Origin of the sequence: Pseudomonas sp. R19M, from assembly GCF_050312585.1 — a bacterium.
Lineage (GTDB): Bacteria > Pseudomonadota > Gammaproteobacteria > Pseudomonadales > Pseudomonadaceae > Aquipseudomonas > Aquipseudomonas palleroniana.
The window spans coordinates 1-55,552 of record NZ_JBNPJV010000043.1 but is presented as its reverse complement, the minus strand read 5'-3'; the positions used below and the strand labels follow the sequence as shown (position 1 = coordinate 55,552).

The 55,552-nt window shown below is 61.1% G+C and carries 49 protein-coding genes; 24 read left to right on the top strand and 25 right to left on the bottom strand.

The features are described 5' to 3' along the window. Positions 1-62 precede the first annotated feature (62 nt). Positions 63-590, bottom strand: coding sequence for a DUF962 domain-containing protein (locus ACQRBT_RS08135; RefSeq protein ID WP_205344064.1), 528 nt, complete (start codon positions 588-590; stop codon positions 63-65). 83 nt (positions 591-673) lie between these two features. Here ACQRBT_RS08135 and ACQRBT_RS08130 point away from each other — a divergent pair, with 83 nt between their 5' ends. After that, positions 674-1,360, top strand: a complete 687-nt coding sequence (locus ACQRBT_RS08130; RefSeq protein ID WP_060755540.1) for a Crp/Fnr family transcriptional regulator — start codon at positions 674-676, stop codon at positions 1,358-1,360. 8 nt (positions 1,361-1,368) lie between these two features. Here the strand turns inward: ACQRBT_RS08130 and uraH are convergent, their stop codons facing one another. From uraH to ACQRBT_RS08115, 3 genes are all read right to left on the bottom strand, one after another. After that, on the bottom strand, positions 1,369-1,779 hold the full coding sequence (uraH, locus tag ACQRBT_RS08125) for a hydroxyisourate hydrolase (protein ID WP_090367577.1): 411 nt from the start codon (positions 1,777-1,779) through the stop codon (positions 1,369-1,371). Positions 1,780-1,804: 25 nt separating this feature from the next. After that, positions 1,805-2,278: a GlcG/HbpS family heme-binding protein gene (locus tag ACQRBT_RS08120; RefSeq protein WP_104995189.1), complete on the bottom strand. Its 474-nt coding sequence runs from the start codon at positions 2,276-2,278 to the stop codon at positions 1,805-1,807. Between the two features lie 112 nt (positions 2,279-2,390). Further along, on the bottom strand, positions 2,391-3,395 hold the full coding sequence (locus ACQRBT_RS08115; RefSeq protein WP_104995190.1) for an AraC family transcriptional regulator: 1,005 nt from the start codon (positions 3,393-3,395) through the stop codon (positions 2,391-2,393). 101 nt (positions 3,396-3,496) lie between these two features. On the opposite strand from ACQRBT_RS08115, the gene ACQRBT_RS08110 reads away from it, so the two are divergent. Beyond that, positions 3,497-4,567 carry a fatty acid desaturase gene (locus ACQRBT_RS08110; protein WP_104995191.1) on the top strand — a complete coding sequence of 357 codons (1,071 nt, stop codon included), beginning with the start codon at positions 3,497-3,499 and terminating at the stop codon, positions 4,565-4,567. On the opposite strand, the gene ACQRBT_RS08105 is transcribed toward ACQRBT_RS08110, so the two are convergent. Both ACQRBT_RS08105 and ACQRBT_RS08100 read right to left on the bottom strand, forming a co-directional pair. After that, on the bottom strand, positions 4,554-5,369 hold the full coding sequence (locus tag ACQRBT_RS08105) for an ABC transporter ATP-binding protein (RefSeq protein WP_104995192.1): 816 nt from the start codon (positions 5,367-5,369) through the stop codon (positions 4,554-4,556). The two genes, ACQRBT_RS08110 and ACQRBT_RS08105, sit on opposite strands and share 14 nt — an antisense overlap. After that, a complete protein-coding gene (locus tag ACQRBT_RS08100; RefSeq protein WP_412046528.1) occupies positions 5,366-6,976 on the bottom strand; it encodes an ABC transporter permease in 1,611 nt (536 codons plus the stop codon). The genes ACQRBT_RS08105 and ACQRBT_RS08100 overlap by 4 nt, the downstream gene beginning before the upstream one ends. Positions 6,977-7,263: 287 nt before the next feature. Here ACQRBT_RS08100 and ACQRBT_RS08095 point away from each other — a divergent pair, with 287 nt between their 5' ends. Then, the gene (locus ACQRBT_RS08095) at positions 7,264-8,265 is read left to right on the top strand and encodes an ABC transporter substrate-binding protein (protein ID WP_060755547.1); all 1,002 of its coding nucleotides are present in this window, start codon (positions 7,264-7,266) and stop codon (positions 8,263-8,265) included. A 103-nt stretch (positions 8,266-8,368) separates the two neighbouring features. Here ACQRBT_RS08095 and ACQRBT_RS08090 read toward each other — a convergent pair whose 3' ends face one another. Continuing rightward, positions 8,369-9,289 (bottom strand): LysR family transcriptional regulator, encoded by a 921-nt coding sequence (locus tag ACQRBT_RS08090; RefSeq protein ID WP_412046529.1) that lies wholly within the window; start codon positions 9,287-9,289, stop codon positions 8,369-8,371. 152 nt (positions 9,290-9,441) lie between these two features. On the opposite strand from ACQRBT_RS08090, the gene ACQRBT_RS08085 reads away from it, so the two are divergent. After that, the gene (locus ACQRBT_RS08085) at positions 9,442-10,347 is read left to right on the top strand and encodes a TauD/TfdA dioxygenase family protein (protein WP_161547644.1); all 906 of its coding nucleotides are present in this window, start codon (positions 9,442-9,444) and stop codon (positions 10,345-10,347) included. Between the two features lie 89 nt (positions 10,348-10,436). On the opposite strand, the gene ACQRBT_RS08080 is transcribed toward ACQRBT_RS08085, so the two are convergent. The 4 genes from ACQRBT_RS08080 to ACQRBT_RS08065 form a co-directional block, all read right to left on the bottom strand. After that, positions 10,437-12,044, bottom strand: a complete 1,608-nt coding sequence (locus tag ACQRBT_RS08080) for an alkaline phosphatase family protein (protein ID WP_412046530.1) — start codon at positions 12,042-12,044, stop codon at positions 10,437-10,439. 103 nt (positions 12,045-12,147) lie between these two features. Beyond that, a complete protein-coding gene (locus tag ACQRBT_RS08075) occupies positions 12,148-12,609 on the bottom strand; it encodes an HIT family protein (RefSeq protein WP_412046531.1) in 462 nt (153 codons plus the stop codon). Further along, complete coding sequence (locus ACQRBT_RS08070) at positions 12,609-13,598, bottom strand: ThiF family adenylyltransferase (protein ID WP_412046532.1); 990 nt, start codon at positions 13,596-13,598, stop codon at positions 12,609-12,611. Before ACQRBT_RS08070 ends, ACQRBT_RS08075 begins: the two co-directional genes overlap by 1 nt. Before the next feature lie 724 nt (positions 13,599-14,322). Then, positions 14,323-15,267 carry a LysR family transcriptional regulator gene (locus ACQRBT_RS08065; protein WP_412046533.1) on the bottom strand — a complete coding sequence of 315 codons (945 nt, stop codon included), beginning with the start codon at positions 15,265-15,267 and terminating at the stop codon, positions 14,323-14,325. 154 nt (positions 15,268-15,421) lie between these two features. Between ACQRBT_RS08065 and ACQRBT_RS08060 the strand changes: the two genes are divergently transcribed. Then, the gene (locus ACQRBT_RS08060) at positions 15,422-17,737 is read left to right on the top strand and encodes a TonB-dependent receptor (RefSeq protein ID WP_412046534.1); all 2,316 of its coding nucleotides are present in this window, start codon (positions 15,422-15,424) and stop codon (positions 17,735-17,737) included. Here ACQRBT_RS08060 and ACQRBT_RS08055 read toward each other — a convergent pair. After that, positions 17,708-18,895, bottom strand: coding sequence for a CynX/NimT family MFS transporter (locus ACQRBT_RS08055; RefSeq protein ID WP_412046535.1), 1,188 nt, complete (start codon positions 18,893-18,895; stop codon positions 17,708-17,710). The two genes, ACQRBT_RS08060 and ACQRBT_RS08055, sit on opposite strands and share 30 nt — an antisense overlap. Before the next feature lie 108 nt (positions 18,896-19,003). Here ACQRBT_RS08055 and ACQRBT_RS08050 point away from each other — a divergent pair, with 108 nt between their 5' ends. The 11 genes from ACQRBT_RS08050 (at position 19,004) to ACQRBT_RS08000 (ending at position 28,305) form a co-directional block, all read left to right on the top strand. After that, on the top strand, positions 19,004-19,855 hold the full coding sequence (locus ACQRBT_RS08050) for a LysR family transcriptional regulator (protein ID WP_090367555.1): 852 nt from the start codon (positions 19,004-19,006) through the stop codon (positions 19,853-19,855). Between the two features lie 239 nt (positions 19,856-20,094). Further along, positions 20,095-20,916, top strand: a complete 822-nt coding sequence (locus ACQRBT_RS08045) for an energy transducer TonB (protein ID WP_060755556.1) — start codon at positions 20,095-20,097, stop codon at positions 20,914-20,916. A 51-nt stretch (positions 20,917-20,967) separates the two neighbouring features. Then, on the top strand, positions 20,968-21,690 hold the full coding sequence (locus ACQRBT_RS08040) for a MotA/TolQ/ExbB proton channel family protein (RefSeq protein ID WP_090372279.1): 723 nt from the start codon (positions 20,968-20,970) through the stop codon (positions 21,688-21,690). Between the two features lies 1 nt (position 21,691). Further along, entirely contained in the window at positions 21,692-22,093 is a 402-nt protein-coding gene (locus ACQRBT_RS08035) for an ExbD/TolR family protein (protein WP_060755558.1), read from the top strand. A 312-nt stretch (positions 22,094-22,405) separates the two neighbouring features. Further along, positions 22,406-22,987, top strand: coding sequence for an alpha/beta hydrolase (locus ACQRBT_RS08030; protein ID WP_060755559.1), 582 nt, complete (start codon positions 22,406-22,408; stop codon positions 22,985-22,987). Between the two features lie 50 nt (positions 22,988-23,037). Further along, on the top strand, positions 23,038-23,961 hold the full coding sequence (locus ACQRBT_RS08025; RefSeq protein ID WP_060755560.1) for a sigma 54-interacting transcriptional regulator: 924 nt from the start codon (positions 23,038-23,040) through the stop codon (positions 23,959-23,961). Positions 23,962-24,087: 126 nt separating this feature from the next. Continuing rightward, positions 24,088-24,870, top strand: coding sequence for a MetQ/NlpA family ABC transporter substrate-binding protein (locus ACQRBT_RS08020; RefSeq protein ID WP_060755561.1), 783 nt, complete (start codon positions 24,088-24,090; stop codon positions 24,868-24,870). 505 nt (positions 24,871-25,375) lie between these two features. Next, positions 25,376-26,041: an amino acid ABC transporter permease gene (locus ACQRBT_RS08015; protein ID WP_060755562.1), complete on the top strand. Its 666-nt coding sequence runs from the start codon at positions 25,376-25,378 to the stop codon at positions 26,039-26,041. Next, positions 26,022-26,681 (top strand): amino acid ABC transporter permease, encoded by a 660-nt coding sequence (locus ACQRBT_RS08010; RefSeq protein ID WP_412046536.1) that lies wholly within the window; start codon positions 26,022-26,024, stop codon positions 26,679-26,681. The genes ACQRBT_RS08015 and ACQRBT_RS08010 overlap by 20 nt, the downstream gene beginning before the upstream one ends. Further along, positions 26,678-27,454 carry an amino acid ABC transporter ATP-binding protein gene (locus ACQRBT_RS08005; RefSeq protein WP_060755564.1) on the top strand — a complete coding sequence of 259 codons (777 nt, stop codon included), beginning with the start codon at positions 26,678-26,680 and terminating at the stop codon, positions 27,452-27,454. Before ACQRBT_RS08010 ends, ACQRBT_RS08005 begins: the two co-directional genes overlap by 4 nt. Next, complete coding sequence (locus tag ACQRBT_RS08000) at positions 27,451-28,305, top strand: transporter substrate-binding domain-containing protein (RefSeq protein WP_060755565.1); 855 nt, start codon at positions 27,451-27,453, stop codon at positions 28,303-28,305. The genes ACQRBT_RS08005 and ACQRBT_RS08000 overlap by 4 nt, the downstream gene beginning before the upstream one ends. Before the next feature lie 187 nt (positions 28,306-28,492). Here the strand turns inward: ACQRBT_RS08000 and ACQRBT_RS07995 are convergent, their stop codons facing one another. Next, complete coding sequence (locus ACQRBT_RS07995; protein ID WP_412046537.1) at positions 28,493-29,653, bottom strand: AAA family ATPase; 1,161 nt, start codon at positions 29,651-29,653, stop codon at positions 28,493-28,495. Between the two features lie 121 nt (positions 29,654-29,774). Here ACQRBT_RS07995 and ACQRBT_RS07990 point away from each other — a divergent pair, with 121 nt between their 5' ends. The 4 genes from ACQRBT_RS07990 to ACQRBT_RS07975 are packed head-to-tail and all read left to right on the top strand — an operon-like array spanning position 29,775 to position 37,172. After that, on the top strand, positions 29,775-30,857 hold the full coding sequence (locus tag ACQRBT_RS07990; RefSeq protein ID WP_412046538.1) for an efflux RND transporter periplasmic adaptor subunit: 1,083 nt from the start codon (positions 29,775-29,777) through the stop codon (positions 30,855-30,857). Continuing rightward, positions 30,854-31,924, top strand: coding sequence for an efflux RND transporter periplasmic adaptor subunit (locus tag ACQRBT_RS07985; RefSeq protein ID WP_412046539.1), 1,071 nt, complete (start codon positions 30,854-30,856; stop codon positions 31,922-31,924). The genes ACQRBT_RS07990 and ACQRBT_RS07985 overlap by 4 nt, the downstream gene beginning before the upstream one ends. Further along, a complete protein-coding gene (locus ACQRBT_RS07980; protein WP_412046540.1) occupies positions 31,921-34,974 on the top strand; it encodes an efflux RND transporter permease subunit in 3,054 nt (1,017 codons plus the stop codon). Before ACQRBT_RS07985 ends, ACQRBT_RS07980 begins: the two co-directional genes overlap by 4 nt. A 2-nt stretch (positions 34,975-34,976) precedes the next feature. Further along, positions 34,977-37,172 (top strand): glycoside hydrolase, encoded by a 2,196-nt coding sequence (locus ACQRBT_RS07975; protein WP_104995219.1) that lies wholly within the window; start codon positions 34,977-34,979, stop codon positions 37,170-37,172. A 100-nt stretch (positions 37,173-37,272) separates the two neighbouring features. Here the strand turns inward: ACQRBT_RS07975 and ACQRBT_RS07970 are convergent, their stop codons facing one another. The 12 genes from ACQRBT_RS07970 to ACQRBT_RS07915 form a co-directional block, all read right to left on the bottom strand. Then, a complete protein-coding gene (locus tag ACQRBT_RS07970; protein WP_104995220.1) occupies positions 37,273-37,899 on the bottom strand; it encodes a class I SAM-dependent methyltransferase in 627 nt (208 codons plus the stop codon). A gap of 39 nt (positions 37,900-37,938) precedes the next feature. After that, positions 37,939-38,583 (bottom strand): methionine ABC transporter permease, encoded by a 645-nt coding sequence (locus tag ACQRBT_RS07965; protein WP_104995221.1) that lies wholly within the window; start codon positions 38,581-38,583, stop codon positions 37,939-37,941. Next, positions 38,573-39,688: a methionine ABC transporter ATP-binding protein gene (locus ACQRBT_RS07960; protein ID WP_104995222.1), complete on the bottom strand. Its 1,116-nt coding sequence runs from the start codon at positions 39,686-39,688 to the stop codon at positions 38,573-38,575. Before ACQRBT_RS07960 ends, ACQRBT_RS07965 begins: the two co-directional genes overlap by 11 nt. Before the next feature lie 2 nt (positions 39,689-39,690). Beyond that, complete coding sequence (locus tag ACQRBT_RS07955) at positions 39,691-40,500, bottom strand: MetQ/NlpA family ABC transporter substrate-binding protein (RefSeq protein ID WP_090367531.1); 810 nt, start codon at positions 40,498-40,500, stop codon at positions 39,691-39,693. 143 nt (positions 40,501-40,643) lie between these two features. Beyond that, positions 40,644-42,011: an LLM class flavin-dependent oxidoreductase gene (locus ACQRBT_RS07950; RefSeq protein ID WP_412046541.1), complete on the bottom strand. Its 1,368-nt coding sequence runs from the start codon at positions 42,009-42,011 to the stop codon at positions 40,644-40,646. Beyond that, on the bottom strand, positions 42,011-43,204 hold the full coding sequence (locus ACQRBT_RS07945) for an SfnB family sulfur acquisition oxidoreductase (RefSeq protein ID WP_412046542.1): 1,194 nt from the start codon (positions 43,202-43,204) through the stop codon (positions 42,011-42,013). The genes ACQRBT_RS07950 and ACQRBT_RS07945 overlap by 1 nt, the downstream gene beginning before the upstream one ends. Before the next feature lie 41 nt (positions 43,205-43,245). Further along, complete coding sequence (locus ACQRBT_RS07940) at positions 43,246-44,487, bottom strand: SfnB family sulfur acquisition oxidoreductase (protein WP_090367525.1); 1,242 nt, start codon at positions 44,485-44,487, stop codon at positions 43,246-43,248. A 187-nt stretch (positions 44,488-44,674) separates the two neighbouring features. Beyond that, on the bottom strand, positions 44,675-45,460 hold the full coding sequence (locus tag ACQRBT_RS07935; RefSeq protein WP_104995225.1) for a hypothetical protein: 786 nt from the start codon (positions 45,458-45,460) through the stop codon (positions 44,675-44,677). 386 nt (positions 45,461-45,846) lie between these two features. Continuing rightward, a complete protein-coding gene (gene tcyN / locus ACQRBT_RS07930; RefSeq protein ID WP_060754681.1) occupies positions 45,847-46,593 on the bottom strand; it encodes an L-cystine ABC transporter ATP-binding protein TcyN in 747 nt (248 codons plus the stop codon). Between the two features lie 3 nt (positions 46,594-46,596). Continuing rightward, positions 46,597-47,262, bottom strand: a complete 666-nt coding sequence (tcyL, locus tag ACQRBT_RS07925) for a cystine ABC transporter permease (protein WP_060754680.1) — start codon at positions 47,260-47,262, stop codon at positions 46,597-46,599. Then, complete coding sequence (tcyJ, locus tag ACQRBT_RS07920) at positions 47,262-48,056, bottom strand: cystine ABC transporter substrate-binding protein (RefSeq protein ID WP_104995227.1); 795 nt, start codon at positions 48,054-48,056, stop codon at positions 47,262-47,264. Before tcyJ ends, tcyL begins: the two co-directional genes overlap by 1 nt. Positions 48,057-48,347: 291 nt before the next feature. Further along, a complete protein-coding gene (locus tag ACQRBT_RS07915) occupies positions 48,348-49,343 on the bottom strand; it encodes a D-cysteine desulfhydrase (protein WP_412046543.1) in 996 nt (331 codons plus the stop codon). A 166-nt stretch (positions 49,344-49,509) separates the two neighbouring features. On the opposite strand from ACQRBT_RS07915, the gene epsC reads away from it, so the two are divergent. The 4 genes from epsC to mgrA all read left to right on the top strand — a co-directional run bounded on the left by epsC (position 49,510) and on the right by mgrA (position 55,477). Then, positions 49,510-50,436: a serine O-acetyltransferase EpsC gene (epsC, locus tag ACQRBT_RS07910; RefSeq protein ID WP_060754677.1), complete on the top strand. Its 927-nt coding sequence runs from the start codon at positions 49,510-49,512 to the stop codon at positions 50,434-50,436. Positions 50,437-50,851: 415 nt separating this feature from the next. After that, positions 50,852-52,813, top strand: coding sequence for a choline transporter BetT (gene betT / locus ACQRBT_RS07905; RefSeq protein WP_162843546.1), 1,962 nt, complete (start codon positions 50,852-50,854; stop codon positions 52,811-52,813). Between the two features lie 189 nt (positions 52,814-53,002). Beyond that, positions 53,003-54,331, top strand: coding sequence for an OprD family outer membrane porin (locus ACQRBT_RS07900; RefSeq protein WP_081087016.1), 1,329 nt, complete (start codon positions 53,003-53,005; stop codon positions 54,329-54,331). A gap of 108 nt (positions 54,332-54,439) precedes the next feature. After that, positions 54,440-55,477: an L-glyceraldehyde 3-phosphate reductase gene (gene mgrA, locus ACQRBT_RS07895; RefSeq protein WP_060754674.1), complete on the top strand. Its 1,038-nt coding sequence runs from the start codon at positions 54,440-54,442 to the stop codon at positions 55,475-55,477. Positions 55,478-55,552: the final 75 nt, after the last annotated feature.

The following is a 55,552-nucleotide window of genomic DNA, read 5'->3' as shown; positions in this document are numbered from 1 at the left end:
GTGGGGCAGCGGCAGATAAGCTGGCTGATCCACCGCCATCGGGAGCAAGCCCCCTCCCACTTTTAGACTTCTCTCGGTTTCAGATCGCGGCGCGCCACAGGGCCTGAGCGCTGTTCGATCTGCTCTTTCAGGCCATGGCGCAACCCCAGCAAAAACGCCAACTCCGCCACCACAAACAACGGCCCGACGATCAGCCCCGACACATCATCCACAAACGCAGGCTTGCGGCCTTCGTAGTAATGCCCGACAAACTGAATCACCCAGCCCACCACAAACAGACCGATGCCACTGCTTAGCCACACCGTCGTGCTCTGCGCTGCGAGTGCGTGCCCGGCCCACACCGACAAGCCCATCAATACCGTCATCAACACGCCCAGCGCCAGCTCCAGGCGCAGGTAAAACCACGCCGAAAACAACGCCAGCAACACTGCGGGTGATAACCACAGCCCGCCTACCGCCCACTCGGGGCGTGACAGCAGCACGGCAACCGCCACCACGATGAGTGGGATGCCGATAAAGTGGCTGGCGATATTGCGCGGGTCGCGATGGTAGGCGGCGTATTGACTGAGGTGGTCGACGAGGCTTTTCATTGTTGTTCCTCCTGTAGGATGTTTGATCATGCCCTGTCAGCCAGCGACTGACTGTCAACTGGCCGACAATCTTCGGAGTTCTCATGGACACAGAGCAATGGCACTCACGGCTGGCCGCCGGGCATTGGTTCAGCCATTTGCCTGAGCCTTTTCAGCATAGCCTGCTGGCCCATGCCCGGTTGCGGCAGCTGGAGGCCGGGCAATACCTGTTCAAGCGTGGCGACCCGCCTTGCGGCCTGTATGCGGTGCTGGACGGCGCGGTACGCATCAGCGCGGTGAATGCCCAAGGCAAGGAAGCGGTATTGAGCCTGGTTGAAACGCCTTACTGGTTCGGCGAAATCTGCCTGTTCGATAACCTGCCGCGCACCCACGATGCCCTGGCCATGGGCGCCTGCATGCTGTTGCAGGTGCCGCAGATGGCGCTGCTTGGTGTCCTCGAACACCATCCGGCGTATTGGCGCGACCTGGCCTTGTTGATGAGCCACAAGCTGCGCCTGTCGTTGATCAATATCGAACAGATGAGCCTGATGCCCGCGTCCGCACGCCTGGCCCACCGGCTGCTGATGATCGCCGAGGGCTACGGTGAAACAGACCAGGTGCGGCGCACCCTGCAACTGCCCCAGGAGGATCTTGCGGCGATGCTGGGCCTGTCACGCCAGACCACCAACAGTCTGCTCAAGGCCCTGGAACAACAGGGCACCATCGGCCTGAGTTACGGCGCGATTGAAGTCCTGGATTTGCAGGGCCTGCGGCGCGCCGCAGGCGCTTGAGCGGGGAACTACGAACCGCGATAGGTGGAGAACCCGTAAGGGCTGAGCAGCAGCGGGATGTGGTAATGCTGGTCGGCCTGCTTGACCTGGAAAATCACCGGTACCTCGGGGAAGAATGTCTCGCGGTTGGCCTTCTTGTAATAGTCGCCGGTCTTGAACACCACGCGATACTCACCCGGCGTCATGCTGCGGTTGGCGGGGAATAGTTCGGCGATACGGCCCTGCTGGTTGGTGACACCTTCGGACAGTGGCTGCCACTGATTGCCGACCTGCTGCTCCAGGGTCACGCTGACGCCGGCGGATGGCAGCCCATTTTCCAGGTTGAGTACATGCACGCTCAACGGGTTGCCATCGGCCAGGGCCAGGTTGCACAAGCCACTGAGGCTGAGGGCGGCGAGGGTGATGCTGAGGGTTTTCATCGAGAACTCCTTGTCAGGGGGAAAATCAGAGGGAAATGCTCAAGCCCAATTGTTGGGCGGCCTGCACGGCACAGGTTTCGTCCTGCGCCGCGCCACCGGCGCCGGCAACGCCCAGCGCACCGACCAGTTGTGCATCGGCAAACAGCGGCACGCCACCACCGAGCAACAGTAGCTCGGGCAAGCTATTGAGGTTGGCGGCCTCGGGGTTGTTGCGCGCCCGTTCGGCGAACAGCCGGGTCGGGGTTTTGGTCGAGAGCGCTGTGTACGCTTTGCGCTGGCTGGCGAGGCTATTATGCGGGCCGACGCCGTCGGCGCGCAGGCTCAGCAGCAGGTTGCCGCCGCGGTCCACGACGGTCAGCGCGGCGTTGCAGTGCTCAAGGCCGGCGTCGGCCAGTTGGCGTGCAGTATGCAGATCAAGGTCGGCATGGTGGGGCAACGGCGGGGCGGCCAACGCCCCGGTGCAGACGGCAAGGCTCAAGAACAAGGCATGGCGAGGCATAAGGACGACTCCGGAAAACAGGTCGCCACTCTAGGCGGTGAACAGGGTCAGAAACCGCACAATTTAATGACAGGTTTGTAATCAAACCCGGCCGCAACCGGCACGGCATCCTCTAGCGCAAGCCCTCGCGAAACTGCCCCGGTGTCATTCCCGTCCAGCGCTTGAACGCCCGGTTGAAACTGCTGGTATCGGCAAACCCCAGCAGGTGGCTGATTTCAGCCAGTGAACAGTGCGGGTCGCGCAGGTGCAATAGCGCCAGGTTCTCCCGGCAGTCGTTGAGCAAGGTATCGAAGCGGCAGCCTTCATCCGCCAGATGGCGTTGCAAGCTGCGCAGGCTCAGGTGCAGTGCCTGGGCGATCCGTTCGGCACTCGGCTCACCGTCGGGCAACTGTGCCTCGATAGAGGCCCGCACCTTGCGCTCCCAGGTCAGCGGTTGCAATTGGGCGAGGGTGCGTTTGAGCACGGTTTCGTTGTGTTCGGCCAATTCGGGGTTGGCATCGTCCAAGTGGCTATCGAAATCGTGGGCGGCGAATTCCAGGCGGTCTTCTGCGGCGCCGAAAAACAGCGGCGCGCGAAACACCGTGTGCCACGGCTTGGGGTCGGCCGGTTCGGGCCGCCGCAAGTACACCGCCAAGGGAGCGTAGTCACGGCCCAGGCGATTGCGGCAGGTGCGCACATAAATCGCCGCAAACGCGTCAATGGCTTCAAACGCCGGTGCCGGGCTGCCTGGCGGCTGCAACAGACGGAAGCGGTAGCGCTCGCCATCGCCGCTCAACTCCAGGGTCAAGGCATCGCTGACCACCTGGTGATAACGCACGATGCGCTCGAATACCTCGCGCAAGCTGCCGCTGGCCACCAAGGCATAGCCCAGTGCATGAAAGGTGGTGGGGCTGACGAACCGCGACACCCGCAGGCCAATCGCCGGATCACCGCTGGCCTGCACCGCCAGTTGCCACAGGCGCGTGGTCGCCGACAGTGGATAGCGCGCATTCGGGTCGTCCATCTGCTGCGGGTCGAGGCCGGCCTCCGCGCACAACGCGGCACTGTCGAGGTCCAGGGCGTCGAGCTGTTTGCGCAAGGCGCGGGTCCAGCTGGCGAGGGAGGTGGGTTCAGTCATGGCGATTGGCGCTTGCGGTCTACAGGTTGGCGTGTGGGGCTGATGCCCTGGCGCACCGCTTGGGCCAGGATGCACCTATCCATAGACAAGAGGATGGAAGCATGGACGGTACTTCTGCAAGTCCCCAACAGATGAACGCACAACAACGCTCGGCGCACATCCGTGACGTGGTGCTGGCCGAAGGGCTGCGGCTGCGCCGGCGCCACCCCTGGCTGCTGCATCAGGATGCACTGGGCGCGGGCATCCTGGCGTTTGCGCTGGTCGGCATGCTGGGTTCGGCGGCGCTCTACATCAACGGGCACATAGCCTGGTGGGTGTGCTTGCTGCTCAATGCTTTTCTGGCCTCATTGACCCATGAGTTGGAGCACGACCTGATCCACAGCATGTACTTTCGCAAGCAGCGCCTGCCCCACAACCTGATGATGGGCCTGGTGTGGCTGGCGCGGCCGAGCACGATCAACCCCTGGATACGCCGGCACCTGCACCTCAATCACCACAAGGTCTCCGGTACCGAAAGCGATATGGAAGAGCGCGCCATCACCAATGGTGAACCCTGGGGGTTTGCGCGATTGCTGATGGTGGGCGACAACGTGATGTCGGCGTTTATCCGCATGCTGCGCGCCAAGACCTGGAACCACAAATTGAAGATTCTGAAACGTTCGCTGCTGGTCTACGCACCGCTGGCGCTACTGCATTGGGGGGCGTGGTATGTGTTTCTGGGCTTCCATGCCGCCAACGGCATTGCCGGCCTGATGGGCACGCCGATTGGCTGGTCCGACGGTACTTTGCAGATGATGCAGGTGATCGACATCGCCGCCGTGGTGATCATCGGCCCCAACGTGCTGCGCACCTTCTGCCTGCACTTCGTCAGCTCCAACATGCATTACTACGGTGATGTGGAGCTGGGCAATGTGATCCAGCAGACCCAGGTGTTGAACCCCTGGTGGTTGTGGCCGTTGCAGGCGTTCTGCTTCAACTTCGGCAGCACCCATGGCATCCACCATTTTGTGGTGAAGGAGCCGTTTTACATTCGCCAGATGACGGCCAAGGTGGCCCACAAGGTCATGGCCGAGATGGGCGTGCGCTTCAATGACTTCGGCACGTTTGCCCGTGCCAATCGCTTTGAGCGCCAGGAGCGCCCCGACGCCGCGCTGTCTTTCAGCAAGCAATAAAGGCCAGGGGCAGATCGCGGATCTGCTCGCGCACGGGCGGCTGGTAATGGCCATCACTGGTCAGTTCGTGCAACAGCTCTTCGCGCAACTGGTGGAACTCGAAGCTGCTGCGCTGGCGCGGATGCGGCAAGGCGATGTCCACCACCTGCTTGATCCGCCCTGGCCGGGGCTCCATCACCACTACGCGGTCGGCGAGGAAAATCGCTTCTTCCACATCGTGGGTCACCAGCACCGTGGTGATCCTGGCACGGGTGCGGATAGCCAATAACTCGTCCTGCATCTGTTGGCGGGTCAGTGCATCCAGGGCGCCGAACGGTTCGTCCAGCAACAGGATGCGCGGGCTGGCCACCAGGCCACGGGCGATGGCGACCCGTTGCGCCATGCCGCCGGACAATTGGTGAGGATAGGCGCGGGTAAAGTCAGTCAGGCCGACCAGCGCGATAAAGTCGCTGATGCGCCGGTCGCGTTCGGCTTCGCTCAGCGCTTCGTTGACCAGGCCCAGGCCGATGTTTTGCGCCACCGTCAGCCAGGGGAACAAGCGGTGCTCCTGGAACACGATGCCGCGCTCCCCGCCGATGCCGCGCACGGCTTTGCCGTCGACCTGGATCTCACCGCGAAACTGCGTGTCGAGCCCCACCAGCAGGCGCAGCAGGGTGGATTTGCCACAGCCGCTGGAACCCACAATCGCCACAAACTCGCCTTCGGCGATGTCCAGGTTGAATTCGCGGATGGCTTCCAGCGGGAAGCCGTCCACATCAAAGGTTTTGCCCACATGGTTGAAGCTGACGATAGCTGTGTTCATACGTGTCTCCAGCGGGTGGCGCGGGTTTCGATGCGTTGGCCGATCAGGTTGAGAGTGGCGCCCGTGAGGCCGACCAACAGCATGCCGCTCATGATCAGGTCCATGCGCAACAGCTGCTGGGCGCCGATCATCAGGCTGCCGATACCGCCGTTGGAAGGCATGAAGTATTCCGCGCCGATGGTGCCCAGCCAGGCGTAAATCAGGCTCAGGCGCAGGCCGGCGAAAATGCCCGCCGCCGCCCCCGGCAGTACCAGGTGGCGCAGGCGTTGGAACAGGTTCAGGCGCAGCACCTGCGTGGCTTCGCGCAGCTGCGGTGACAGGTTCAAGACGCTGCGTTGGGTGGCAATAAACAGCGGGAAAAATGCCGCCAGCGCGATAAACACCGACTTGGCCCCTTCACCCAGGCCGAACCAGGCGGTCAACAGCGGCACCCAGGCGAAAATCGCGATCTGGCGCAACGCGGCCAACGATGGGCCGAGCACCCGCTCACTGCGTCGCGACAAGCCCAGCCACAGGCCCACGGCAAAACCCAGGCCGCCGCCCAGCAGCAGGCCGGCGAGCGTGCGCCCCAGGCTTTTGCCCAACGCACTGCTCAAGCTGCCATCCAGCACGCCGGCGATCGCGCTGTGCAGCACGGTCCACGGGCTGACCAGAATGTTCGGGTCTACCCACGCCTGTTGCGTCGCGACTTGCCACAACGCCAATAACAGGAGCGGCAACAGCCACGGTTGCAGGCGCTGCCAACCGGTATAGCGTGGCCCGCGCCGGATCTGCGCGGTGGCCGGGTGGGGCCAGTGCACCCAGAGGCGATCCAGCCAGCCGACGCCACGATCCATCACCACACCCAGCACGCCGATGACCACGATGCATACGAAGACAATATCGAGCATGAACAACTGGCGCGCCCAGACCATCAGGTAGCCGATGCCTTCGCTGGAGGCCAGCAGTTCCACCGCCAGCAACGATGTCCAGCCGGCTGCCAGCGCCAGGCGCACCCCAGCCATGAACGCCGGCAGCGCGGCGGGCAGGATCAGTCGGCGGATCAGCAGGTGAGCGGGCAGGCGCAGCACGCGGGCCGCTTCGCGCAACGTGGGCTGGGCGTCGCGTACGCCGACCAGGGTGTGCAGGGTGACGGGCACCACGATCGCCTTCACCAGCACCACCAGTTTCAGGGTTTCACCGATGCCGAAAAACACCATGAACAACGGAATCCAGGCCAGCGTCGGCACTTGTGACAGCGCACTGAAGGTGGGGAATACCAGGCGCTCGGCGCGGGCACTGAACCCCAGCAAAGCGCCCAGTAAAGCCCCGATGCCAATACCGGCCAGCAACCCCCAGAACAGGCGTTGCAAACTGATCGCCAGGTGGCTCCACAGCTCGCCTCCAGCCAGTTCCACTGCGCTGCTCCACACCAGCGCAGGCGGCGGCAGGATCTGCTCGCTCATCCAGTGATTGCGGCTGGCTAACCACCACAGTGCGAATAACGTCAGGGGCAGCAGCCAAGGCAACAGACGTTCGCCAAGGTTCGGCCAGCGCCGCGCCGCACCTTTGGCCGCATCGGTGGAGGGGGCCGCGAGCGGTAGGCTCAAAAGTGAAATCCGGGCCATGGAGGACCTCCGTTGTTGCCGAGGGCTTTATGTGATTTTGATCTTACAAAAGCTCAATCAAGATGATTGGGGGATAAGAAAATCATTTAAAGCTTCCGCCCGACACGCATCCAATGCATTCGAAGAATATTTTCGATGCTGTTGATGCATAGCCCTCTGGAGCCAGCGGTTTAGCTTGCATAGTGCTAAAAGCTATTAAATTGTGAATTTATAGTATTTAAAGTTTTTATCGGCCTATGCCTACTTTCTGCTCCCCAGGCGACCTACGCCCACCAGGAGCTGAGCTTATGAAACTGCCTTTCAAACGACTGATCACGCTGTTCGCGGGCACCGCGTTGGCCGGCCTGGTGCACGCCGCCGACCTCAAGGAAATCCGCATCGCCGTGCCTGACCTGAGTGCCGGCAGCCAGCACAGTGGCGGTGGCATTACCGACGTACTGCACAGCCAGCAGATTTTTGAAAAGGCTTTTGCCGACCAAGGCATCACGATCCAGTGGAATTACTTCAAGGGCGCCGGCCCCGTGATCAATGAAGCGTTTGCCAATGGCCAGGTGGACCTGGCTTACCTGGGCGACCTTGCAGCGATCATCGGACGTTCCAATGGCCTGGATACCCGCCTGCTCAGTGCCTCGGCGCGAGGTGTGAAGCACTACCTCGGCGTGGTGCCGGGTTCGGGCATCAAGACCCTGCAGGATCTCAAGGGCAAGCGCGTTGCAGTGTTCCGGGGCACGGCCAGCCAGTTGTCGTTCGACGCTGCCTTGGCCAGCCAAGGCTTGAGCGAGAAAGACCTGAAGGTCATCAACCTGGACTTCAATGCCGCCGTGGCGGCGCTGGCGGCCAAGCAGATCGACGCCACCTGGGGCAGCTCGGGCCTGAGCGCGCTGCAGGCCAAGGGCCTGGCTGAGATCCCCTTGACCACCAAGGACCTGGGCGGCGCGGGCAGTGTCCAGGCGGTGCTGGTGGGCAGCGGCAAATTTGTCGACGAGCACCCGCAGGTCGTGGCGAAGTTGCTCAAGGCCCAGCAGCAGGCCGTGCAGTGGTTGACCGATGACAACCACAAGCAGGCTTACATCGAGCTGGTGTCGGAACGCGCCAGTTACCCCGCCGTGATCCTGACCAACGATTTGAAGGACCAGAAACTCAGCGAGATTTTCCCTTCGACCCTGGACCCGGTGTTCCTTGGCAAATTACAGAATGCGGTGGACTTGGCGTCGAAGGAGCGGCTGATTCGCAAGCCATTCCAGGTGAGTGATTGGGTGGTGCCGAATCTGGCGGCGGCGGGGCTTTGAGGTTTTGGGGGTCTGGGCTATCGCCATCGGGAGCAAGCCCCCTCCCACAGTTGATCTGTGGATACCTTCAAGTGTGGGAGGGGGCTTGCTCCCGATGAGGCCCTCAAACCGCGACACGAACGGCCTGGCTGTCCACCTCCACCAATGTCTCGATCATTGCCTTCGCCGCCGGTGATAACCGCGAGCCGGTGCGGCTGACCACGCCGCATCGCGCACTCATGGTTTCCATGTTCTGCGGCAGATTGCGCCAGTGCAGCAGCACCAGGGTGCCCCGGGCGATGTCTTCGGCAAACGCTTCCTCGGTGCCCACCCCTATGGCATTGGACTGCAGCACGATCTTCACCAGCGCCGGGAAATGCTCGGTCTGGATACTCGGTGAAAAGTCCATGCGCCCACTGAGGTTCGCCAGCAGCTTGCGGATGCCTTGGGAGATCAGTGGGGAGGCGAGCGGGTAGTCGAACATGTCGTTGGTCGACAGGCTGTCCTTGGCCAGCAGCGGGTGGCCCGGACGGCAGAAAAATACGCCGCGCTTGGGCGTCAGTGCGCGGGTCTGGAAGTTCGGGTCGGCTTCGAACTGACGAATGTCGGCAATGAAGAATTCGATCTCTTCACGGCTCAGGGCGCGGCTGAGTTTTTCCCAGTTATCCACCTGGAAATGCGTGCGGATTTTCGGGTGGTCGATGATAAAGCGCGCCACCGCATCGGGTACCAGTTTCACGGCCGGAGCCGGGCCGCAACCGAAGCGCAGGTCGCCGGCGTCAAGCTTGGTCATGCGCGTCACTTCACTGCTCAACAAGGCGGCGCCATGCACCAGGCTCAGGGCATGTTGCAGCACCACCTGGCCTTCCGGTGTGGGGCGCAAGTCTTTGTGGCCACGGTCTACCAGCACACAGCCGAACTCTTGTTCCAGCCCCTGGATGCTGCGGCTGAACGCCGGTTGGGTGATACCCATGGCGTCTGCTGCGCGCACGAAACTGCGGTGTTCGTTGAGGGCGATGAAGTACCGAAGTTGGCGAAGATCCATATGCTTTCCCGGCATCTGAAAAATAGGTCGAAGGCATTTGCGACCCTGGGAGCTGAGGTTTTAAATGCAAGCTCTTATTCCGTCAACGAAGCATCTGTTGATTTGCTAGATCTAAATTGCATATCAATAGAGCGCACAAGAGGGTCGTCACCATGAGCAACGCCGCATTCGCTGTTCAACCCGTTTCCCAGGCACTGGACATCCACCCGGTCGCCGGGCGTATAGGGGCCGAGATCCGTGGCATCAAACTGTCTGGGGAGCTGGACGCCGCGACGGTCGAGGCCATCCAGCAGGCCCTGGTGCAGTACAAGGTGATCTTCTTCCGCGAGCAGACCCACCTGGATGACCAGAGCCAGGAAGCCTTCGCCCACTTGCTCGGCGAACCGATCGCGCACCCGACGGTGCCGGTCCGTGACGGCACGCGCTTTCTGTTGGAGCTGGACGGCACGCGCGGCCAGCGCGCCAACTCCTGGCACACCGATGTGACCTTTGTTGACGCCTACCCCAAAGCCTCGATCCTGCGTTCGGTGCTGGCCCCCAAGGCGGGTGGCGATACGGTCTGGGCCAATACGGCCAGCGCCTACAACGACCTCAGCGTCGAACTGCGGGCACTGGCCGACAACCTGTGGGCGGTGCACAGCAACGAATACGACTACGCCGGGCGCAAGCCGGATGTGTCGGTGGAAAAGCTTGAGGAATACCGCAAGGTGTTCACCTCCACGGTGTACGAAACCGAACACCCGGTGGTACGTGTGCATCCGGTCAGTGGTGAGAAAACCCTGCTGTTGGGGCACTTCGTCAAACGCCTGAAGGGTTATTCCCAGGCCGACTCGACACAGCTGTTCAACCTGCTGCAAAGCCATGTCACCCGCCTGGAGAACACCGTGCGCTGGCGTTGGAACACCGGCGACGTGGCGATCTGGGACAACCGCGCCACCCAGCATTACGCGGTGGATGACTACGGTACCCAGGAGCGCATCGTGCGTCGGGTGACGCTCAAGGGCGACGTGCCGGTGAGTGTGCAGGGGCAGCGCAGTCAGACGACAAAGGGACTTTGAGCGGCAAGTTTTCAGCGACAAGCTACAAGTAAAAGCCACCTGGCTCTTACTTGTAGCTAAAAGCTGAAAGCTTGTAGCTCCCGAAGGGCCTACCAAACCCCGATTTGAACCACTTTTTCCGCCTCCGGCTCACCGTATCTGAACTGCCGGCCACGCACGTCGATCTCCGTGTGGCTGATGGTGGTGCGCCGCTTCAAGCCGCGCAGCCACTCGAACAGATAACCCAGGTGCGTTTCGCGCACCGCCGCATAGGCGGGGTCGGCACCCAGGTCGTGCACTTCCTGCGGGTCGTTTTCCAGGTCGAACAGTTGTGCGCGAAAGCCGTCATACGCCAGGTATTTCCAGCGTTCGCTGCGCACCATGGTCATGCGGCAGCGGTCGATAGGCTGCGCCAGGCGTTCGCGGGCGGGGGCCTGGAACGCGTAGTCGTATTCGGCGATGGCGTAGTTGCGCCAGCTCACGGGGGCGCCGTGCAACAGCGGGATCAGCGAGCGGCCTTCGAGGCGATGGTCGGCCGCAGGCAAGCCCAGGGCGTCGAGGAAAGTGGGGAGCGCGTCGATGGTCTCCACCAGGCGTTCGTCCACTGAACCACGGGTGATATCGGCGCTTGCGCGTGGGTCGCGCACGATTAAGGGCACGCCCACCGCCGGCTCCAGCAGGAACTCTTTTTCCCCGAGGAAGTGATCGCCCAGAAAATCGCCATGGTCACTGGTGAAGACGATCAAGGTGTCGTCCCAGCGGCCGTTGCTTTGCAAATAATCGAACAGCCGGCCGAGTTGATCGTCGATCTGTTTGATCAGGCCCATGTAAGTTGGAATGACCGTGAGCCGCACTTCGTCACGGGAAAAATTCACGCTCTCCTGGTGCTGACGGAACGCCTGGTATACCGGGTGATCGCTGGTGTGCTCCGGCTGGATCGGCGCCTGGATATGCTCGATGCCGTACAACGCGTGATACGGCGCCGGGGCGATATAGGGCCAGTGCGGCTTGATGTAGGACAGGTGCAGGCACCACGGTTGCTCAGCTTGCTCGCGAATGAAGTCGATGGCGCGGTCGGTGGTGTAGACCGTTTCCGAATGTGCTTCGGCGACGCGCGCAGGCAGCCCGGCGTTGCGCATCCTCCAGCCGCTGAGCACCTCACCGTTTTCACCGGCGGCGGCATTGGCCCATTCATGCCAAGGGTTGGTGCCGTCGTAGCCTTTTTCGCGCAGGTAGTGGGTGTAAGGCGCTGACTCGCGCTTGTCTTCGAACAACGGGCTGTCGGGGTAGATGCCGTCGTGCCGGAAGTAGGCGTCGAAGCCGACCTCATTCAGCGGCTCGGCCTGTGCGCTGTCGGGGTCGATATGCAGGCGCTGCAAGGCTTCCAGGTTTGGCGTGGCGTGGGTCTTGCCGACCAGCGCGGTGCGGATGCCGTGGGGGCGCAGGTAATCGCCGATGGTCAGTTCTTCCAGGGGCAGCGGCACGGCGTTCCACGCCACTTGATGACTGCTGACATAGCGCCCGGTGTACGCCGACATCCGCGACGGCCCACAGATGGTGCCCTGGGTATAGGCCCGGCTGAAACGCACGCCGGCTGCGGCGAGACGGTCGATATTCGGCGTGTGCAGGTGGGCATGGCCGTAGCACGACAGGTAATCGCGACGCAGTTGGTCGCACATGATGTACAGCACGTTGCGCAGGGGTTTTGGCTGAGGCATGGCAAGGGCACCGAACGGAGGAAAGGCTTACGTTTTCGCCGTTCGGTCGGGTGATCGGCAAGTGCATTTGGCGAATGGTTTTTATGCAGCGCACGCATCGTGCTCAATCGGCAAAAGACCTGATGTGCGTGGCCAGCTCAGCCAACACCGAATCGTCAGCCCTGGCTGAGTCATGAGAGGAGATATAGCCCTCATAGTGATCAAAAAATTTGTCTACGCTTGAGCTGATCTTCTTGAACGTGCTCTCTTCCCCAGTCCCATGCATCGGGAAGAGCTTGGCGTGCAAGTGGTCAACGCCATATCCCTCCAGAATCATGCCGGTCCGCGCGACACCCTTCAGCGCACTGTCCAGCAGCAGCGCAGTCCTTTTGGCCGCGATGATCAGATCACTAAGCACTTTGTCCGACTCGGCAAATGCATAACTGCCGTGATGAGCCTTGGGAATGACGACACTAAAACCTGGGGTATTGGGGAGGATGGAGAGAAAGGCCATGTGGGTTTCGTCTTCCCATAGCACATGAGAAGGAGCGGTGCCTTGGGCGATATTGCAGAAGATACAGTCCATCAGACAACCTCTTGAGTTTCTTCGAAATAGTGGGTTGCGTACTCCAACGGTGATTGGGCTGCATTCCATTCAATATAGTGTGACCGTTGTTCACCAAACGAGTTGGTTGCGATGGAAGTAAGTATTCCGGAGGCTAGAAGTGCAGAGATGTTGAAGTTCAGTGGGCCAAAACTCGGCATTATGGCGTGAGGAAGCCGTTGCCAAGGCGTCGCGCATGGTGCGTCTGCAATAGTATGAAGATTATCTTTTCCAGAGAAAAAATAAGCTGTGCAGTGGCTGTGCAAGTAGCCTCCGCTTACCACGGGTATTTTTAGGGTGGCTGCTATTTCTTTTGCCCTGGATACTAATGTGGGGGGATTGTCTGCCGTGATCGCGATCGCAGAAAAATGATTGGACTTAGAAAGCTCAATAATTTCATTGTAACTAAGTTCAGCGCGTATCGTTTTGGTTTTGATGTCTTCGAATCTATCATTTATCTCTCGTTGGAGAGTGTCTGTCTTCGCGCGCCCAATATCTTTCTTTCTCCAAAATAGTTGCCGGTTCAGATTACTGCTTTCGATGATGTCTGCGTCAGCCAATGTTAGGTTTTTAATGCCGCTTCCAGCCAGAAGTAGAGCCAGGCTGCTGCCTATTCCTCCGCATCCAATGACAAATACTTTTGAGGACTTGATTATCCGCATATCATTTAATAAGTCAGCACATGTTTTTGCTTTGCAAAGGAAGAAACTCGTTGTGCGGCTAGTGGCAGGGTCATGCAAAAGGTCGCTGACAGCCTTCACTTCGTCCGGTGAACCTGGAATTAAGGCTCCTGCGAGACGCAATCCCTGCTCCAGAGCGAGGGGAGTTTGCTCTGAAATCTGGAATGAGCCTGCGGGGCCATCTATAACTGTTTTTCCATCAACCAGTGCATGAAAGATTGATGGCGCAATGACGCCAATAGCTTTGCCTGAGCTATCAAAGAGACAAAATTCCTGTTTAGGGTTAAGCATTTATTTAACTCCGTGGTGGATAGGGCAATGACGCCTATATGCAGCGTCATTGCCGAGGCGAAGTTTAATTGCAGCGTAAGCTACTTCTCGATATAACGCCGCCGTCACATCCTCCATCGAAAAACGCTACAGCGAGAGAAACAGTATCCTTCGGAGTTGAGAGTGTTGCCGGAGGTTGAGTGACTACGGGTGAAGGGTCAGTTTTTACACTGGCTTCAGCGAAAATAGAGGTGCCTAAAAGTAAGGCGGCGATACCGACGCTACTCTTCATTTTTGCGCTCATCTGTATTTCCTTCAGTGGTTGGTGAGGTTTTGTATTGCTCCGATAATCTAGAATTAAGATGTGCGATGAGTCAAAAGAAAGATATATTTTCCGAAATTTCCTAAGAGCCTTTCGGTTTTTGAAGGAGTAGTCCTACATTTAGTAAAAAATCGTACAGATAGGTGCGAAGATTTCTATCGGAACTGTACTTGTGGGTGATTTGATTTTTTATGGCTTTGTTGAATGTTAAGGGAATATTAGATATTTGTTATGTGTTTGTGAACTTTATAATGGTTGCTTGTTAATAATGTGCGTCCATGGTTTTAAATGGCGGCTAACGCACTAATGCCAGTCAGTTAAGGCTTAACGCTGTCACCGCCCCTCCCACGGGTTATCCATCGTCCGTTCTATCGCTTAACTGACTGACATTAGGCCAACGCCCTGCTTAATTTTTACGATCTATCAAACTGCAAAATTTTCCAATGAACAGACATCCTCATCCTGTTCATCCACTTCCTTGATCTGCTCAATCATCGCCTCCGCCAGCGGCGACAGCCGATAGCCCGCCCGGCTGACAATGCCGTAGCGGGTGTAACGCTCCTCCAGGTCCTCCGCCAGCCCATCGATGGTCAGGCACACCAATTCGCCCCGGGCCATGTGCAGCACGTCGCTGTTGGCACTGACGATACCGATGGCGTCCGAGCGCAGTACCACACCCATCAGGCTGTAGCCGTTTTCACATTCCACGTTGGGCAGGTAATCCGGGCGGCCGCTGAGGTCGACGATGACTTTGCGCAGGTTCGGCGGGCGGATGGTCACGGCCAGGGGGTAACTCATCAGCTCGGTGGCGCTCACGCTCTCGCGCTGGGCCAGCGGGTGCCCGGCGCGGCAGCAGAAGTACCAGCGGCGTGGGCGCAAGCGGTGGGTGTGGTAGTCCGGGTTGGCTTCGAAGTGGCGGGTGTCGGCGACGAAGAATTCGAACTCTTCGCTGAGCAGGCGTTTGCTCAGGCTTTGCCAGTCATCCACCTGGAATTGCACGCGGGCCTTGGGGTAGCGCCCGATAAAACTGCCGATGGCGCGGGGGACCAACCCGCCGGCCGGTGCCGGCCCGCAACCGAAGCGCAGTTCACCGGCCTCCAGGCCATTGAATTGGCTGATCTCGTTGGCCAATTGCTGTGCGCCGCTGACCAGGCGGCGTGCATGTTCCAGCAGGACCTGGCCCTGTTTGGTGGGCGCCAGGTCCTTGCGCCCACGATCGACCAGTTGGCACCCGGCGTTGTGTTCCAGCGCCTGGATGCTACGGCTGAACGCTGACTGCGACAGGCTCACGGCCAACGCCGCGGCGACAAAACTGCGGTGTTCGGCAAGGGCGATGAAGTGGCGAAGCTGGCGCAGGTCGATATGCATTTTTCACATCAAAAATATCCGGGAAATGCATTGGCTATGCATCAGGTCGACTCCTTATAAAGGCAATCTCTTATGCAGTAAATGTCCGTTAAACCATAAATAAATAACTTTAGGGAATATGCGTTGTTGGATATTTCCGCTTGGGGAGCCGCTTATGAGTCTGTTGAAGTCCTTGCCCATGGCCGTATTAGTGGCCGGTAGCAGCAGTTGGTCACCAAGCCAGGCCGCCGAAGTACCCGCGCCGGCAAGCAAGGGCGAGAACGCCAGCGGCCAACTGGAGACCGTCACGGTCACCGCCAGGCGGCGTACCGAAAGCGCCCAGGATGTGCCGACGCCGATGAGCGTGATCGGTGGCCAGGCCCTGGAAAGTCAGCGGGTGTATCGGATCCAGGATCTGCAGCAACTGGTGCCCAGCGTCAATGTCGCCTATATGCATGCACGCCAGTCCAGCGTGTCGATCCGCGGGCTGGGCAACAACCCGGCCAGCGACGGCCTGGAAGGCAGCGTGGGGCTGTATATCGACGACGTGTACCTTGGGCGGCCGGGCATGGCGGTGTTCGACTTGATGGACATCGAGCAGCTTGAAGTATTACGCGGCCCGCAAGGCACACTGTTCGGCAAGAACACCACGGCGGGGGTGATCAACATCAGCACCCGCGCACCGAGTTTCACCCCCGAGCGCAGTATCGAGACGTCGTTGGGCGAGGACGGTTACTTCCAGACCAAGGGCACGATTTCCGGCCCGCTCAGCGATGACTTGGCGGGGCGTTTCTCGGCTTACCGCACGCGCAGCGACGGTGACATCAAGAACCAATACGACGGCCACGACCTCAATGGCGGTTCACGCCAGGGCTTTCGCGGGCAACTGCTGTACAAGCCCAGCGAGACGTTCAACCTGCGTTGGATTGGCGATTACAACGAGGAAGACTCCAGCGCCGGCACCCGTGTGCTGTACAGCACCGGGCCGACCATCAATGGCACCAACCTGTATGAGTCGCGGGCCGCTGCAGCGGGGGCAACGCTGGTGGACGGCACGCATCGCAAGGTCAACCTGGACAGCGACCAGCATGTCACGGTGTTCCAGGGCGGTACATCGCTGGAGGCCAACTGGACGTTGCCGAGTGACTTCACGCTGACGTCGGTCAGTGCCTATCGCTGGTGGAATTTCACCCCGCGCAACGATGACGGACTCAACGTGCCCGCGTCGTACAACGCCGGCGTATCGGTGGAAGATAAACAGTGGTCCCAGGAGTTCCGGCTGGCCTCGCCCACGGGCGGCTTCTTCGACTACGTGCTGGGTGCGTATTACTTCGGCTCCGATCTGGATAACAAGTCCTTCGCCTACTACGGGCCCAAGGCCGATATCTGGAACGGCACACCTGCCGGTGCGTTGAACAATGTCAGCAGTGTCGGCAACGGGCATATCCGCACCGACAGTTTTGCGTTGTTTGCCCAAGGCACCTGGCACCTGACGGAGCGTCTGGATTTCACCGCCGGTCTACGCGGCACCTATGAAGAGAAAAGCGCCTGGGTCACGCGTAATGCGCCGCTGGGTGGTGCTGCGGTGGCCGGCGCCGCTGCCACGGCGCGACGCGGGCGCACGGGAGTGTATGACTCGGGCGACCTTAATCAGTACAGCGCCACGCCCTCGGGGCTGCTCAACCTCACCTATCACTTCAATGAAAACCTGTTGGGTTACGCGACGCTGTCCCATGGCGAAAAATCCGGTGGGGTCAATTTGGCCGTCGGTTCCGCGCCGACCGCCGGGGCCGACTCCTTGCTGATCGGCACCGAGCGTGCCAACAACGCCGAGTTGGGCTTCAAGAGCACGCTGTGGGATCGCCGCCTGCAGCTTAACGCCAACCTGTTCTGGACCCAGGTCAACGGCTACCAGACCAACGCCTACGACCAGGACAACCGCGTGCAGTACCTGACCAATGCCGGTTCCGTGCGCTCACGTGGCGTTGAAGTGGAAAGCACCCTGGTGCCGGTCAGGGGCCTGACGCTGAACCTCAACGGCTCGTTCAATGATGTGAGCTACCTGTCTTACAAGGATGCGCCATGCCCGCCGGAAGTCAGCTTGCGCCCCGGTGCGCCGGCGTCGTGCGACCTCACGGGGCATCAAGTGGTCGGCGCGTCCAAGTGGATCGCCAACGCCAATGGCGAATACAAATGGAACCTGGATAACGGCTTCGAGCCCTACGTGACCGCCAGCTATGCGTTCCGCTCCAAAGCGGTGGGCACCGTGGAAGACTCCGATTACGGACAGATTCCCGCCTATGCCGTGGTCAACCTGTCTACCGGCCTGCGCGGCAACTACCAGCAGGGGCAGTGGGACGTGTCGTTGTGGCTGAAAAATGCCTTCGATAAAACCTACTACACCACGTTGTGGACAGGCGGTAACGGCGGCTATGAAGGCTTGCTGGGGACGCCTCGTACCCTAGGCGTGACTGGGCGCTACGACTTCTGAGCCGCTGCGATAGGTGGCCGGGCTGAACACCCGCGTCACCACCAGCATCGCCACCACGGTAACGGCCAGTACCCACCAGGCGCTGACAAAAGTGCCGGTGAGTTCACGTAGCCAGCCCGTCAGCCATGGCGAAATGGCGTTGATCAAAAAGCCCACGCCTTGCACGAAGGCCGCCAGTTGCCCGGCCTGGCGTGGGTCGCGGTGGTGGTCGAGGGTCAGCAGCAAACTCAAGGCGAAGCAGGCGCCCAGGCCGAAGCCGATCAGCGCCACCCACACATGGGGGAACTGCTGCGGTGCCATCAACAGGCCGAGGTAGCCCACGGTCTGCGCCAGCAGACTGATGCCGAGCAGGGGGCGTCGGTCGATGCCGCGCTGGGCCAGCACCGGCATCAGCAGCGCGGCGCTCACTTGGAAGAGGGTCATGAAGGCCAGCAGCGAACCGCTGGGCAGTACGCCCCAGCCCAGTTGCTGATAGTACGCAGGCAGCCACGCCACCATGCTCATGTAACCGCAATTGACCAGGCCGAAATACACGGCCAGCAGCCACGCCCGACGATTGCGCAGGCCCTTGAAGGTGGGGATCACGGTTGCGCTTCTCGCCGCACCCAGCGGTACAACCCCCCACAACAACAGTGCAGCGATTGCGGGCAGCAGCCAGACTCCAAGGCCCGCCTGCCATTGCTGAAAATGCGTGGCGACTACCGGGCTCAGCAGGGCCGCCAGCCCGCCACCGGCCATCAATGACGCCGAATACACGCCCATCGCCACCGGCACGCGGTGGTGGAATTCGCGCTTGATCATCGCCGGCACCAACGCCTGGATCAGCGCCACGCCGGCACCGCCCAGCAACGCCGTGGCCAGCAGTGCCGAAGCCTGGCCCATCAACCAGCGTGCCAGGCAGGCCAGCAGGATCATTATCAGGCCCAGGGCGATGCCGCGTCGTTCACCCAGGCGGGCCTCCAGACGCACACCCACCAGTGCCACCAGGCCCATGCAAATCACCGGCAGGCTGGTGAGCAGGGCGCTGCTCTGGAAGCTCAAGCCGGTAGCCTGGCGAATGTCCGCGAGCAACGGGCTGATGGAGCTGAGGATCGGCCGCAGGTTCAGGCCCAGCACGACCAGCAGGCCCCAGCCGGCGAGGGATGTTTGGCGGGTCATGCAGTGCCCTTACGCTCAATCGACGAGGCGTGAGTATGGCGAGCGTCGCAGGTATTCTGAAATTAAATATAACCATGCCAACCAGTGGTAAATGAAATGGTGATGCCCATGTTCGATCCCGTGTTATTGCGCAGCTTTGTGACCGTGGTGGATTGCGCCAATTTCACCCGCGCCGCCGAGCGCCTGCACCTGACCCAATCCACCGTGAGCCAGCAGATCCGGCGCCTGGAAGACGCGGTCGCGTGCCAGTTGCTCGACCGCGACCAGCGCCGGGTGGTCGCTACTGCTGAAGGTGAACGGTTGCTGGCCTATGCACGGCGCATCCTCGCGCTGCATGAAGAAGCCGCCGATGTGTTGGTCAACCAGCAAAACGACGGTGTGCTGCGCCTTGGTGTACCGGAGGATTTTGCCGCCGAGCGCCTGATGCCATTGCTCTCGGCCTTTGTGGTGAGCCATCCCCGAGTGAGGCTGGAGGTCACCAGCGGCCTCGGTCCCGAATTGCAGCGCCAGTACCGCAGCGGTGAGTTTGACGTGCTGCTGGTCAAGCAGATGGGCCACAGCGATGACTGCCTGGCTTCCTGGCCGGAACCGTTGTGCTGGGTCGACAGCCGCAGCACCCCGTGCCTGGGGCGCGACCCGCTGCCGCTGGTGGCGTTTCCGGTGGGTGGGTTATACCGCAACGAAATGTTGCATCACCTGGAAGTGGGGGGCTGGCGCTGGCGTATTGGCTATTCCAGCGCCAGTTTGGCCAGCGTGTGTTCGGCAGTGTCGGCGGGGTTGGGGATCAGCCTGTTGCCGCGACGCGTGCTGCAACCTGGGCATGTGGTACTCGGCGAAGAGAGTGGTTTGCCGACGGTGCAGGGTGTGCGACTGGCGGTATACGGCCGTAGTGGCTTGGGGGCGCCAGGGCAGACACTGCAGCGTCAATTGCTCGATTTGTGTGCAAACAGCCCAGGCTGAGCCATACCTTTTCTGAATATTTTGTATGCCTGAAAAGCATTGAAAAATAACGTCTTCGCTCAAAGCCGCAGTGGGCGGGGGTTTGATGATTCAGGATATTTCTTTTATTCGGTTTAGGTATATGTATAACTTTAAAGATTACTTTAAGAGATAAGCGTCTAACCCCGATGATTCAGCCCTCGACGGCCACTTTGGCTGGCCTGTCGGTTTTTTGTACGAAAACCGTAGGGAGTGAATCAATGGGCAATGTCCAGACCGCCGCCAGTGCACATGAGGCGCAGTGGCGCCAGGGGCCGGGTGGTGAGTTGGTCGACCTTGGCCGACCGCACCGTGCGCCCTTGGGGCAACTGCGGCTGCAGAAGACGCCGAAGCGTTTCTCGAGTCGCCGCGAAGGATTTGTGCTGGGGCTGCTGGTGTTGGCCTTGCATGGCGCGTTGATTTACTGGGTGAGCCAGAAACCCACGCCGGTGCTGCCGATTGTGCCGCCGGAAATACCACCGATGACCATCGAGTTTTCCCAGCCGGCACCGCCGGTGGTCGAGCCGCCACCGCCTGTGCCGCCGCCTCCACCGCCGCCCGTGGTTGAGCCGCCGCCACCGGTGGTGGATGAGTTGGCAGCCAAGCCTGCGCCGCCAAAGCCAATCCCGAAACCTGTGCCCAAGCCGCAGCCCAAGCCCAAGCCGAAACCTGAGCCGGCCCCGAAGGCGGTCGAGCAGCCGCCCGCGCCACCTGTGCCTGCGCCGCCCGCTCCGGCAGCGCCCGTCGCAGCGCCTGCACCGGTTACACCGGCTTCGGCCAACGCCGCTTACTTGAAGAACCCGGCGCCCGAATACCCGTCATTGGCCCAGCGTCGTGGTTGGGAAGGCACGGTACTGCTGCGGGTACACGTCTTGGCCAGCGGCAAGCCGGGGGAGATCCAGGTGCAGAAAAGCAGCGGTCGCCAGCAACTCGATGATGCCGCGCTGGCTGCTGTAAAGCGCTGGAGTTTTGTACCGGCCAAGCAGGGCGATGTCGCCCAGGACGGCTGGGTCAGCGTACCGATCGATTTCAAGATTCACTAACTATCGCGCTGCGGTGTGTTTTGCACGCCGCGACCTGTAAAGAGGGAAAACATCATGGCATTGGCATCTCCACTTGAATCCATCGAAAGCGCGGTGATCTGGCTGTTGGTGGCCTTTTCGGTCGCCACCTGGGGGCTGGCGTTGTTGAAGGGCGTGCAATTCGGTCGCCTCAAGGCTCAGGACCGCAAGTTCCATCAGCGGTTCTGGGCGGCCTCCAGTCTCGATTCCGCCGCGGAGCTGGCTGAAACCCAGCCGGGCGCGGCGGCCCGGGTAGCCCAGGCCGGTTATGCGGCGATCCAGGTGGGTGATTCTGCCCATGCAGCGGATTTGAGCCAGGCCATCAACCATCAGGACCGCCTCGAACGTGCCCTGCGCCAGCAGATCGTGCGTGAGCGTCGCTCACTGGAAACCGGCCTGGCCGTGGTCGCCAGCATCGGCAGCACCTCGCCGTTCATCGGTCTGTTCGGCACTGTGTGGGGGATCATGGAGGCGCTCAAGGGCATCAGCGCTGCCGGCTCCGCCAGCCTGGAAACCGTGGCTGGCCCGATTGGTGCGGCGCTGGTCGCTACGGGTGTGGGGATTGCCGTGGCCGTGCCGGCGGTGTTGGTCTACAACTATTTCCTGCGCCGCCTGAAGCTGACGGCGGCCGATCTGGATGATTTTGCCCACGACTTCTACAGCCTGGCGCAGAAGCATTCCTTCCGCGTGCTGCTCCACCCCTCGCTGACCAAGAGCGCGGCCGGCAACCCGCAGAAAGTGAAGGAGGCGTCCTGAGATGGCCTTCTCCACGCAAGACAGCGATGAGGTGCTGAGCGAGATCAACGTCACACCGTTGGTGGACGTGATGCTGGTGCTGCTGGTGGTGTTTATCGTCACTGCGCCGCTGTTGACCAACGCGATTCCGATCAACCTGCCCAAGACCCAGGCCGTGGCGCCGGTGGAGCAAAAAGATCCGCTGGTGGTGAGCATCGACGGTGCCGGCAAACTGTTTATCAACAAGGACGAAATCCAGCCGGACCTGCTGGAGTTCAACTTGCAGGCGGCCAAGGCCAAGGACCCCGATGTGCGGGTGCAACTGCAGGCTGATGATGGTGTGAACTACGGCGAAGTGGCGCGAGCCATGGCGTCTATCGAGCGCGCGGGGATTACCAAGCTGTCGGTGATAACCGCTCGTTAGTTGCAAAGCCTCGACGATTTTTTGGCCGTTTCCTTGGCAGGGTGCGGCCTTTTTTTTGCCTGAAATTCACACATCACCAAAATCTCAGTTTGGAAAACGGTCAGGGTGGGAGGGGGCTTGCTCCCGATGGCAGTGGTTCAGCCAATAAATTGGTGGCTGACAGATCGCTATCGGGAGCAAGCCCCCTCCCACTTTTGATATTGAGTGGTTATGTGATTTTGGTTATTAATAAATAGCTTCTTATTCCTTAACGAATATAAACCCTGTCCTTATACTGCTCAGCAACGTTAGACGCTGCAGGAGGGCACACCCATGCACAGCGAGTTGATTCGTTACCTGATCGTGCCGGGCTGGCAAGGATCGCCAGAAGATCATTGGCAGAGCCATTGGCAGAACAGCCTGCCCAACAGTACGCGCGTGGAACAGGCCGATTGGCTGACTCCCCGTCGCGAAGACTGGGTGGCTGCGCTGGCCGAGGCGATTGCCGCCGACAGTACGCCGGTGATTCTCATCGCCCACAGCCTGGGCTGCATCACGGTCGCGCATTGGGCGGCCACAGCACCGCTGGCGTTTTTGCGTCAGGTGCGCGGCGCCTTGCTCGTGGCTCCGGCTGATGTCGAGCGCCCGGCCTGTGCCCCCGCCCTACGCAACTTTGCACCCATCCCCACCGACTTGCTGCCGTTTCCCAGCCAAGTGGTCAGCTCCGACAACGACAGCGCCGTCAGCGCTGCGAGAGCCTTGGAGCTTGCGCGCCATTGGGGCGCCGAAGCCGGCATTTTGTCAGGGGCCGGTCATATCAATGTGAAGTCCGGCCACCAGCGATGGGAGCAGGGTTTCGCCTACCTTTATCGCTTGCAAAGCCGTCTCGAACATCACGCCCGGCGCACTGCCTGATATTTTTTCAACGCCCCGTCCCTTGAGCGGATTGGGGGCGGGAGCCTGCCATGAGTCATGAAACCTACGGCCAGCCACTGCTGACCTTCCCCGATTCGGAAAAAAGCCCGCTGAGCATCCGTGCCAAGGCGTTGGTGTTTGTCGACCCGCGTTCGCGGCAACTGCGCGAAGACCTAGAAAACCTCGCGCCGCTGGCCTTGCCCGTGTTGATTCGCGGCGAGACCGGTACGGGTAAAGAGCTGCTGGCGCGGCAGATCCACCGTGGCAGTGACCGCACCGGGCTGTTCGTGTCAGTCAATTGCGGTGCGATCAGCCCCACCTATGCCGATGCCGAGTTGTTCGGATACGCCGCCGGCAGCCACAGTGGCGCGGCCAGTAGCCGCGCTGGGTGGTTTGGCTCGGCCAATGGCGGCACGTTGTACCTGGACGAAATCGGTGACTTGCCCCTGCCGATCCAGGTGAAACTACTCGCCGCCCTGGAAAACCATGAAGTCACCCGCGTCGGCGCCCATCAGCCAAGCCCGGTGGATGTGCGCCTGGTGGCCGCGACGAGCATCGACCTGGCCCAGGCGGTGGCGGCCGGCAAGTTCCATGAGCGCCTGTTCCACTACCTGAGCGAGGGCCAACTCGAGCTGCCGGCCTTGCGCGAACGCGTCGGCGATATCCTGTCCCTGGCCGAATATTTCCTCGGCATCTACAGTCAGCGCCTGGACCTTCCGGTGCCGCTGATCAGCGACGCCGCCCAGCGTGTGCTGGAGCGCCACAGTTGGCCGGGCAATACGCGTGAACTGGAAAACGTGATCCATTTTGCGCTGCTGGTCAGCAGTGGCGATGAGATTTTGCCCGAGCATTTGAACCTGCCGGTGGCCGGCTCACCGCTGGAACAGGTGCAGCGCCTGTTCAGCACTGCCACGCCGGCGGAGCAGGAAACCTTGCGCAAATGGCTACATGAACAAAATGGAATATCAACGTGAATAAAAGATATTGTTCGGGAATAAAAAATCTAGGTATTGTCCCTTCCACGCCGCGATAGCACTTCGCTGGCACACCACATAAAAACGGTCGTCAGAGACGCCCCGGAATTTCGATAAGGACACTGCATGAAAAAGGTTCTGTTGTTTACCGCACTGGCGGCTGCCCTGACTGCAAGCCTGGCCCAGGCCAACGAGAAGCTGGTGGTCGCCGCGACCCCGATCCCGCACGCCGAGATCCTTGAGCTGGTCAAGCCGACCCTGGCCAAGGAAGGTGTGGACCTGGACATCAAAGTCTTCACCGACTACGTGCAGCCAAACGTGCAGGTGGCCGAGAAGCGTCTGGACGCCAACTACTTCCAGACCCTGCCGTACCTGGAAAACTTCAACAAGGGCAAGGGCACCAACCTGGTCACCGTGGTCGGTGTGCACGTCGAACCTTTCGGCGGCTACTCGAAGAAGATCAAGAACATTTCCGAGCTCAAAGATGGCGCCACCGTTGCCATTCCAAACGAAGGCTCCAACAGCGGCCGTGCCCTGTTGCTGCTGCAGAAGGCCGGTGTGATCACCCTGAAAGACCCAAGCAACGCCCTGGCCACGCCGAAAGACATCGCCAGCAACCCCAAGCACCTGAAATTCAAAGAACTGGAATCGGCGCTGTTGCCACGCGTGCTGGATCAGGTTGACCTGGACCTGATCAACACCAACTACGCCCTGGAAGCTGGCCTGAACCCAGCCAAGGACGCGCTGATCATCGAAGACGCCAAGTCGCCATATGTGAACTTCCTGGTGGCTCGCCCGGACAACAAGGACAGCGATGCTATCCAGAAACTGTCCAAGGCCCTGACCAGCCCTGAAGTCAAAGCCTTCATCGAGAAGAAGTACAACGGCGCGGTCGTGCCTGCGTTCTGATGTAAGCCAGAGCCCCTTCAAGGTTTGAATTGTGGGAGGGGGCAAGCCTTAATGCCAGTCAGTTAAGGCTTAACGCTGTCACTGTGGGAGGGGGCTTGCTCCCGATAGCAGTGTGTCAGTCACCAGATTTATTGGCTGATTCACCGCTATCGGGAGCAAGCCCCCTCCCACAATTTGTTTCTGCCTCTCACTGTGACTCTTCAGTGTTTTAGATAGCGCGGCTGTTGATCGCGCGGCGCAACGCCACCAACCACTTCACCAGCTCCTGCGGATCCATCGGTTTCGCTTCATTCATTGTTCGATCCCTCGAATCTTTCGACCCCAAAACCATAGTTGCCGCTGGCCAAACCCGCGAGTTCGAGGGTTATCTTTTTGGGTGATATCAATATGCTATTTTGGTATTTAAATTTTATTTTTTATACCTTTAAAGTTCGTGCTACCCGACGTTACCCACGTCGATATGGATTGCACTCGCCGCCTTACCCTGCGGCGTCACGGACTCACGATGACCTTCGATTTCGCATTTATCCTCAGCACCTTGCCGGCGTTTCTCCGCGCCGTTGGGGTGACGCTGCAAGTGGGCCTGATCGCCATCGCCACCTCACTGCTGGTGGCGCTGGTCAACGCAGCGCTGCTGGTGTTTCGCACGCCGTATTTGTCGCGCCTGGTGGCGCTCTATGTGGAGCTGGCGCGTAACACGCCGCTGCTGATCCAACTGTTCTTCGTGTACTTCGCCTTGCCGGCCCTGGGTTTCAATATCTCCGGGTTCTGGGCAGCGATCATCACCATGACGTTCCTCGGCGGCGCCTACCTCACTGAAGTGCTGCGCGCCGGTGTAGAAGCGGTGCCACTGGCGCAGATCGAGTCGGGCAAGTCCATCGGCCTGTCCGACTGGCAGCTGTTGCGCCATGTGATCCTGCCTCAGGCCGGCATTCTCAGCCTGCCGGCGTTGTTCGCCAATTTCATTTTCCTGCTCAAGGAGACCACGGTGGTGTCCGCCGTGGCGGTGCCGGAGATTCTCTACACGACCAAGAGCTACATCGCGCTCTACTACAAGACCTACGAAATGCTTGCCGTGCTGACGCTGATTTGCGTGTTGCTGTTCTTACCGCTGTCGTTGCTGCTCAGCCGCCTGGAAAGGAGGCTCCAGCATGGCCAGTTCGGGTCTTGAGTTGTTGTGGGTGTCGTTGCCGCAACTGGGCAAGGGCGCTGCGCAAACCCTGTCGATATCTTTGTTGAGCATCGCCTTCAGCACCGTCGGCGGCGTGGTGTATGGCGTGTTGCGCATGCTGAACAACCGGGCGCTCAACCGGGTGCTGCGGGTCTACCTGGAGCTGTTCCGGGCGATTCCGGTGCTGGTGTGGCTGTACCTGCTGTTTTTCGGCCTGCCGATTTTCTTTGGCCTGAGCATTCCGAGCTTCTGGTGTGCGGTGTTGGTGCTGTCGCTGTGGGGCGCCAGTGAAGTGGGCGAAGTGGTGCGCGGCGCGTTGCATTCGTTGCCCCAGGGCCAGCGCGAAGCGGGCTTGTCGATTGGCCTGTCCACGCCCCAACTGTACGGCTACGTGCTGCTGCCCCAGGCCCTCAAGCGCATGACGCCGCCGACCATCAACGTCTACACGCGGATCATCAAGACCAGTTCCCTGGCCGTGCTGATTGGTGTCGTGGATGTGATCAAGGTCGGCCAGCAAATCATTGAACGCACCTATGAGTCGGTATTGATCTACGGCGTGCTGTTCCTGTTTTTCTTCTTTATCTGCTACCCGTTGTCGGCCGCCTCCAAGCGGCTGGAACGGCGCTGGGCCCAAGCATGAGCGCATTGATCGAGTTCCAGGGTTTCAACAAATACTTTGGCGAGGCGCAGGTGCTCAAGGGCATCGACCTCTGCGTGCAAAGCAGCGAAGTGGTGGTGATCCTCGGCCCCAGCGGCTGCGGCAAGAGCACCTTGCTGCGCTGCCTCAACGGGCTGGAAGTTGCGCATAGCGGCAGCCTGCGTTTTGCCGGCAGAGAGCTGTTGGATAAATCCACGGACTGGCGCCAGGTACGCCAGGACATCGGCATGGTGTTCCAGAGCTACCACCTGTTCCCGCATATGAGCGTGCTCGACAACATCCTGCTCGGCCCATTGAAAGTACAAAAACGCGACCCCCGTGAAGCTCGCGAGCAGGCGGAAAAACTACTGCAACGCGTGGGCCTTGCCGACAAGCGGGATGCCTTCCCGCGCCAGCTCTCCGGCGGCCAGCAGCAACGCATCGCCATCGTGCGTTCGTTGTGCATGAACCCTCAGGTCATGCTCTTTGATGAGGTCACCGCAGCCCTCGACCCGGAAATGGTCAAGGAAGTGCTGGAGGTGATCCAGGACCTGGCCCGCGATGGCATGACTTTGCTGATCGTCACCCACGAAATGGCCTTCGCCCGCGCCGTCGCCGACCGCGTGGTGTTCATGGAGGCCGGTCGCATCCTCGAACACAACACCCCCGAAGAATTCTTTACGAACCCGCAAACCGCACGCGCGCAGCAGTTCCTGGAGAAGTTCTCCTTTGTTTCAACACTGCCCAAAAAGACCAAGGAACTGGAGCTGATATGAAAAAGTTACTGCTGCCACTGTTTGCCGTCGCGTTGCTGGCCGGCTGCGATAAAAAGGCCGAAGAGCCTGCCAAACCTGCGGCCGCCGCCGCGAGCTACATCGACAAAATCAAAGCGCGCGACAAGCTGATTGTTGGCGTATTTACCGACAAGCCGCCGTTCGGCTTTGTGAATGAGGCGGGTCGCTACGTCGGCTTCGATACCGACATCGGCCGTCAATTTGCCAAGGACCTGCTGGGCGATGAGAACAAAGTCGAGTTCGTTGCCGTCGAGCCGGCCAGCCGTATTCCGTTCCTGCAAAGCGACAAGGTCGACCTGATCCTCGCCAACATGACCGTCACCCCGGAACGCAAGGAAGCCGTGGATTTCACCAACCCCAACCTCAAAGTCGCGGTACAAGCCCTGGTGCCCAATGACAGCGCGGTGAAGAGCCTGGATGACCTGGCGACCCGCACCACCATCGTGACCACCGGCACCACCGCCGATATCTGGCTGACCAAGAACCATCCGGACTGGAAACTGCTCAAGTTCGAGAAAAACTCCGAGTCGCTGCAAGCGCTGTCGGCCGGCCGGGGCGATGCGTATGCCCAGGACAATCTGGTGTTGTTCAGTTGGGCCAAGCAGAACCCTGGCTATCGTGTGCTGCAAGAAAAACTCGGTGACGAAGCGCCGATTGCACCGGCGGTGAAGAAGGGCAATACCGAACTGCGCGATTGGGTGAATGCCGAGTTGGCAAAGCTGGGCGAAGAGAAGTTTTTGCTCAAGCTGTATGACCAGTATGTGCGTAAGGAACTGAGCGATGACACCTCGCCTGAGAGCGTGATTGTCGAAGGCGGGAAGTGGCAGGGCTGATAGCCTTACCCCTGTAGGAGCGAGCTTGTGTGGCGAGGGAGCTTGCTCCCGCTGGAGTGCGAAGCACTCCCAGACCGGTTGACGAAGTGTATCTGACACATATCGATCGCACGGTTTGGGGCCGCTTCGCAGCCCAGCGGGAGCAAGCTCCCTCGCCACGACAAGCTCGCTCCTACAGGGGGTATACCTACTCCGGCCAATGCCAGGCCGGCGCATCCAGCATCCCCTGCCCGACGATCTGGGTTTCCCCCAACACCTTCTCCAGCACAATCGAGTTGCACCCCTCATCCTGCTGCAACGCTGCAATCAAGCGGCTGGCATGGGATACCACCCACACCTGACACTGCCGGGACGCCTGGATGATCAAGCGGGCCAACGCCGGCAACAAATCCGGGTGCAGGCTGGTTTCCGGTTCGTTGAGCACCATCATGGTCGGCGGCCGTGGCGTCAGCAGCGCCGCGATCAGCAGCAGGTAACGCAAGGTCCCGTCCGACAGCTCCGCCGCCGACAACGGCCGCAGCAACCCTTCCTGATAAAACTCGATGGCAAAGCGCCCGCCCTGCAACGGCTGGATATTCAAGCGTGCACCGGGGAAGGCATCGCTGACAGCACGCTGCAACGCCTCGGGGTCGCCAATTTCGCGGATGGTCTGCAAGGCCGCCGCCAAGTCCCGACCATCGTGGTGCAGCACGGGCGTGCGGGTGCCTAATTGCGGTTGGCGCACGGGGGCGTCCACGTCGCTGCGAAAGTGATCATAGAAGCGCCAGCCACGAATGCTTTCGCGCAGCAACAGCACCTCCGGCGAGCCACGCAGGCTGCCGACCTGATCGAACAGGCTGTGGTAGTTGGGTGTATGTTGGGCCAGTACGTCCCAGGAGCGGCCGTCACGCGCCCGCACCATGGGGCCGGAACGCTGCACCAGCAGGCTGGCTGGGCGATAGATAGGGCCGGCCCAGATGCATTCCTTCTTGACCTGCGGGTCGAGGGAAAATAACGACGTTGTCGGCTCAGGCAGCCCCAGTGAGATGGCGTAACTGAAGTCCTCCCCGGCAAAGCCCAGGCGCAAGCGTTTCACGCCTTGGCGCACGGTGGATTCAATCGGTACCTCGCCTTTGCGCATGCGCCGGCTGATGTTTTCCGGCCCGGCCCAGAACGTCGAGTCCAACCCGCCCTCGCGGGCCAGTGCGTTGATCACCCCGCCCTGGGCGGTTTCCGCCAGCAGGCGCAGGGCGCGGTACAGGTTGGACTTGCCGCTGCCATTGGGGCCGGTGATCAGGTTGAGCCGGTCCAGGGGCACCACCAATTTATTGATCGAACGGTAATTGGCGACGGCGAGGGTTTTCAGCATGGGTCAGTAACCGGTAGGGGAACCATTGGAGTATGGGAGCCTCCATGCAGATAAGGAACCCTCAACTAAGCTCACAGTCGCATACACTCTGGCAAGTCGGCATCACGCAAAAGGAGCCTGCATGGGCGGTCGTATTTCCACCTGTATCATCGGCTTGGGCCTACTGACGCTATTGAGCGGCTGTGGCGAGGAAAAGGCCGAACCCAAGCAACATTCCAGGGTCTTCGTGCAGACCGTGCAGCCGGCGGATTTTGCCGCAGCCGTCACGCTCACCGGCGATATCCAGGCCCGGGTGCAAACCGACCTGTCCTTTCGCGTGGGGGGCAAGATCATCCAGCGGATGGTGGATGTGGGTGACCGCGTGAGCGCCAGGCAAGTGCTGGCCAAGCTCGACCCCAAAGACTTGCAGACCAACGTCGACTCCGCCCAGGCCCAGGTCGTGGCGGAGCAGGCCCGGGTCAAGCAGACGGCCGCCGCCTTTGTGCGTCAGGAAAAGCTGCTGCCCAAGGGCTATACCAGCCGCAGTGAATACGACGCCGCCCAGGCCGCGCTGCGCAGCAGCCAAAGCGCGCTGACCGCGGCCCAGGCTCAATTGGCCAATGCCCGCGAACAACTCGGCTACACCGCGTTGGTCGCTGACGCCCCTGGCGTGATCACCGCGCGCCAGGCCGAAGTCGGCCAAGTGGTACAGGCCACCGTACCGATCTTCAGCCTGGCCCGGGACGGCGAGCGCGACGCCGTGTTCAACGTTTACGAATCCCTGCTGGTGGAACCGCCGCCGGAGGCTCCGATCACCGTCAGCCTGTTGGATAATCCCAGCATCAAGGCCGTGGGCAAGGTGCGTGAAGTGACCCCGGCCGTGGCCGCGAATACCGGCACCGTCCAGGTCAAGATTGCCCTGCAGAGCCTGCCCAAGGGCATGGAGTTGGGTTCGGTGGTGAGCGCCACCGCCAATGGCCCGGCCAAGGCCAGCGTCGAACTGCCGTGGTCGGCGTTGACCAAAGACCTCAACGAGCCTGCTGTTTGGCTGATCGACGCTGACGGCAAGGCGCAACTGCACAAAGTCAGCGTGGCGCGTTACCTCACCGGCAAAGTGATCATCGGCGACGGCCTCAAAGGCGGCGAAAAAGTCGTGGTAGCCGGTGGGCAATTGCTGCATCCCGGCATGCTGGTCGAGATCGCCCAGCAAGGAGCCCAGCCATGAAGCGCCTGACGGCATTACTCGCCGCCAGCCTGTTGCTGGCGGCTTGCTCCAAGGAAGAGGCGCCGCCCGAGCCTGTACGCCCGGTGCTGTCCATGCAAGTGAAGGCCGAGGACCAGGAAAACCTCGGCCGCTTTGCCGGCACCATCCAGGCTCGTTATGAGAGCAACCTGGGGTTCCGTGTGCCCGGGCGTATCGCACGGCGTGCGGTGGATGTGGGCGCCGAGGTGGAGCAGGGCGCTCTGCTTGCCGTGCTCGACCCCACCGATCAACAAAACCAACTGCGTGCGGCCCAGGGTGACCTGGCTCGGGTGCAGGCGCAGTTCATCAACGCGCAGGCCAACGCACGTCGCCAGCAAGAGTTGTTCAACCGTGGGGTGGGCGCCCAGGCCCAGCTCGACGCGGCCCAGACCGACCTGAAAACCACCCAGGCGTCCCTCGACCAGGCGCGCGCGTCGGTCAACCAGGCCAAGGACCAGCTCAACTATGCTGAGCTGCGCACCGATCATGCCGGTATTGTCACCGCCTGGAATGCCGAAGCCGGCCAGGTGGTGAGTGCCGGCCAGCAGGTGGTGACCCTGGCCCGCCCGGATATCAAGGAAGCCGTGATCGATCTGCCTGCCGGCCTTGCCGAGCGGCTGCCCGCCGATGGGGTGTTCGTGGTTGCCGGGCAGCTTGACCCTAGCGTACAGACCACCGCCACTGTGCGTGAGATCGAACCTCAGGCCCAAAGCGCCACGCGCACCCGGCGTGCGCGCCTGACATTGGCCGAGACCCCGCCCGCGTTTCGCCTCGGTACGGCAGTCAGCGTGACCTTGAGCACCGCCATTGCGCCGCGTATCGAAGTGCCGCTGAGTGCCTTGCAGGAGGTCGACGGCAAGACCCGCCTCTGGCTGCTCGATACCCAGAGCCAGACGGTGCAGCCGCGTGACGTCACGGTGCTCAGCCGTGACGCCGACAGCGCCTTGCTCAATGGCGGGGTCACACCCGGCGAACGCATTGTCACCGCTGGCGTGAACAGCCTGAAACCCGGGCAGAAAGTCAAAATCGATGAGGACAGCCCGCGATGAAAGGGAGCTTCAACTTATCCGACTGGGCCCTCAAGCATCAGTCCTTCGTCTGGTACCTGATGTTCGTCGCACTGCTGATGGGCGTGTTCTCGTACATGAACCTGGGCCGCGAGGAAGACCCCTCGTTCACCATCAAGACCATGGTGATCCAGACCCGTTGGCCGGGGGCGACCCAGGAAGAAACGCTCAAGCAGGTCACCGACCGCATTGAGAAGAAGCTCGAAGAACTCGATTCCCTCGACTATGTGAAAAGCTACACGCGCCCGGGTGAATCCACGGTGTTCGTGTTCCTCAAGGACACTACCAGCGCCAACGCCATCCCCGAGATCTGGTATCAGGTGCGCAAGAAGATCGACGACATTCGCGGCACCTTCCCCCAGGGGTTGCAAGGCCCATCGTTCAACGATGAGTTCGGCGATGTGTTCGGTTCGGTGTATGCCTTTACCGGCGACGGCCTGTCGATGCGCCAGTTGCGCGACTACGTCGAACAGGTGCGTGCCGAGATTCGTTCGGTGCCGGGCCTGGGCAAGGTCGAGATGATCGGCCAGCAGGACGAAGTGATCTACCTGAACTTCTCCACGCGCAAACTCGCGGCGCTGGGTATCGACCAACGCCAAGTGGTGCAAAGCCTGCAATCACAGAACGCGGTGACGCCTGCCGGGGTGATCGAGGCCGGGCCGGAGCGGATTTCCGTGCGCACCTCGGGGCAGTTCGCCTCGGAAAAAGATCTGGCCAACGTCAACCTGCGGCTCAATGACCGCTTCTATCGCCTGGCGGACATCGCCGACATCAGCCGTGGCTACGTCGACCCGGCGCGGCCGATGTTCCGGTTCAATGGCAAGCCGGCCATCGGCTTGGCGATTGCCATGCAGAAGGGTGGCAACATCCAGTCCTTCGGCAAGGCGTTGCATGAACGCATGGATGAGCTGACTGCGGACCTGCCGGTGGGCGTCGGCGTGCATAAGGTCTCCGATCAGGCCGAAGTGGTGGAGGAGGCCGTGGGCGGTTTCACCAGTGCACTGTTCGAGGCGGTGGTCATCGTCCTGGTGGTGAGCTTTATCAGCCTCGGCATGCGCGCCGGGCTGGTGGTGGCGTGCTCGATCCCGTTGGTGCTGGCGTTGGTGTTCGTGTTCATGGAATACAGCGGTATCACCATGCAACGGGTGTCGCTGGGTGCCTTGATCATCGCGCTCGGCCTGTTGGTGGACGATGCGATGATCACCGTGGAAATGATGATCACGCGTCTGGAAAAAGGTGAAACCAAGGAGCAGGCGGCCACCTACGCCTACACCTCCACCGCGTTCCCGATGCTCACGGGCACGCTGGTGACCGTCGCAGGCTTCGTGCCGATTGGCCTCAACGCCAGTTCGGCGGGCGAGTACACCTTTACCCTGTTCGCGGTAATTGCCGTGGCCATGCTGGTCTCGTGGGTGGTGGCGGTGCTGTTTGCGCCGGTGATCGGTGTGCATATCCTCAGTGCCAACGTGAAGCCGCACAATGCCGAGCCAGGACGGATCGGCCGCGCTTTCAATGGCGGCATGTTGTGGGCCATGCGCAACCGCTGGTGGGCGATCGGTATCACGGTGGCGCTGTTCGTGGCGTCGGTGTTCTCGATGCAGTTTGTGCAGAACCAGTTCTTTCCGTCGTCGGACCGCCCGGAAATTCTCGTCGACCTCAACCTGCCGCAGAACGCCTCGATCAATGAGACCCGCAAGGCCGTCGACCGCCTTGAAGCGATCATCAAGGATGACCCGGACATCCAACGCTGGAGCACCTATATCGGCCAGGGCGCGATTCGTTTCTACCTGCCCCTCGACCAGCAACTGGAAAACCCCTACTACGCGCAGTTGGTGATCGTGAGCAAAGGCCTGGAAGAGCGTGGCGCCTTGATTGCGCGCCTGCAAAAGCGTCTGCGCGATGACTTCGTCGGCATCGGCAGCTATGTGCAGCCGCTGGAAATGGGCCCGCCGGTAGGGCGGCCGATTCAGTATCGCGTGTCCGGCAAAGACACCGACCAGGTGCGCAAGCACGCTATCGAACTGGCCACTTTGCTCGACCAGAACAGCCACCTGGGCGAGATCATCTACGACTGGAACGAGCCGGGCAAAGTGTTGCGCGTGGACATCGCCCAGGACAAGGCGCGGCAACTCGGGCTGCCGTCGGAAGACGTGGCGCAGTTGATGAACAGCGTGGTCAGCGGAGCCTCGGTGACCCAGGTGCACGATGATATCTACCTGATCAACGTGGTCGGCCGCGCCGAAGATGCCGAGCGTGGCACGCCGGAAACCCTACAGAACCTGCAGATCGTCACCCCCAATGGCACCTCGATTCCGCTGCTGGCGTTCGCCACCGTGCGCTATGAGCTGGAGCAGCCGCTGGTGTGGCGCCGCGACCGCAAACCGACCATTACCGTCAAGGCTTCGGTGCGCGATGAGATACAACCCACCGACCTGGTCAAACAGCTGGCGCCGACCATCGAGAAATTCAGTGCCGGGTTGCCGGTGGGCTACAAGGTCGCCACAGGCGGCACCGTGGAAGAAAGCGGCAAGGCCCAAGGCCCGATCGCCAAGGTGGTGCCGCTGATGCTGTTCCTGATGGCGACTTTCCTGATGATCCAGCTGCACAGCGTGCAGAAGATGTTCCTGGTGGCCAGTGTCGCGCCGCTGGGGTTGATCGGCGTGGTGCTGGCGTTGATTCCTACGGGTACGCCCATGGGGTTCGTGGCAATCCTGGGGATTCTGGCGCTGATCGGCATCATCATCCGCAACTCGGTGATTCTGGTGACCCAGATCGACGAATATGAACTGGCGGGCTATACGCCGTGGGATGCGGTGGTGGAAGCCACCGAACATCGGCGCCGGCCGATCTTGCTCACGGCGGCGGCGGCGAGCCTGGGCATGATCCCGATTGCGCGTGAAGTGTTCTGGGGGCCGATGGCCTACGCGATGATCGGCGGGATCATCATCGCAACATTGTTAACACTTTTGTTTTTGCCTGCGCTGTATGTGGCTTGGTACAAGATCCGGGAGCCCAAACCAGAACAGAACTGAACATGAGTCATGCCCTGCGCCACGTGCTGTTGATGTGCACCCTGTTGCTGGCACCCGTCGCCTTTGCCGGCACGGTATTGGAAAATTCCCTGTGGCGGGTCGAACTCGACCCGGCCACCCTGGCCATCCGCGTCACACCCAGCGGCCAGCCGCCGGTGCAGGCCTCCCGTGGCGTGGCCGCCCACGCCGTCAGTCAACTTTCACACAATGGCCAGCAAGCCAGTTGGCAGTGGGATGCGGGCGCCTTTCAGGTGAGCGTCACGCTCGAACAACGCGACCTGGCGCTGTCCATCCGGGCACGTGACGCCGGTCTCTTGCCGATCCTTCAACAACCGTCCAGTGCCCTCGGCAAGGGCTTGATATGGCCATTGGCTGAAGGGCACTACGTACCCGCCGCCGATCCCGTATGGAGCGCTTTTCTGCTGCAACAGGGTGAGATCAATACCACCCAGGACTTGAGCTTGCCGCTGTGGGGCACGGATCAGGGCGGCTTCACCTTGAACTGGCTGCTGACCAACCCCTATAACAACCGCCTGCAATGGCAGCAGGGCATGGCATTGTCCCTGGCCCATGAATTCACTGCGCTCGAGCCCTCGGCACCGATGACCCTGTTATTGCACCTGGGCGACGCCGACCCCCTGGCCGGTGCCAAGCGCTACCGCCAATGGCTGGTGGAGCAGGGGCGCTATGAGCCGTTGGCGGACAAACTGCGGCACACGCCCGAGGCGCAAAAGCTGCTGGGCGCCAGCCATGTCTACCTGTGGGGCAATGACCTGCTGGCCGCGCAGGATGTGCGCGACTGGCCGCTGTTGCTCAAGCGCCTGCGCGCTCATGAGCTCAAGGGTCTGTTGGACAAGGAGTCCACCCAGGTGCTGGCGCAAGCCACGGCATTGAGTCGCTATGAGCAAACCGTGCTGTTGCGCGGCCTCAATGCGGCAATCAACAGAAAGGCCCGGCAGAGCTGGCAGGTGGATGCACCCGATATGACCCGACTCTCCGCCCGCTATGGCGAGCTGCGCAACGAGCTGGCCGTGGCGTTTGCCGGCGCCTTGCGCGACCACCCTGAAACCTGGGGCAACCAGACGGTCCGGGCGCTGCGCGACGCCGGGCTGCAACGCTTGTTGCTGACCCTCGGCGAAGGCTGGGAAGGCGGGCTCTGGCATCCTGAAACGATGCGTGCCGGCGTCGACGCCGGTTACCTGATGGCGCCGTACGACTCCTATGAAACCGCCTTGTCAGCCACGGAAAACCCGGACTGGACCACCGCCCATTTGGGCAACAAGGCCTACCGCGACTGCGCGATTGTGTTGAAAAGCGGCAAACTGAAAACCGGCTTCCAGCAATCCGGCCATTACACCGACCCGCGCTGCGTACGGCCTTTGCTGGAAGCCCGAGTGAAGGCCATCCAGGCCAAGGCCGGGTTCAATGCCTGGTTCCTCGACGCCTATGCCACCAGCATGGTCTTCGACAGCTACCGCGATGGCGCCACGATGACCCAGGCGCAAAATGCCGAAGGCAATATCGACGCCTCGCGCTGGCTCAACACGGTGCTCAAACTGCCTGCCGGCTCCGAAGACGGCAATGCCATTACCGCACAGGGGATCCTGTTCGCCCATGGCATGCAGACGCCGGTGATCGGTTGGGGGGACCGCCAGATGACCCAGGACAAACAGTCGCCCTATTACGTGGGCAACTGGTATCCACCGGAAGAACCGACGGTGTTCTTTAAACCAGTGCCGCTCAACGAGCCGTTGCGCACCGTATATTTCGCGCCGACCATGCGCCTGCCGTTGTATCAGGCGGTATTCCACGGCTCGGTGATCACCACCCATCACTGGCTGTTCGACAGCCTGAAACTGAGCAATGTCAGGGCTGAGAACGAGCTCACCCAACTGCTCTACAACGTGCCGCCGCTGTATCACCTGAGCGCCTCGACGGTTAAACAGCGGTTGCCGGTGATGGTGCGTCAGGATCGGTTTTTTCGGCCATTGCATCAGCGCCTGGCGACTCAGGCCCTGACGGATTTCCGTTGGCTGACGGCGGACCGGCAGGTGCAGCAGACCACCTTTGCGGATGGGACACGGTTGGTGGCCAACTTTGCCGCCGAGGAAAAGGACGGGTATGCGGGGCGCAGTGTGACGGCGCTGGTGGCGGGCGAAAAACCGGTGGTGTATCAAGTGGATCAGGGCCGCCTGTGAGGCCATCGGGAGCAAGCCCCCTCCCACATTTAGATTTGTGAACACAGCCAAATGTGGGAGGGGGCTTGCTCCCGATAGCGTCAGATCCGGCAACAAAAATCTATCGCTTGCGCCACACACTCGCCAACCAAGGCTGCTGCTCCCGAGGCAACCCCGTCGGCCGGTAGTAATGCTCCAGCTCCACAAAGCCCGCCGCCGTCAGCAACGCTCGCCATGCCTCCAGATCGTGATAAGACCCATACCGTGGCCCATTCCAGCCCTCCTGGTTTTTACCCCGAGGGTTGGAGCTGAACAGCACGCCCGCCGGCTTCAGCGCGGCATGCAGTTGCTTGAGCACACGAGGCAGTTCCTGCTTGGGAATATGGAACAGCACGGCATTGGCAAAGACCCCATCGAAGCGTTCGGCGGGCAGATCCAGCTTGAGGAAGTCCTGCTGCAATACCTCACAGCCGCTGTCTTGCCGCGCCATCTGCGCAAACCGCTCGGAGCCATCGAGCCCTACGGCGATATGGCCCAAGCGCGTGAAGGTCTGCAGATCCCGCCCCGGCCCGCAGCCGAAGTCCAGCACGGTAAACGGCGCCGTGCCCTGGATATGCCGCAGCAAGGCATCGATGTTCTGGCTGACATCGTGATCGCGGGTGCCTTCGCGGAAGTCTTCGGCCACCTTGTTGTAGTGGCCGAGTGTGGTGGAGGTAATCTGGTCGAGGTCGTCGGGCTTGAGGATCATGACAGGCAATACCGAATGCTGGGATACGCCGACTATACCTCACCGTTTGTTGAGTACCCGAGCCAGGCGATCTCCACCCAACTGAATCACGGCCACCAGCACTACCAGCAACACGATTACCGTCAGCATGATCTGCGTGTCAAAACGCTGATAACCATAGCGGTACGCAATATCCCCCAAGCCCCCTGCGCCTATCGCCCCGGCCATGGCGGACGAGTTGATCATGGTCACCAGGGTGATGGTGAACCCGCCGACAATCCCCGGCAGTGCCTCGGGCAACAGCACGTGCCAGATGATGTGCCAGCGCCGGCAGCCCATGGCCTGGGCGGCTTCGATCAAGCCGTGGTCGACCTCGCGCAGGCTCACCTCGGCGATGCGCGCAAAGAACGGCGTGGCGGCGATGGTCAGTGGCACCACGGCCGCCCACACGCCATAGGTGGTGCCGACAATCAGCCGGGTGAACGGGATCAACGCCACCATCAGAATCAGAAATGGAATAGAGCGGAACAGATTGACGAACGCGCCCAGCGCCCGGTTCAACGCCGGTGCCTGGTAGATTCCGCCCTTGTCGCTGGTGACCAGGAATACCGCCAGCGGAATCCCCACCAGCAAGGCGATCAATGATGACACACCGACCATCAACAAAGTGTCGATGGCGCCCTGCAACAAACGATCAAACCACATACCCCAGCACCTCCACCTGTTGCGCCCAATTCCCGGCACGCTGGCGCAGCTCCGCAGCGTTGTGGGGCGAGCCACTCACCGCCAGCAGCAGTTGCCCCAGGGCATGTCCTTGAATACGTTCCACGCCGCCTTGCAGCAAGCGCACACGCCCGCCGAGAGCGCCAAACAGCGCGGCCAGGTCGGGTTCATCGTGGGCGCTGCCGGTGAACTGCAAGCGCAACACCAGTGCAGCGTCAGCCGAGGCCTGGGTGGCTTGCAAACGATCCTGCAGTTCTTGCGGCAGCCCGTGTTGCAGCGGCGCCAACAGGGTTTTGCTGACCTCGTGCTGCGGCTTGCCGAACACTTGCCACACCGGGCCTTGTTCGACGATGCGCCCGTGTTCCAGCACGACCACGCGGTCGCAGATCTCGCGGATCACCGCCATCTCATGGGTGATCAACACAATGGTCAGGCCCAGGCGCTGGTTGATCTCGCGCAGCAGGCCGAGAATCGATTGGGTGGTCTCCGGGTCGAGGGCCGAGGTGGCTTCGTCGCACAGCAGAATCTCGGGGTCGTGCACCAAGGAGCGGGCGATGCCCACGCGCTGTTTTTGCCCTCCGGACAGTTGCGCCGGGTAGCTGTGGTGTTTGTCCTTGAGGCCCACCAGTTCCAGCAGCTCGCGGACCTTTTGCTCACGCTGCGGCTTGGGGATGCCGGCCACCTTGAGCGGCAACTCGACGTTCTGCCAGACGGTCTTGGCCGACATCAAATTGAAGTGCTGGAAGATCATGCCGATGCGCCGACGCAGCGCCACCAGTTGGTCCTCGTCGTACCCGCCGATGTCCACCTGATCGATCAGCACGCGCCCGCTGCTGGGTTGCTCCAGGCGGTTGATGGTGCGGATCAACGAAGATTTACCGGCGCCGCTGCGGCCGATGATGCCGAACACTTCGCCGCGCTGGATGGCCAGGTCGATACCTTGCAGGGCATGCACGCTGCCGTCATAGGTTTTGCCCAGGTTGATAAAACGCACATGGGCGCGGTTCAGGTCGGGGTGCAGTACGGTCTGGCTGGCATCCCTGGGCGGTGTGCCCAGGTCGCGCAGCTGGCGGTTGGCGGCGGTCATCTTCAGCCTTCCCAGCCGACTTGGTAGAGCTTGCCGAGGGATTTATCCAGGGCGGCGCGCACGACCGGCGAATGTTGGTAGATATCGACGAATTTGATCACCCGTGGATCGGTTTTGCTTTTCGGCTGGATCACAAACTGGATCACGTATTCCGGGTGGTCGAGGCCGTCGAACAGCAAGGCCGATTCAGCATCGAAGGTCTTGGACAGGCGGATATACGCCGGGTAGCCCTGCACCAGATCGGCATCGTCATAGGCGCGCACCAGTTGCACGGCTTCCACTTGCAGGATTTTGATCTTTTTCGGGTTGGCGATGATGTCTTCTTCGGTGGCCTTGTAGCCCACGCCCGGCTTGAGGGTGATCAACCCGGCCTTGGCCAGCAGCTGCAGGCCCCGCCCGCTGTTGATCGGGTCGTTGGCGATGGCCACGCTGGCGCCCTGGGGCAGGTCATCGAAGCGTTTGTACTTTTTCGAGTACAGGCCGACGTTGTTGATGATGCCCGGCGCATAGGGCACCAGGTCAAAACCGGCGGCGGCCTTGGCATTTTCCAGGAACGGGATGTGCTGGAAGTAATTCACGTCGATATCACCGGCAGCCAGGCTGACGTTGGGCGCGATCCAATCGGTGAACTCGACCAGTTCGACTTTCAGCCCCTGCTTGCCGGCTTCGGCCACGGCGGCCTCGAGGGGAATCGCGAAGGCCGCGGTGGTGCCGATTTTCAGCGGTGCATCGGCGGCGAACACCGTCGCGCTGAACAGGCCGAAGGCCAGGGCCAGTGCTTTGACTGGGTGGGTGAGCAGTGTTTTTTTCATAAGATGTTTCCAGTCATAAGGTATGGGGGCAAACCATGGAGACTCAGTGTGGGAGGGGGCTTGCTCCCGATTGCGGTGGCTCGGTTGATAAATCTGGTGGCTGACACATCGCTATCGGGGCAAGCCCCCTCCCACATTTCTGATCACCGTCGGTAGGTGGAGCCTGTGTGTTGTTCGGGCAAGCGTGGCGTGCCGTGGAACACCTTTTCTCTTAGCGTTCCAGCCTCGTACGCGGTTTTGTAGGACCCACGCCTTTGCAACTCCGGCACCACCAGATCAATGAAATCCACATAGCTTTCCGGCGTCACAATCCGCGTCAGGTTGAAGCCATCCAGCCCGGTTTCGCTGATCCAGGATTCCAGTTCATCGGCGACCTGTTCCGGCGAGCCGACCAGGGTGATGTAGCGGCCACCCAGGGCGTGTTGCTCGAGCAATCTGCGCCGGGTCCAATCGTTGTTCTGCAGGTTCTTGGTCGCCGACTGAATGGCATTGCTCTTCACGTACTGGATCGGTTCGTCCAGTTCGTATTGGGCAAAATCAATCGCGGTGGACGCCGAGAAATGCGCCACGCCGGCTTCCGCGCTGGCGTAGCTCAGGTATTCGGCGTGCTTGGCCCAGGCCTGCGCTTCGGTGGCGCCAACGATCACGTTCAGGCCCATGAAAACCTTGATGTCATCCGGGTTGCGCCCGGCCTCGACCGCGCTGGCGCGCACCTTGTCCACCTGGGCCTTGGTCGCCGGCTTGTTCTGCCCGCTGATGAACACACACTCGGCGTGACGCCCGGCGAACAGCAAACCACGCTCGGAGCTGCCGGCCTGAAACAGCACCGGCGTGCGCTGCGGCGAGGGTTCGCACAAGTGATAACCCTCTACCTGATAAAACTCGCCGTGGTGCTCGACCTTGTGCACCTTGCCCGGCTGCGCATACACCCGCGCCTGCGGATTGTTAAGCACGGCGTCATCCTCCCAACTGCCTTCCCAGAGCTTGTAGAGCACCTCCAGGTATTCGTCGGCCTGGTCGTAGCGCCGGTCATGCTCGGCCTGCTCGGTGAGGCCCATGGCCTTGGCGGCGCTGTCGAGGTAGCCGGTAACGATGTTCCAGCCCACCCGGCCGCGGCTCAGGTGGTCGAGGGTGGACATGCGTCGGGCGAACAGGTACGGCGGCTCGTAGGTCAGGTTGGCCGTCAGGCCGAAGCCGAGATGGTGCGTCACGGCGGCCATGGCCGACACCAGCAACAGAGGGTCGTTGACCGGCAGCTGAATCGACTCTTTGAGCGGCACATCGATGGAGTTCTGGTAGACGTCGTACACGCCGACGATGTCGGCGATGAACAAACCGTCGAACAGACCGCGCTCCAGGGTCTTGGCCAGTTCGGTCCAGTACTCGAGGGTTTTGTACTGCGTCGAGGTGTCCCGTGGATGCGTCCACAGGCCGTGGTTGATATGCCCGATGCAGTTCATGTTGAAGGCATTGAGCAGGATTTTCTTTTTCACTGTTTCAGGCGCGGGCATCAGATCGTCCCCCGCAATGGCGGGTTTTGATCATTGAGGTAGTAATTGCCCACCGCGTGATACTTCCAGCGCACCGGGTCGTGCAGGGTGTGCACGCGGGCGTTGCGCCAGTGCCGGTCGAGGCCATGCTCGGCCAGTGTGGCCTGGCTGCCGGCCAGTTCGAACAGCGTGCTGCCGGCGGCCAGGGAAATCTCGGTGCTCAAGGCCCGCACTTCGGCGACGGCGATGGAGGCGGCGGCAACGCTCTGGGCATTGCTGTCGGCCTGGGCGCGGTCGAGAAATTCGCCCGAGCGCTCCAGCAGGGCCTCGGCGGCGTGCAGGCGGGTGCTCAGGTGGCCGAAGCTTTTCAGGGTCAGCGGGTCTTCGCTGGCCTTGTCGTTGCCGGAATCGATCCACGGCCGGGTCTTGGTGCGCACAAAGTGCAACGCATCTTCGAAGGCGGCGCGGGCGATGCCGGTGTCGATGGCCGCATGCAGGATCTGCGCGAGCGGGCCGACGGTGGTCGGGCGTTCGAAGGCGCTCTGGAACGCGACCACATCTTGCGCCGCGACCCACACGTTATCGAATACCACCGAACCGCTGCCGGTGGTGCGCTGGCCGAAGCCGCTCCAGTCATCAATCACGCTCAGGCCTTCGCTGTCGCGTGGGACAAACGCCAGTTGCTGTACGCCGTGTTCATCCACTACCGAGGTGGGAATGCGCTGGGCGTAGATCGCGCCGGTCGAGTAGAACTTGCGTCCGTTGATGCGAAAACCTTCACCATCGCGGGTGAGGCTCGTCACGCGGTCATGCGCGGTCTTGGTGCCCAACTCTGCCAGGGCGTTGCCAAACCGCCGGCCGGCCAGCACCTCGGCGTACAGGCGTTTTTGCTGGGCCGGGCTGCCGTTCACACGCAGCACTTCCAGCGCATAGAAATGGTTCTGCGGAATCTGGCCCAGTGACGCATCGGCCTGGGCTATCAGCGCGATGACCTTGGCCAGGGTGACGTTGGACACACCCGCGCCGCCATAGGCCTTGGGTACGCTGATGCCCCACAGGCCGGAGCGGGAAAACACGTCCAGTTCGGGCAAGGGCAGGCGGCGTTCACGGTCGCGCTGGGCGCTGTCGCGGCGAAAGTCTTCGGCCAGGTCGTTGGCGACAATAAGGGCTTGTTCATCGCTGGTGATAACCGCGACGTTTGTAGAGACAGTCATGTGTGTTCTCCAGAAGCTCGTGGAAAAAGTGTTCTGGTCGGTCAAATCCAGGAGTGACGAGCAGGCAAGGTGCCGTTCAATCGATAGGCGCCGATCGCGTGATATTTCCAGCGCACCGGGTCATGAAGGGTGTGCACCCGGGCATTGCGCCAGTGGCGATCGAGGTTGAATTCGGCGAGGGTGGCGCGGCTGCCGGCCAGTTCGAAGAGTTTTTCGCTGACCAGCAGCGACACTTCGGTGGTCAGCACTTTCGCCTCGGCCACGGCAATCGAAGCCCGGGCGGCCGATTGCGCGGTGATCGGCGCGGCACTCACTTCATCCAGCACCTTGCCGGCCTTGCGCAGCAGCGCTTCGGCGGCGTGCAGTTCGATTTTCAGCTTGCCGATGTCGGCGATCACGTACAGGTCATCGCTGGCGCGCTCGACCTTGGCATCGATCCACGGGCGTGAGCGTTCGCGCACGAAAGCCAGGGTGTCGTCGAGTGCACCCCGGGCAATGCCGGCGTCGATGGCGGCCTGGATCAACTGTGAAACCGCACCCTGGATATTCGGCTTCTCGCCGATGCGCCAGTTGTCGACCACCAGTTCTGCGTCCACCGGCACCCGGTCCAGCAGCACCGTGCCGCTGGCGGTGGTGCGTTGGCCGAAGCCCGACCAATCATCGACGATACGTAGCCCTTCGGTGCCGCGGCGCACGAATGCCATGACCTGTTTGCCGTCTTCGTTCAGGGCTTTGATCGCTACCCAATGGGCAAACAATGCGCCGGTGGAATAGAACTTCTGGCCGCTGATGACGTAACCCTCGCCCTCGGCGGTGATGCGCGCCTTGAGTTCCAGGGTGTTTCGGGTGCCACGTTCGGGGCCGCCATTACCGATGCGCCAGCCGTCGAGCACGCTTTGGAACAGCTGCTTCTTCTGGCGCTCGGTGGCGGTGCCCTGCAACAGATACAGGATGCCGAAGTGGTTTTGCGGGATCTGCCCGAGGGCCGGGTCCGCCGCGCTGATGATCGCGAACACCTCGGCCAGGGTCACGAATGACACCTGCGGGCCGCCGTATTCGCGGGGAATGGAAATACTGCCCAGCCCACTGCGGGTGAACTGTTCGATCTGTGCCCATGGTAACTGGCGCTGCCGGTCGCGCTTGGCGGCCTGCAGGCGTGCGGCCTCGGCCAACTCGTGGGCTGCCTCCAGCGCCTGGGCGTCGCTGCGCAGCACGGTGGCCGGCAACAACAGTGGGGCTACGTCCAGATCACTCTGGAGGGGTGTTAGAGCCAAATTAGACATCAGCGCCGCTCCTTGGCTGCACGTAATGCCCTGGCGTTATGCACCGGGGTAATTCTGACCATACCGACCTCGCATTCAATGAAATAAAAACAGAAAAATCAGAGATGTCCGGTGGTCCGGTGCATATACCCTAAGCGCCTTTATTTTTTAAATAAACTAACTTTTAGGAATATGCATAGAAGGGCTGTCACCCAGGCTCGCAGGGTGAGCCGGGGTGACGCGGTTGATAGATCGTCGCAGCCCTGGCCGGGCGGGCCGGCGCCGGTGCGGCACAGGCGGCAATGTTCAAGGTGCGGCTCGGGGCCCAGCGTGAATTATTGCCGACGCGATCGAGAATGCAGTAGGTCACCTCCAGTCGGCTGTCATCACCCCCTTCGACAATCACGGTTGAAGGCACCCAGACTTGCACAGCCAGGCCGATGCCTTTGGCCTGGATTTTCGGCAGGTCCATCCGTACGTCGCCCCAGCGCAGGGTAATGGCGTCGCCGCAGGCCATGTTCAGGTAAGGCTCGATGGTCAGCGGGATGCCACGCCGGACCTGGCTTGGGTTGACGCCGTAGCGGCGGATGGTATCGGGCAGCCCGACGGGGGCGAGGTTTTGGTTCTCGTCGCTGAACAGCGCCGAAGGCAGGCCGCCCGGGTAGTTGGTCTTGACCCGTACATGGGTGATCGCAGAGCGTGCCGGGCCGTAGCCGACTTGCATGACTTGGTAATGAACCTGGGCCTGGCCATCCAGCACAAAGCTTTCCGGAACACGCAGATGGGTCGGCGTGCCGACCTTGCAGGCGGTGATGCGCCGTGAGGCGGTAAAGCAGTTGTTCCAGAACAATTCGATCAGGTCGCCTTCCTCCATCCCGGGGTAGGGCGCGATGTCCACCTGCAATTGGGCGGCGGCGAGGGCGTTGATGCCATGCCGTTGCGCCTGGGGCAGGGTTGGAGCGGTGAGCATGGCCGGGGTTGCAGTGCGCGTCATAAGTAATCTCCTTGATGCAGCCAGCAGCAATCGTTCCAGCACCGATGACGCGGTTGCGCGCAGGGTGCCGAAAGGAACGATTCAGTGAATAGCCGGGATAGGATCCAATCCTCTGGGCGCTAGATAAGAGGGTTGGCCAGGAGGCGTCAATGGCGGCACAGGGCTAAACGGCGGGTTGGAGCAGATTCAGAAAGGGCTGACCGGGGGAGGGATTTTAAGAGGCGGACGGCGGGGTGTTTTGCCGTTGTATGCGAGCCGCCTTTGTAGGCTCCGCTGACCTGTAGTGAGCGGGCTTGCCCCGCGCTGGGCTGCGTAGCGGCCCCAAATTTTTGGGAGCGCTGCGCACTCCAGCGGGGGCAAGCCCCCTCACTACAGGTGTTGCAGTGTCAGTGGGCGAGAAATTTGCTCAGGAACTGTTTGGTCCGTTCTTCCTTGGGGTTGGCAAACAGCGCTTTGGCCTCACCTTGTTCCACGATCACGCCCTTGTCGAAGAAGATCACCCGGTTGGCCACGTCCCGGGCAAAACTCATTTCGTGGGTGACGATCACCATGGTGCGGTTTTCTTCGGCGAGGCTGCGGATAGTCGCCAGTACTTCGCCCACCAGTTCCGGGTCGAGGGCCGAGGTGGGTTCATCGAACAGGATCACCTCCGGCTCCATGGCCAGCGCACGGGCAATCGCCACGCGCTGCTGCTGGCCACCGGACAAACGTCTGGGGTACGACGCTTCCTTGCCCGCCAGGCCAACCCTGGCCAATAGCTTGCGACCCAATTCGATCGCCGCTTCGCGTGGCATCTTCTTGACCACTATCGGCCCTTCGATGACGTTTTCCAGCGCCGTGCGGTGGGGGAACAGGTTGAAGTTCTGGAACACAAAACCCACGTGCTGGCGCAAACGTCGCACCAGGCCCTGTTGCTGGTTGAGCGGCTTGCTGCCGTCGATCTCGATATCACCGACCTTGATGCGGCCGCTGGTGGGTTCTTCGAGGAAGTTCAGGCAGCGCAGGAAGGTGGTCTTGCCGGAACCGCTGGGGCCGATGATGGCGACGACTTCGCCTTCCTTGACCTCAAGGTCGATGCCGTTGAGCACCACCTGACCGTTGAATTGTTTGGTCAGTTTTTCAACCACGATCATGCTTCAAGACTCCAGGTCATGCCGGTTGACCCGGTCTTCCAGGCGATTTTGAAAATGCGCCAGGATGCTTGCCAGTATCCAGTAGATCAGGGCTGCGGACAGGTACATGGTGAAAATTTCGAAGGTGCGCGCCGACACCAGTTGCGCCTGGCGAAACAGCTCGGGCACCTGGATGGTGGCGGCCAGCGCCGTGTCCTTGACCAGCGAAATAAAGCTGTTGCCCAACGGTGGCAGCGCCGTGCGCATGGCCTGCGGCAGGATGGCCCGGCGCAGGGTCTGTGCACGGGTCATGCCGATACTGGCGGCCGCTTCCCATTGGCCGCGCTCGATGGAGGCGATGGCGGCACGCAGGATTTCACAGGCATACGCGGCCATGTTCAGCGAAAAGCCGATCAGCGCCGCCGGGATCGGGTCCAGCTCGATGCCCACTTGCGGCAAGCCGTAGTAGATCAGGAACAGTTGCACCAGCAAGGGCGTGCCGCGAAAGAACGAGACATAGACCCGGGCGGTCCAGCTCAACAGCTTGAAGCGCGACAGGCGCATCAAGGCCAAGCCGAAGCCCAGCAGCAAGCCGAAAAACATCCCGCCGAGGCTGAGAATCACCGTGTAGTACGCGCCCTTGAGCAGAAAGGGCGCGGAGTCAAGCGCGAGTTGGAAACCTGCTTCCATTATTCGGTGACGTCAGCGTTGAAGTACTTCTCGGACAGCTTCTTCAAGGTGCCGTCAGCGCGCAGCTTGTCGAGGGCCTTGTTCACGGCGTCGAGCAATTCAGGCTCACCTTTGCGCAGTGCGATACCGGCTTCCTGACGGGAGAAAGCAGGGCCGGCAGCGGCGGTGTCCGTAGCTTTCTTGGCGTATTCCAAGGCGGCCAGACGGTCGATCAGGATGGCATCGGTACGGCCGATGCGCAGGTCCTGGAACTTGGTCGGGTCATCGTTGTAGGTCTTGATGATGGCTTTGGGTTGGTTGTCCTTGAGCCATTGCTCGTAGTTGGTGCCCAGGCCCACACCGACTTTCTTGCCGGCCAGGTCGTCGGCGCTCTTGATGGTGTCGACATTTTTCTTCAGGGTCAGCGCCTGGATACCGGAGACGGTGTAGGGCTTGGAGAAGTCGTACTTCTTCTTGCGCTCTTCGGAGATGGTCACTTGGTTGACCACAGCGTCAAGGCGCTTGGATTCCAGGGCGGCGAGGATACCGTCCCATGGGGTGGCTTGCAGCTTGACCTTGACGCCCAGCTCCTTGGCCAGCGCTTCGGACAGCTCGACTTCGAAGCCGCTGAGCTTGCCGCTTTCATCGACAAAGCTGAACGGCGGGTAGGTGCCTTCCAGGCCGATTTTGATCTCGCCCGCTTTCTTGATGGTGTTCAACTGCTCGCCGGCAACCGCCTGGCCCATCCAACCGGCGCCCAGCGCCAGACCCAAAGTGCCAACCAGCAACGTGCGACGCAATACGGAAATAGTCATGAAGAGCCCCTGTGTTTTTATGTTGAGCGAAGCAGGTGACGCAGTAGGCGTATCGTGCCTTAAAGCGCACTGCGCGTCTTCGCCTGCGGCGCGACTATAAAGTCTGTTTTTAAGACTTGAAAATAATATAAATTTAATTTGATATTCTTTTTTTGAATATGAGGCTGTTTTAAAATGTGGGAGGGGGCTTGCTCCCGATACCAGTGTGTCAGTCAGCACATATCTGTCTGACAGATTGCTATCGGGAGCAAGCCCCCTCCCACATTTAGCCCACATTCGGTCCGCGTTTATTCAGTTGAACACCGCGTCATACGCAAACAACGCCGGCGCCCCACCGGTATGCAGGAAAATGATCGGCCCGTCCTCGAAGCGCTGACGCCCGATGCCGTCCAGCAAACCTGCCATGGCCTTGCCAGTGTAGACCGGGTCCAGCAGCAAGCCTTCCTGGCTCGCCAATAGCTTGACCGCTGAAAGGGTGCCGGCGTTCGGTTCGCCATAACGGGGGCCGAAGTATTCGTCCCACAGAATGACCTTGAACGCTTCGGGAATACCCACACCAAGCAACTCGGCAGTGCGTTCGGCCAAGCCCTGGACTTTGGGGCGCTGGGCTTCGTCGGTGCGCGACACGGTGACGCCGACTACCGGCAAATCCGGCAGGGCTTCACTCAGCGCCAAGGCCAGGCCGCTGTGGGTGCCTGCGCTGCCGGAGGCCAGCACCACGGCGGCGAACTGGAGGCCGCTGTCTTCAATCTGCGCGGCCAGTTCCAGCCCGGCGCGTACATAGCCCAGGGCGCCGAGGGCATTGGAACCGCCGATGGGCACCAGGTACGGCTTCTTGCCGTTGCTGCGCAGGCGCTCGGCGAGGGCGTCGAGCTGTTCGTCGGCGTGGTCGAGGTTCTCCACCAATTCGACTTTGGCGTCGAACAGGTCCAGCAATAGCCGGTTGCCGTTGCCCAGGTAGTTGGGGTCTTCGGTGCCGGTCGGGTTTTCCAGCAAGGCCACGCAACCCAGGCCCAGTTTGGCGGCGAGAGCGGCGGTCTGGCGTACGTGGTTGGACTGGATGGCGCCGGCGGTCACCAGGGTGTCGGCGCCTTGGGCGATGGCATCGGCTGCCAGGTATTCAAGCTTGCGCAGCTTGTTGCCGCCCATGGCCAGGGGCGTCGTGTCGTCGCGTTTGACGTAGATATCCCTGCCCAGCCAGGCCGACAGCCGCTCGAGTTTTTCCAGGGCAGTGGCGCCGCCCAGCAGTTCCAGACGGTTAAAGCGGTCGAGCTGTTGTTTGATCATGGCTACGCACGGTGGCTAAGTAATGAGGCGACTATAGGCAGGCACTTTTCAACGGGCAACCGTCAATCGCTTATGCCGTATGGTTCTTAGTATCGCACCATTGGTTCTTAAGGGCGGCCAGGGTGCATACCGTAAAGTGAGCGCCATTACGTCAGGAGTGAATACCGTGAGTGAGCGTTCCAGTCATTGGCAATTGCAGACCATCGTCAGCCAGCTGCGCAGCGCCCGGGACCAGTGGCGCACCCGCAATGGCCGGCTGAGCGGCGAGCATGGCGGCCGCGAATTACCTTCCCGCGACGCCGTGGCGCAGATCCTCGAAGCGTTGTGCGGTGCGCTGTTTCCCATGCGCCTGGGGCCGGTGGATTTGCGTGAGGAAAGTGAAGACTTTTACGTCGGGCATACCCTGGACGTCGCGCTCAATGCCTTGCTTGCCCAGGCCCGCCTGGAGCTGCGCTATGCCGCGCGCCAAGGCGGCCAGGATGACAGCCAGGTCGACGCCCTGGCCATCCGGTTGATCCAGGATTTCGCGCTGGCCTTGCCGTCCCTGCGCAGCCTGTTGGACACCGATGTGCTGGCCGCTTACCACGGCGATCCGGCCGCACGCAGTGTGGACGAAGTGCTGCTGTGCTACCCCGGCATCCTGGCGGTGATTCACCACCGCCTGGCGCACCATCTGTACCGCGCCGGCCTGCCGCTGTTGGCGCGCATCAGCGCCGAGATTGCCCACTCGGCCACCGGCATCGATATCCACCCTGGCGCGCAGATCGGCCCGAGTTTCTTTATCGACCATGGGACCGGGGTGGTGATCGGCGAGACTGCGATCATCGGCGAGCGTGTGCGCATCTACCAGGCGGTGACGCTGGGAGCCAAGCGCTTTCCGGCGGATGAGGATGGGCAATTGCAGAAGGGCCATCCGCGTCATCCGATCGTCGAGGACGATGTGGTGATCTATGCCGGGGCGACGATCCTGGGGCGTATCACCATCGGCAAGGGCTCGACCATTGGCGGCAATGTGTGGCTGACCCGCAACGTACCGGCCGGGGCGAACATCACCCAGGCCAATCTGCAACATGATGACGGCTCGCAGAAATAAGCCGCACTTGGACTGAATGTGGGAGGGGCGGTGCGACGATTCGACTTGCTCCCGATAGCGGTCTGTAGTCAGTGCATGTGTTGGCTGACCCAGCACTATCGGGAGCAAGCCCCCTCCCACATGGGGAATAACATTCCAATTCACTCTGCAGTCGCTGAACGAATTGTCTCGCCTGAGCGTCATACCGATCCCTGAGATAGTGTAGGAATTACCTACCACTCAGCCCTGCGATTAGTCCCGGACCGCCGATTCATGTTTAACTTGAACGTTCGTTCAAGTTAAAACCGGTGGTTCGCTGCCCGCTCACAACAGGAGGCTTACCTTTGCTGAGTCCGTTATTTCCAGCCACAACACGTGTCGTCGGGGTGCATCGTTCATGAGTGCATCGTCCACCCCATCCAGTGGCCTGGTGCGCATGAATGCGCCCGTTTTCTACTTTGCCGCAACCGCCATTCTGCTGTTTGGCGTCACTGTCATCGCTATCCCGCAACAGGCCGGTGCCTGGCTGCTGGCGGCGCAAAACTGGGCGGCCAACACGGTCGGCTGGTACTACATGCTGGCGATGACGCTTTATCTGGTCTTCGTGGTGGTCACCGCGCTATCGGGCTACGGCAAGATAAAACTCGGTGCCGACCACGACGAGCCCGAGTTCAGCTACCTGTCCTGGGCCGGCATGCTGTTCGCCGCCGGGATCAGCATCACGTTGTTCTTCTTCTGCGTGTCGGAACCCTTGACGCACCTGGTGCAACCGCCGCAAGGCGCGCCGATGAACGCCGATGCCGCGCGCCAGGCCATGCAGATCCTGTTTCTGCACTGGGGCCTGCATGGCTGGGGCGTGTTCGCCTTTGTCGGCATGGCCCTGGCGTATTTCGCCTACCGGCATAACCTGCCGCTGGCGTTGCGTTCGGCGCTGTATCCGCTGATCGGCAAACGCATCAACGGCCCCATCGGCTACGCGGTGGATGGCTTCGGCATCATCGCAACGGTGTTCGGCCTGGGGGCCGACATGGGCTTCGGAGTGCTGCACCTCAACTCGGGCCTGGACTACCTGTTCGGTATCGCTCACACCCAGTGGATTCAGGTCGGCCTGATCACGCTGATGATGGGCGCGGCGATCATCGTGGCCGTGGCCGGTGTGGACAAGGGCGTGCGCGTGATGTCCGACATCAACATGCTGCTGGCCTGTGCGCTGCTGCTGTTCGTGTTGTTCGCCGGGCCTACCCAGCACCTGCTCAATACGCTGATCCAGAACGTCGGTGACTACCTCGGCGCGTTGCCGACCAAGAGTTTCGACGTGTATGCCTACGACAAGCCCAGCGACTGGCTGGGCGGTTGGACGGTGTTCTACTGGGCCTGGTGGATTGCATGGTCGCCCTTCGTGGGCCTGTTTATCGCACGGATTTCCCGTGGCCGGACCATTCGTGAGTTTGTGTTCGGTGTGCTGCTGATCCCGTTGGGTTTCACCCTGGCGTGGATGTCGATTTTCGGCAACAGCGCCATCGATCAAGTGCTCAACCACGGTATGGCGGCGCTCGGTCAGTCGGCCATTGATGAGCCCTCGATGAGCCTCTACCTGCTGCTGGAAACCTACCCGTGGAGCAAAACCGTCATCGCCGTCACGGTGTTTATCAGCTTCGTGTTCTTCGTGACCTCGGCCGACTCCGGCACCGTGGTGCTGTCGACCTTGTCGTCCAAGGGCGGCAGCGCCGATGAAGACGGGCCGAAATGGCTGCGGGTGTTCTGGGGCGCGATGACCGCGCTGGTCACCAGTGCCTTGCTGTTTGCCGGCAGTATCGACTCGCTCAAATCGGCGGTGGTGCTGACCTCGTTGCCGTTCTCGTTGATCCTGCTGCTGATGATGTGGGGGCTGCACAAGGCCTTTTACCTGGAGTCGCAGAAGCAGATCGCCCAGTTGCATTCGCTGGCGCCGGTGTCGGCGGCGCGTAAAGGCCGGGGTGGTTGGCGCCAGCGCTTGAGCCAGGCGGTGCACTTCCCATCACGAGATGAGGTATACCGCTTCCTCGACACCACCGTGCGCCCGGCCATTGAAGAAGTGACAGCGGTATTTGTCGAGAAGGGCTTGAACGTGGTCACGCAGCCGGACCCGGCCAATGACAGCGTCAGCCTGGAGATCGGTCATGGCGAGGAGCGCCCGTTTGTTTACCAGGTGCAGATGCGCGGCTACTTCACGCCGTCGTTTGCCCGCGGTGGCATGGGCAAGAAAGAGATCAACAACCGCCGCTATTACCGCGCCGAAGTGCACTTGAGCGAAGGCAGCCAGGACTACGACCTGGTGGGCTATACCAAGGAGCAGATCATCAACGACATCCTCGACCAGTACGAGCGACACCTGCAGTTCCTGCATCTGGTGCGTTAGCCTGAAAGTCCAGAGGAACCCCCGCAAAGCCCCGTTCTACGGGGCTTTCTTAAACTTAATTTCATCCGTCAAAGCCGCATTTTGACTCCGAACTGTCATCTCGCCACTGCGTAATTGTGTGAAGCGTTTGACGCTTTCATTTCAGAACAGTGACGGAGACAGGTACCGATGAAGACGTTATTAAGCCCCATGGTGGGTGTCGCCGTGGCGAGCTTTATGCTGTCCGCCCATGCCGATTTTGTCGATGACAGCCACGCCGATGTGACCCTGCTCAACCGCTATCTCAACCAGCAGGGGCGTGATGTGGTGAACAGCAATGCCAAGGCCCACAGCATTCGCGATTGGGGCCAGGGGTTCGAGTTCAACTTCAAGTCCGGCTACACCGAAGGCCCGGTGGGTTTTGGCCTGGACCTGCAGGCGTTCTACGGCTTGAAGCTGGACTCCGGTGGCGACCTCAATGACAAGGATCACCAGGGACGCTACCCCGGCAGCATGTTCCCGCTGGACAACGGCAAGTCCGCCGACCAGTTCGGCGTGTTGAGCCCGACGTTCAAGATGCGTTTCGCCAAGGATGAACTGCGCGTCGGCACGCTCTACGGCAACAACCCGATACTGGCCAACACCGACGGGCGCCTGTACCAGCAGACCAATACCGGCGTGCAACTGGTGTCCAAGGACCTCAGCGACTTTACCTTCACCGGCGGCGATATCTTCAAGACCAAGATCCGCAATGAAACCGGCGACCAGGGCATGATCACCGCCGGCGGTACCAAAGAGAGCGATCGCTTCCTGTTTGGCGGTGCGGACTACACCGGCATCCAGAACACCACGGTCAGCCTGTGGTACTCCAACCTTGAGGACTACTATCAGCAGTTCTTCCTCGGTGCCAAGCGCCATGACGCGTTGTCGGTGGGCGCCATCGATACCGATGTGCGCGTGTTCCGCAGCCTGGGTGTGGGCGGCAATGCCGATGGCGACAACGACTACGCCGCGAGCGGTCTCTATGGCGATGGCGTGAACAAAGGGCGCATCAACCAGACCACCGCCAGCTTGCTTGAGAGCTACAGCCTTGACGGGCATACCGTCGGCCTGGGTATCCAGAAGAACAGCGGCGACAGCGACTTCCCGTACCTGGATTCCGGCCTGAATAGCGGTGACAACCGCCAGGGCCCAGGCTCAGGCGCCGACACCCCGGCACTCACCAACATGCAGTTGAACAAATTCCAGCACGCCGGCGAGCGCACTTGGCTGGCGCAGTACAAATATGACTTCGGCAAACTCGGTCTCACCGGCCTGACGTTCTCCGCCGCCTACGCCCACGGTGATGACATCCGCACGGCGCAAGGCACGACCAGCGAATGGGAACGTAACGTCGCCGTGGCGTATCAAGTCCCCACCGGTACCCTGAAGGGCCTCGGCGTGACCTGGAAAAACGCCCACGCCAGCCCGGACATCAGCGGTGCGACCGTGCAAGATGAAAACCGTTTCTATGTCAGCTATGTCGTTCCCCTCTGGTAGGAAATTGCTGTAAAACGGACAGGCAGACTTAAGCGATTCAGCTGGTTAAAAGGCCTGGGAATAAGCTTATTTCCGGGCCTTATTTGCCTACGTCCAAGAGAGGATTCGATGACTTACATTGCTGCCGAAAACCGCTATGAATCTATCCCGTACCGCCGCGTAGGCCGCAGTGGACTGGTGCTACCGGCACTGTCCCTGGGCCTGTGGCACAACTTTGGCGACAGCACTCCGATCGACACCCAGCGCGCCCTGCTGCGCACCGCGTTCGACCTGGGCATCAACCACTTCGACCTGGCCAACAACTACGGCCCGCCCTATGGCAGCGCCGAGATCAATTTCGGCCGTCTGCTGCGTGAAGATTTCAAGCACTACCGCGACGAGCTGATCATCTCCAGCAAGGCCGGCTGGGACATGTGGCCCGGCCCTTATGGCCAGGGTGGCGGTTCGCGCAAATACGTCCTGGCGAGCCTGGACCAGAGCCTGCAACGCCTGGGCGTCGACTACGTGGATATCTTCTATTCCCACCGTTTTGATGCCGACACCCCACTTGAAGAAACCGCCAGCGCCCTCGCCACTGCCGTGCAACAAGGCAAGGCGTTGTACATCGGTATCTCGTCGTATTCCGGCGTGAAAACCCGCGAAATGGCCGCCCTGCTCAACGAGTGGAAAGTGCCGTTGCTGATTCACCAGCCGGCGTACAACCTGCTCAACCGCTGGGTGGAAAAAGACCTGTTGGAGACCACCGAAGAACTCGGCGCCGGTGTGATTGCCTTCACGCCGCTGGCCCAGGGGCTGCTCACCGACAAGTACCTCAACGGCGTGCCGGCGGATGCGCGGGTCAACCGTCCGGGGGGTGGTTCGTTGCAGGCCAAGCACTTGTCGGAAACCAACATCGCCCATGTGCGTGCACTGAACGAAATCGCCCAGCGCCGCGGTCAGAGTCTGGCGCAATTGGCGCTGGCCTGGACCTTGCGCGACCCTCGAGTGACCAGTGCGCTGATCGGCGCCAGCCGGCCGGAGCAGATCATCGAAAACGTCGGGGCGTTGAAGAACTTGAGCTTCAGCGCGCAGGAGTTGGCGGAGATTGATCGGTTTGCGCAGGAAGGCGGGATCAACCTGTGGGAAAAGCCATCCACCGCTGAATAACCTGGCACCACAGGGTCAATGTGGGAGGGGGCTTGCTCCCGATGGCGGTGAGTCAGCCAATGCATAAGTTGACTG

Coding starts and splice junctions, on each gene's coding strand:
- ACQRBT_RS08130 (WP_060755540.1), top strand. CDS start 674: ATGGACACAGAGCAATGGCACTCACGGCTGGCCGCCGGGCATTGGTTC.
- ACQRBT_RS07935 (WP_104995225.1), bottom strand. CDS start 45,460: ATGACGCGCACTGCAACCCCGGCCATGCTCACCGCTCCAACCCTGCCC.
- ACQRBT_RS08000 (WP_060755565.1), top strand. CDS start 27,451: ATGAAAAAGTTACTGCTGCCACTGTTTGCCGTCGCGTTGCTGGCCGGC.
- ACQRBT_RS07980 (WP_412046540.1), top strand. CDS start 31,921: ATGAAAGGGAGCTTCAACTTATCCGACTGGGCCCTCAAGCATCAGTCC.
- ACQRBT_RS07970 (WP_104995220.1), bottom strand. CDS start 37,899: ATGATCCTCAAGCCCGACGACCTCGACCAGATTACCTCCACCACACTC.
- ACQRBT_RS07900 (WP_081087016.1), top strand. CDS start 53,003: ATGGTGGGTGTCGCCGTGGCGAGCTTTATGCTGTCCGCCCATGCCGAT.
- ACQRBT_RS07950 (WP_412046541.1), bottom strand. CDS start 42,011: ATGCCCGCGCCTGAAACAGTGAAAAAGAAAATCCTGCTCAATGCCTTC.
- uraH (WP_090367577.1), bottom strand. CDS start 1,779: ATGAAAACCCTCAGCATCACCCTCGCCGCCCTCAGCCTCAGTGGCTTG.
- ACQRBT_RS08010 (WP_412046536.1), top strand. CDS start 26,022: ATGGCCAGTTCGGGTCTTGAGTTGTTGTGGGTGTCGTTGCCGCAACTG.
- ACQRBT_RS07985 (WP_412046539.1), top strand. CDS start 30,854: ATGAAGCGCCTGACGGCATTACTCGCCGCCAGCCTGTTGCTGGCGGCT.
- tcyL (WP_060754680.1), bottom strand. CDS start 47,262: ATGGAAGCAGGTTTCCAACTCGCGCTTGACTCCGCGCCCTTTCTGCTC.
- ACQRBT_RS07960 (WP_104995222.1), bottom strand. CDS start 39,688: ATGACCGCCGCCAACCGCCAGCTGCGCGACCTGGGCACACCGCCCAGG.
- ACQRBT_RS07975 (WP_104995219.1), top strand. CDS start 34,977: ATGAGTCATGCCCTGCGCCACGTGCTGTTGATGTGCACCCTGTTGCTG.
- ACQRBT_RS08015 (WP_060755562.1), top strand. CDS start 25,376: ATGACCTTCGATTTCGCATTTATCCTCAGCACCTTGCCGGCGTTTCTC.
- betT (WP_162843546.1), top strand. CDS start 50,852: ATGAATGCGCCCGTTTTCTACTTTGCCGCAACCGCCATTCTGCTGTTT.
- ACQRBT_RS08120 (WP_104995189.1), bottom strand. CDS start 2,278: ATGCCTCGCCATGCCTTGTTCTTGAGCCTTGCCGTCTGCACCGGGGCG.
- ACQRBT_RS08060 (WP_412046534.1), top strand. CDS start 15,422: ATGAGTCTGTTGAAGTCCTTGCCCATGGCCGTATTAGTGGCCGGTAGC.
- ACQRBT_RS08045 (WP_060755556.1), top strand. CDS start 20,095: ATGGGCAATGTCCAGACCGCCGCCAGTGCACATGAGGCGCAGTGGCGC.
- ACQRBT_RS08020 (WP_060755561.1), top strand. CDS start 24,088: ATGAAAAAGGTTCTGTTGTTTACCGCACTGGCGGCTGCCCTGACTGCA.
- mgrA (WP_060754674.1), top strand. CDS start 54,440: ATGACTTACATTGCTGCCGAAAACCGCTATGAATCTATCCCGTACCGC.
- ACQRBT_RS08085 (WP_161547644.1), top strand. CDS start 9,442: ATGAGCAACGCCGCATTCGCTGTTCAACCCGTTTCCCAGGCACTGGAC.
- ACQRBT_RS08050 (WP_090367555.1), top strand. CDS start 19,004: ATGTTCGATCCCGTGTTATTGCGCAGCTTTGTGACCGTGGTGGATTGC.
- ACQRBT_RS07990 (WP_412046538.1), top strand. CDS start 29,775: ATGGGCGGTCGTATTTCCACCTGTATCATCGGCTTGGGCCTACTGACG.
- ACQRBT_RS08055 (WP_412046535.1), bottom strand. CDS start 18,895: ATGACCCGCCAAACATCCCTCGCCGGCTGGGGCCTGCTGGTCGTGCTG.
- ACQRBT_RS07945 (WP_412046542.1), bottom strand. CDS start 43,204: ATGACTGTCTCTACAAACGTCGCGGTTATCACCAGCGATGAACAAGCC.
- ACQRBT_RS08035 (WP_060755558.1), top strand. CDS start 21,692: ATGGCCTTCTCCACGCAAGACAGCGATGAGGTGCTGAGCGAGATCAAC.
- ACQRBT_RS07940 (WP_090367525.1), bottom strand. CDS start 44,487: ATGTCTAATTTGGCTCTAACACCCCTCCAGAGTGATCTGGACGTAGCC.
- ACQRBT_RS08075 (WP_412046531.1), bottom strand. CDS start 12,609: ATGGACTGTATCTTCTGCAATATCGCCCAAGGCACCGCTCCTTCTCAT.
- ACQRBT_RS08095 (WP_060755547.1), top strand. CDS start 7,264: ATGAAACTGCCTTTCAAACGACTGATCACGCTGTTCGCGGGCACCGCG.
- ACQRBT_RS08135 (WP_205344064.1), bottom strand. CDS start 590: ATGAAAAGCCTCGTCGACCACCTCAGTCAATACGCCGCCTACCATCGC.
- ACQRBT_RS08065 (WP_412046533.1), bottom strand. CDS start 15,267: ATGCATATCGACCTGCGCCAGCTTCGCCACTTCATCGCCCTTGCCGAA.
- ACQRBT_RS08105 (WP_104995192.1), bottom strand. CDS start 5,369: ATGAACACAGCTATCGTCAGCTTCAACCATGTGGGCAAAACCTTTGAT.
- ACQRBT_RS08080 (WP_412046530.1), bottom strand. CDS start 12,044: ATGCCTCAGCCAAAACCCCTGCGCAACGTGCTGTACATCATGTGCGAC.
- ACQRBT_RS07955 (WP_090367531.1), bottom strand. CDS start 40,500: ATGAAAAAAACACTGCTCACCCACCCAGTCAAAGCACTGGCCCTGGCC.
- ACQRBT_RS08090 (WP_412046529.1), bottom strand. CDS start 9,289: ATGGATCTTCGCCAACTTCGGTACTTCATCGCCCTCAACGAACACCGC.
- ACQRBT_RS08100 (WP_412046528.1), bottom strand. CDS start 6,976: ATGGCCCGGATTTCACTTTTGAGCCTACCGCTCGCGGCCCCCTCCACC.
- ACQRBT_RS08005 (WP_060755564.1), top strand. CDS start 26,678: ATGAGCGCATTGATCGAGTTCCAGGGTTTCAACAAATACTTTGGCGAG.
- ACQRBT_RS07915 (WP_412046543.1), bottom strand. CDS start 49,343: ATGATCAAACAACAGCTCGACCGCTTTAACCGTCTGGAACTGCTGGGC.
- ACQRBT_RS08070 (WP_412046532.1), bottom strand. CDS start 13,598: ATGCTTAACCCTAAACAGGAATTTTGTCTCTTTGATAGCTCAGGCAAA.
- ACQRBT_RS08025 (WP_060755560.1), top strand. CDS start 23,038: ATGAGTCATGAAACCTACGGCCAGCCACTGCTGACCTTCCCCGATTCG.
- tcyN (WP_060754681.1), bottom strand. CDS start 46,593: ATGATCGTGGTTGAAAAACTGACCAAACAATTCAACGGTCAGGTGGTG.
- ACQRBT_RS08030 (WP_060755559.1), top strand. CDS start 22,406: ATGCACAGCGAGTTGATTCGTTACCTGATCGTGCCGGGCTGGCAAGGA.
- ACQRBT_RS08115 (WP_104995190.1), bottom strand. CDS start 3,395: ATGACTGAACCCACCTCCCTCGCCAGCTGGACCCGCGCCTTGCGCAAA.
- ACQRBT_RS07995 (WP_412046537.1), bottom strand. CDS start 29,653: ATGCTGAAAACCCTCGCCGTCGCCAATTACCGTTCGATCAATAAATTG.
- ACQRBT_RS07965 (WP_104995221.1), bottom strand. CDS start 38,583: ATGTGGTTTGATCGTTTGTTGCAGGGCGCCATCGACACTTTGTTGATG.
- tcyJ (WP_104995227.1), bottom strand. CDS start 48,056: ATGACTATTTCCGTATTGCGTCGCACGTTGCTGGTTGGCACTTTGGGT.
- ACQRBT_RS08110 (WP_104995191.1), top strand. CDS start 3,497: ATGGACGGTACTTCTGCAAGTCCCCAACAGATGAACGCACAACAACGC.